The following is a 49,911-nucleotide window of genomic DNA, read 5'->3' as shown; positions in this document are numbered from 1 at the left end:
GGGCGTTCGGTGGTTTTGGCGAAGGGGAAACACCCGGTCCCATCCCGAACCCGGAAGTTAAGCCCTTCAGCGCCGATGGTACTGCATGGGAGACTGTGTGGGAGAGTAGGACACCGCCGGACATTTCTTACAGGGAGGCCCCGCCGACAACGGCGGGGCCTCCTTCGTTTGTGACCTGGCTTCCGAGGCTCGGGAGGGTCGGCGTACGAGAACCACTCCGCCGCGTCCAAGCAGGGGGAGTTCGGTCGGCAGCGGCCATTTACTTATCGGCAGGGCTTGACCACCGCCTAAGAGTGGGCGAGCCTTTTGATCGTCCAAGGCTTTGCGGCGTTGAGAGCCGATTGCCCGCTTATCTCTGTGCGACGAGGACTGCGATGACCTTCGCGATCGAACCCATTGATCCTGCCGACTTGCCCGAGTCCTCGCCGGCCTACACGCACGGAACGCTTGTGCGCGGTGGGCACCGGACCTTGTTCATCAGTGGCCAGCCGCCCTGGACCACCAAGGGCGACGTTCCCGCTGACTTCGGTGCGCAATGCCGCCTTGCTTGGGACAACGTGAAGACGGTCCTCGCCGATGCCGATATGACTGTCGACAACCTGGCCAAGGTCACCGTTTACCTGTCCGACCGGCGGTACCGCGAGCTCAACTCCCGGATCCGGCATGAGGTGCTCGGCGAGCATCGTCCTGCGATCACCATCATCATCACCGGCATCTACGATGAGGGCTGGCTCTTGGAGATCGAGGCCATCGCCATCGCGCCCGACCTTGAGGACGGCACGCGCTAACCATTGTGAGGGTCGTCGTCCTGGTGTCTCGTCATTTAGGAGCCTCAGTGGCTCCGGCGACCATGTGAGGCGAGGCCGTCCTGGGTGACGTCGTTTCTAAAGACTGATCACCTTGCGGGCGAGTCCGAGAGTTCAGTGATGCGGCTGGGAGTAGGTGCTTGTCTCCAGGCCAGGCCGTGAGTGAACGCGGCGTCGTTTAACACGTTACGAGTCGCCTGATCAGGGCGTTTCGGGTCTCTCTGGTGCTTCTGCGGCTGTGGGCTCGGGTTTCGGGTCCAGGGTTTGGAGGAGGGTGTCCAGAGCGGGGAGGTCGTCCTCGCTGAAGACCTGGATGCCTTCGCGTTCTAGGAGGGCTGTTGTGACGCCGTCCCCGGGGCTCGATGTGCCTGTGAAGGTGCCGTCGTAGATTCGGTGGCTGCCGCAGGACGGGCTGCCCTCCTTGAGCAGGGCGAAGCGGGCGCCGGTGCGGCGGGCCGTGGCGAGGGCCTGGTGGGCGCCGTGGAGGAATTGGGCGGTGACGTCCTCGCCCGTGTCCGTGCGGACCTGGGCGGTGCCGTCGAGGACGGCGTGACCGTCGCCGCCGACGATCTCGGCCGGTGGGCGCGGGACGGCCAGGCCGCCTGATACCTCGGGGCAGAACGGGACGAGGCGGCCCTCGGCGCGCCAGCGTTCGAAGAGGTCGTCGCCCACCGGTTTGGCGGCGCCGTCGTAGCGGACGGGCCGTCCCACAAGGCAGGAGCTGACCAGGATGCGTTCCACGTCCTCCAGCCTATGCGCGGGCGTGGGCGCGGCATTCGGCGCTCGGAGCCGCGGCGGACGCCCGACATTCAACCTGCGCCATCCCAGGCCGGGCTATTTGCGGATGCGGCTCACGGCGATCTGTGCCACGCGGACGGCGGCGCCGGGGTTGAGGCGGGCGCCGCGCCAGGCGAGGCGGCCGTGCGCGGGGGCGACGATCAGTGCCTGGTTCTTGGCGATGCCGCGCATGATGTCGCGGGCCAGCTTCTCGGCCGTGTAGAGGCGCGGGGACGCCTTGGCGATGTCGCCGGTGGCGTCGCCGCTCATCGGCGTCTCTGGCAGGTCCGGGTTGACGTTGTAGAGCAGTGGTGTGTCGACGAAGCTCGGGCAGACGACGCTGACCTTGACGCCGCGTCCGGCGGCCTCTGCGCGCAGGCCGAGGGACAGGCCGACGACCGCGTGCTTGGTCGCGGTGTAGGGGATGCCGATCGGCATCGGGACGAGCCCGGCGAGCGACGCGGTGTTGACGATGTGGCCGCGGCCCTGCTCCAGCATGATCGGGTAGGCGGCGTGGACGCCGTGCACGACGCCCTTGAGGTTGATGTCGATCGCGCGGTTCCAGTGGTCGAGGGTGAGTTCCTCGGCGAGGCCGCCGATGGCGATGCCGGCGTTGTTGAACACCAGGTCGAGCCGACCGTGGTCGGCGCGGATGTCCTTGTAGAGGCCGGTTACCGCGTCGGGGTCGGTGACGTCGAGCGGGGCGGACGTCGCCTTGCCCTTGCCGAGGGTGTTCAGCTTCTCGGCGACGTGGGCGGCGCCGTCGGCGTTGATGTCGGTCACCACGACGGTGTCGCCGCGCGTCACCAGGGACGTGGCGATCGCGCGGCCGATGCCGGACGCGCCTCCGGTCACGATCGCGATGCTCATGGGGGGCTCCGCTCGATGTCGGACGCCGCAAACCGCAGGCACGCAGGGACGTGGCAACGGCCCGGTTGCGGGCCACGGTTTGCGGCGGCTGAATGGATTCTTGGGCAGGGGTGGGGCGGCGGGTTAGGAGGTCGCCGGCTCTATCTGGAAGTCGCGTGGGTTGAGCTTGCGGGTTCGCAGCCAGAAGCTGACCGTGGACGCCGGCCACGCCGCGCGGTTGACGCCGTTCCGGTCCAGGTACCAGCTGTCGCAGCCGCCGGCCACCCACACGGCGCCTTCCGACTTGCGCTGCACCCAGGTGTTGAACCTGTCCTGGACGGACGGCCGGACGGAGATCCGCGCCCCGCCCGCCCCGTCCAGCATCGCCAGGCATTGCAGGACGTACCGCACCTGCGCCTCGATGATGAAGATCATCGAGTTGTGGCCGAGGCCGGAGTTCGGGCCGAGCAGCAGGAACAGGTTCGGGAAGCCCGCGACCGTGACGCCGAGATGCGCCTCGATGCCGTCCCGCCACGCGTCCTGGATCTTCAGGCCGTGGCGGCCGACGATGCGGGCGTCATCGAACGCGTCCGTGACGTGGAAGCCGGTGCCGAAGATGATCGCGTCGACCGCGTGCTCGCGTCCGTCCCGGGTGATGATCGAATGCGCCCGGACCTCGGCGATGGCCTCGGTGGTCAGCTCCACGTCCGGCCGCATCAGCGCCGGGTAGTAGTCGCTGGACACGAGCGTCCGCTTGCAGCCCATCGTGTAGTCGGGCGTGAGCTTGCGGCGCAGGGTGCGGTCGGGGACCTGGCGCGTCAGGTGCAGGCGGGCGAGTGTGCCGGCCGCCTTCAGCAGTTTCGGGTTCTTGAACCCTAGGACGAAGCTCTCCTGCATCAGGTAGACGCCGTTGCGGTACCCGCGCTGGACGAGCGGGACGCGGCGGAACAGCGTCCGCTCCAGCCCGGTGACGCGGCGGTCGGGCTTCGGGATGATCCATGGCGGCGTCCGCTGGAACACCGTGAGATGCGCGGTCCGCTTCGCGATCTGCGGGACGAACTGGATCGCGGACGCGCCCGTCCCGATCACCGCGACGCGCTTGCCCGTCAGGTCGTAGGAGTGGTCCCACTCGGCGGAGTGGAACGTCGTCCCCTCGAACGAGGCCAGGCCGGGCAGGTCGGGGATGCTCGGCCGGTGCAGCGGGCCCATGCCCGAGACCAGCGCCCGCCCCCGGACGACGTCGCCGCCCGCCGTGAACACCTGCCAGGTGTCGGTGGCGTCGTCGTACTCCGTCCCGGTCACTTCCGTGTTGAACAGGATGTGCTGCGCCAGGTCGTACTTGTCGACGATGTCCTTGATGTACTGGAGCAGCTCCCGCTGCTGCGGGAACATCCGCGACCAGCCGGTGTTGGGCTCGAAGGAGTAGGAGTACAGCAGCGACATGATGTCGCACGCGCAGCCGGGATAGGTGTTCTCCCGCCACGTCCCGCCGACGTCGTCCGCCTTCTCCAGGATGACGAAGTCGTGGATACCGGACTTCTTCAGCCCGATCGCCATGCCGAGGCCGGAGAAGCCCGTCCCGATGACGACGACCTTGTACGGGCCGCCCGGCCCGGCCGCGGGCGTCACCACGGCTGGCCTCTCCTCAGGGGCGGCTGGCGCGGGCGGGGCAGCCGGGGCGGGCGAAGCTGCCGGGGCGGTCATCGTCACCCGGCCTCGACGGCGCGGCGCTGCTTCGGCTCGTCCCAGATTCCGAACGCCCGCCACACCTGCTTGCCGACCGGGCTGACCACGCCGAGCTCGGCCATCAGGTCGCGGATCTTGCCGACCGAGTTGGAGATCTCCGCCATCGACGCCTCGCTCTTGTACGCCTGCCGGACGACGTCCTTCGGGATGCCGAAGTGCCGGACCATCGGCCCGGGCGGCGACAGCATGATCCGTGCCATCACGCCGAGGACGACCGGCGTCGCGACGCCGAGGATCCGGCGGCGCAGCGGGTTCATGTTCGGCACCCGGTGCTTGAGGTAGTGCCGGGCGAACGAGATGTGCCGGGCCTCCTCCGCGATGTGGATCTTCATGATGGTCTCTTCGAGCGGGTGCTTGATGTGCCCGCCCTTGAGCGACTTGCGCTGGACGTAGTCGATCGGGTCCTCGCCGCCGAGCACGAAGATGAAGAACATCTCGGTGCTGACCAGCGGGATCCACGGCGCGGCCTGCGCGATGAAGCTGAGCGAGCGCGGCATGCCGCGGATCGGCATCTTCGTCCGGTTCACGAACTCCTGGAACATCATCCCGTGGTGACATTCCTCGGTCGTCTCGTGGTAGACGTACCGGAATTCGGGGCGGCCGTTCGGCAGCCGGTAGGCGTAGTTCAGCAGTCCGCGCTTCAGCAGGTTCTCGAACTGCAGGCCGATCTTCATCGCGGTCGCGACGCGCCAGAGCCCGATCTGCGCCTGGATCTCCGGCGGCTGCGCCTGGTACCAGGCCGTCTGGCCGAGCCGGTCGAACGGCGGCAGCACCCAGCGAGGGTCGTTCTTGTCGACGGTGAACTCGGGGTCGTCCCACGGGATGTCGGCGTAGGCCTCCCAGTGCTTGTCCACCGACGCCTTGTTCAGGCGGTCGATGACGCCGAGATAGGACTTCTTGTCCTTGACCTGCTCGCGGACTTCTTCGGCGAGTTCGGTGGGGGCTTTCGGCATGTCGGGCGCTCCCTCGGGGGTGGTGCGGTCGGCCGCGGCCGACGGGGTGTTCAGGAGGTTCGGTCGAGGTGTTCGAGGCTTTCGGGGTGCTCGGACGGCGGGGCCGGGGGCGGGGCCGGGGGCGTTCCGGGGCCCGGGACGATCAGCCGTGCGACGTCCTTGACCTGGCGCAGCACGGCGGCCTGGTGGCCGTCGGCGTCGTCGTCCAGCGCGTTCTGTATGGACAGTCCGACGAACATCGCGAACACGCCGCGCAGCATCGTCGGGACGAAGTCGGGGGGCAGCGTGTTCTCCGGGAACAGCCGCTCGAACACCTCCAGGATGACCTGGAGGATCCGCTCGTTCAGGTCGCGGCACAGCGGGCGCAGTTCGTCGTCGGTGCGGGCGGCGACGGCCAGTTCCGTGAGGGCCTTGGCCGGACGTCCGCGGAACACCTCCCACAGCAGGTCGAGCGCGCCGGAGACGTCGCGCCGCTCGGGCGGCAGCGCCGCGAACGCGGTCTCGTACGCCAGCCGCTGCGCCTCCAGCAGATGCTCCAGCGCCGCCGCGACCAGCACCATCTTGGTGGGGTAGTGGTGCTGCTGCGCCCCGCGCGACACGCCCGCGCGGCGGGCCACCTCCGTGGTGGAGGTCCCGGACCAGCCGAGGTCCACCAGGCATTCCATGGTGGCCTCCAGGAGCCTGGCCTGCGTGTGCGACCGGCGTTCTTCCTGCGTCCGGCGGCGGGACGGGACGTGCCGGTGGCGTCGGCGGCTGCTTACTGTCACGCCTCCGACCGTACGAGCCGACATACAAGCAAGCAAGCCTGCATGTATGTTGTGCGCATCACAATTGGACATTGTGTCTTATTGATCTTTCCTGGTGTCGTACCGCAGCGGACGTAGCCGGGGGCGGCCGGGTGCTTCGCCGGGAGCAGGCGTGGTGCCTCTCCTCACCCGACGACGGGCGGCGGACCGCGACGCCACGATCCTCGGCATGGAAAACGCAGCAGAAGCAAGGCGATCGATCCAGGATCCGACGGGTGCGGCGCCCGGGAACGGCGGCGCCCGGACGGTTCATCTCACGAAGGTGTACGGGACCGGCGACATGGCGGTGCGCGCGCTCGACGACGTCAGCGTGGTGCTCCCGGAGCGGCGGTTCACCGCGATCATGGGGCCGTCCGGTGCCGGGAAGTCCACGCTGATGCACTGCGTGGCGGGGCTGGAGGAGGCGACGTCCGGCAAGGTCTACGTCGGCGACCAGGAGCTCGGCGCGCTGTCGGACCGGCGGCTGACCAGGCTCCGGCGCGAGCGCATCGGGTTCGTGTTCCAGGCGTTCAACCTGCTCCCGACGCTGACCGCCCGCGACAACATCCTCCTGCCGATGACGCTCGCGGGCACGAGCCCCGATCAGGAATGGCTGGACACGGTCGTGCGCGTCCTGAAGCTGGGGGACCGGCTGTCGCACCGTCCGTCCGAGATGTCGGGCGGGCAGCAGCAGCGGGTGGCGCTGGCGCGCGCCCTGGTCACCCGCCCGCAGATCGTGTTCGCGGACGAGCCCACCGGCAACCTCGACTCCCGCACCGGCGGCGAGGTGCTGACGCTCCTCCGCAACGCGGTGGACGACCTGGGCCAGACCGTCGCGATGGTCACCCACGACCCGGTCGCCGCGGGGTACGCCGACTGGGTGGTGTTCCTCGCCGACGGCCGCGTCGTCGACGTCATGGACGCGCCCACGCCCGACCGGGTGCTGGACCGCATGCGCGGGCTGGGGGACCACCGATGATCGGCCTCGTCTTCAAGGAACTGTGGGGACGCAAGCGCCGGATGGCCGGCTCCCTGGTTGCCGTCTTCCTCGGCGTCTCGTTCCTGACGGGAACGCTCGTGCTCGGCGACACCCTCGCCGGAAGCATCGACGGGTACTACTCGCAGTCGTTCGGCAAGACCGACGTCAGCGTCCGCAACTCGACCAGTGTCAGCGACGAGCCGTGGGGGTCCCGCGGCCAGATCGACGCGTCCGCGCTCGACAAGGTCCGCCAGGTGAACGGCGTCGCGAACGCCGAACCCGTCATCCAGGGGTCGGGGCAGCTGCTCGGCAAGGACGGCGCGATCGTCGAGTCGCGCGGGCCGCGGACCGCCGGGAACTGGCTGGCCGACCCGAAGCTGAACCCGTACCGGCTCGCCGAGGGCCGGGCGCCGCGCGCGCCGGACGAGGTCGTCATCAACAAGATGTTCGCCACCGAGGGCAACCTGAAGGTCGGCGACCGGACGGCCGTCCTCACACCGGAGAAGGTCCCGGTGACGGTCGTCGGGATCAGCATGTTCGGCGATGAGGAGGCGTTCGGAGAGACGTCGTTCACGGCGTTCAGCCTGGAGGGCGCGCGCCGGCACGTGGCGAAGTCGCCCGACCGGATCAGCGGCGTCTACGTCCGCGCGGAAGACGGCGTCAGCCAGAACGAACTGGCGTCCCGGATCAAGCCCGTCCTGCCCGCCGGGACGGAGGCCATCACGAACAAGGCGCAGGTCGAGGAGGGCATGTCGAAGGTCGAGTCCGGGTTCCTGCAGATCTTCCGGACCGTCCTCGCCGCGTTCGGCGGGGTGGCGCTGCTCGTCGCCGCGTTCAGCATCCACAACACGTTCGCCATCACGATGGCGCAGCGGACCCGGGAGTCGGCGCTGCTGCGCGCGCTCGGCGCGGGCCGCCGCCAGGTCATGACGATCGTCGGGTTCGAGGCGCTGGTCATCGGCGCCGCCGCGACCGCCGCCGGGCTCGCCGGCGGGATGGGGTTCGCGGCGCTGCTCCGGTGGCTGTTCACCCAGTTCCGCATCGGGATCGCGATGGAGGGCCTGACGGTCTCCGCCACCTCGCTCCTGATCGCGGTGCCGGTCGGGCTGCTGGTGACGCTGGTCGCCGCGCTCGGCCCGGCGGCGAAGGCGTCCCGGGTGGCGCCGCTGGCCGCGCTGCGCGAGGTCGCCGCCGAGTCGGCCCGCCCGACCGACACGCGCGTGATCGTCGGCGGCGTGCTCGCGGCCGTCGCCGCCGGGACCGTCGTGTTCGGCGCGGTCACCGAGCAGATGGCGATGGCGGGCGCGGGCGCGATCCTGTGCGTCGTGGCGATGGTCGCGCTCGGGCCGGTCGCGGCGCGTCCGGTCGCCGCGCTGATCGGCGGGCCCGCGGCGCGGACGCGCGGCGTGCCCGGGGCGCTGGCCCGCGACAACGCCGCCCGCAGCCCGAAGCGCACCGCCGGGGCCGCGACCGCGCTGATGATCGGCGTCGGCGTCGTCACGCTGATGACGGTGTTCATCGGGTCGCTCGGCGCGTCGCTGGAGAACAGCGTCGCCGGGTCGTTCAAGGGCCCGCTCGTCGTGAACGCCGGGAACAACGAGACCGGCGGGTTCGGGACGGGCCTCGTCCGGGACGCGGCGAAGCTGCCGCAGGTCGAGCGCGTCGCGGGCGCCGGAACCGGCAGCATGCGGGTGGACGGCGACGCCTCCACCGTGAGCGTCGCCGACCCCGCGGCCCTCGGGCGCGTCCTCGACCTGGACGTCACGCAGGGCGCCATGTCGGACGCGGGCACGCTCGCGGTCTCCAAGAGCGTCGCCGACGACAAGGGCTGGAAGCCCGGCTCGCAGATCCCGGTCACGTTCGCGGACGGCGCGTCGCAGCGGCTGGCCGTGGGTGCCGTCTACGAGAACACCGACCTGACCGGAGACTACGTCGTCCCTCGGACAGTGTGGGACGCGCACACCCGGCAGCCGCTCGACACGCGGGCGTTCGTCGTCCTCAAGCCGGGCGCGTCCGTCGCGGAGGCGGAGCAGGCGCTCACCGCGCTCGCCAAGCCGTACGGGGCGCCGGAGGTCCAGACGCGCGACGCCTTCGTGTCCGCGCAGACCGAGGAGCAGCAGGGATTCATCACCGTCGTCTACGGGATGCTGATCCTCGCGATCGTGATCGCGCTGCTCGGCATCGCGAACACGCTGTCGCTGGCGGTCCACGAGCGGACCCGGGAGCTCGGGCTGCTGCGCGCGGTCGGCGCGACGCGCCCGCAGATCAGGTCGATGGTCCGCTGGGAGTCGGTGATCGTCGCGCTGTTCGGCACCGGCGGCGGGATCGGGCTCGGCGTGTTCCTCGGCTGGGGGCTCGGCAGCGCGCTCGGCAACCCGTTCGCGCCGCCCGTCCTCACGCTGGTGATCGTCGCGCTGGTCGGCGCGGTGGCGGGGGCGCTCGCCGCGATCCGCCCGGCCCGGCGCGCGGCACGGCTGGCGATCCTGTCCGCGATCTCCGCCCCGTGACGGCGACTCAGCGTGACGGCGGCCTTCCGTGACGGCGGCGTCCCGTCCCCCTGCCAGGGCCGAACCTTGGCGGATGGACGGGACGCCGCCGGGCGGCCGTGGCTATGGTGAGTCCATGCAGGTCAACCAGTCGGGCAAGCTGACCAACGTCTGTTACGACATCCGCGGGCCGGTGCTCAAGCGCGCGAAGCAGCTGGAGGCCGAGGGCAACAACATCCTCAAGCTGCACATCGGCAACCCGGCCCCCTTCGGGTTCGAGGCCCCGCCTGAGCTGCTTCAGGACATGGTCCGCAATCTGCCGGACGCGCACGGATACAGCGACTCCAAGGGCATCCTGCCCGCCCGCCGCGCCATCGTGCAGCGCCTGGAGGACGACGGCGTCACCGGCGTCGACGTCGAGGACGTCTACCTCGGCAACGGCGTCTCCGAGCTGATCGTCATGACGCTGCAGGCGCTGCTCAACGACGGCGACGAGGTGCTCATCCCCGCGCCCGACTACCCGCTGTGGACGGCCGCGGTGTCGCTGTGCGGCGGGACGCCCGTCCACTACCTGTGCGACGAGTCCGCCGACTGGGCGCCCGGCCTGGACGACATCGAGGCCAGGATCACCGACCGGACCCGGGCGCTGGTGCTGATCAACCCGAACAACCCGACCGGCGCCGTCTACCCGCGCGAGGTCCTCACCGGCATCGTCGAGCTCGCCCGCCGGCACAACCTGATCATCTTCGCGGACGAGATCTACGACCGGATCCTGTACGACGACGCCGAGCACATCCCCATCGCGTCACTGGCGCCCGACCTGCTGTGCCTGACCTTCGGCGGGCTGTCCAAGAACTACCGCGTCGCCGGGTTCCGCGCCGGGTGGGTCGTGCTGACCGGGCCCAAGGAGCACGCCGACTCCTACATCGAGGGCCTGGACATCCTCGCCAACATGAGGCTCTGCCCCAACGTCCCCGGCCAGCACGCCATCCAGGCGGCGCTCGGCGGCTACCAGAGCATCGACGAGCTCGTCCTGCCGACGGGACGGCTCGGCGAGCAGCGCGACCGCGCCTGGAAGCTGCTGAACGACCTGCCGGGCGTGTCGTGCGTCCGTCCCATGGGGGCGCTGTACGTCTTCCCGCGCCTGGACCCCGAGATGTATCCGATCGAGGACGACATGCGCTTCGCCCTCGACCTGCTCGAACAGCAGAAACTCCTCGTCGTCCAGGGGACCGGGTTCAACTGGCCGCAGACCGACCACTTCCGCGTCGTCACACTCCAGTACGCCGACGACCTGGAAGACGCGGTGGGCCGCATAGGCGAGTTCCTCAGCACCTACCGCCGCTGACCCGCGCGTTCGGCGTTTCAGGACTGGCTTGCGGCGGCGGCGTCGAGACGGCGGAGCGCGCCGCGGACGACGTCCGGGTCGGTGGTGGCCCAGAACGGCGGAAGCGTGTTCTTCAGGAAGCCGCCGTAGCGGGCCGTGGCGAGGCGCGGGTCGAGGACGGCGACGACGCCCCGGTCGTCCATCGAGCGCAGCAGCCGCCCGGCGCCCTGCGCGAGCAGCAGCGCGGCGTGCGTCGCGGCGACCGCCATGAACCCGTTGCCGCCGCGCGCCGCGACCGCCCGCGACCGCGCCGACGAGACCGGGTCGTCCGGACGCGGGAACGGGATGCGGTCCATGATCACGAGCTGCAGGGACGGGCCGGGCACGTCCACGCCCTGCCAGAGCGACAGGGTGCCGAACAGGCAGGTCCGCTCGTCCTCGGCGAACTGCTTGACCAGCAGGGACGTCGAGTCGTCGCCCTGGCACAGCAGCGGATGGGACAGGTGGTCCTTCAGCTCGTCGGTGGCCTGCCGGGCCGCCCGCATGGACGAGAACAGCCCGAGGGTACGGCCGCCCGCCGACTCGATCAGCTCGGTGATCTCCGTCAGGTAGGCGTCGGCGAGACCGTCCCGTCCGGGCTGCGGCAGATGCCGGGCGACGTACAGGATGCCCGCCTTCGGATGGTCGAACGGCGACCCAACGTCGAGCCCCGACCAGACGACCTCCGTCTCTTCGCGCTTCTGCGTCGCGGTCTGGGCGAGGCCCTCGGCCGCCGTTTTCGCGTCCTTCGAGGCGCCGTCATTGAGCGGGGGCAGGCCCCATTGGCGGGCGAGCGGCTCGAACGATCCGCCGAGCGTCAGCGTCGCCGACGTGAGGATCGCGGTGCGCTGCTCGAACAGCGTCGTCCGCAGCAGCCCGCCGACGCCGATCGGCGCGACGTGCAGGGCCGGTGGACGCCTCGGCCGCCCGTCCTGGACGAACGGCTTCTCCAGCCACACCACGTCGAACCGCTCGGCGATCTCCGGCTGGAACGCCTCCAGCACCCGCGCGGCCGCGTCATGCAGCTCGTCCAGCGACGACCGCGCCGCCTTCCGCGCCGCCATGTCGCCGGGCTCGGCGTCCTTCCTCTCCGGCCCGAGCGCCGTGATGCAGGCGTGCGCGGCGTCCCTGACGACCGCGAGCGTGTTCCCCAGGGCCGGTGGCAGGACGTCCATACGTCCAGCTTGCAGATCCTCCAGCAGCAGGCCGAGACCTTCCGCCGCCTCCTTCAACCGGTCGGCGGTGGCCTCCTCGATGAGCCGCCCGCACCGGCGCGCCGCCGTCTCGACCGCCGCCGCGCTGAGATCGCCCGTCGCGACGGACGTGACCCGGTCGACCAGCTCGTGCGCCTCGTCCACGATCACCACGTCGTGCTCGGGCAGGACCTGGAACTCCTCCAGCGCGTCGATCGCCAGCAGCGCGTGGTTGGTGACCACGATGTGCGCCTCGCCGGCCTCCGCCCTGGCCAGCTCGGAGAAGCACTGGGTGCCGTGCGGGCAGCGCTGCGCGCCCAGGCACTCCCTCGCGGTGACCGCGACCTGCCGCCACGCCTGCTCGCTGACCCCCGGCACCAGCTCGTCGCGGTCGCCGGTCTTGGTCTCCTCGGCCCACTCGTTCAGCCGCTTCACCTGCCGTCCAAGGTTGGACAGCTGCTGCGGGTCGAACAGGCTCGGCCCTTCGTCCTCCTCCGGAACGCCCGTCTGCACCCGATGCAGGCACAGGTAGTTGCGGCGCCCTTTCAGGATCGCGAACCTCAGCTCAGTGCCGAGCAGCGGGCCCAGGGCCTCCGCAAGCCGCGGAAGGTCACGGTCGACGAGCTGGCGCTGCAGCGCGATCGTCGCCGTGGAGACGACCACCGTCGTCTCCTTCTCCACCGCGTGCCGGATCGCGGGAACGAGATAGGCCAGCGACTTGCCGGTGCCGGTCCCGGCCTGCGCGGCGACGTGCTCGCCGGACTCGATCGCCTTCTCGACCGCCTGCGCCATCGTCACCTGGCCCGGACGCTCGGCTCCTCCGATGGAGGTCACGGCCGCGGCGAGCAGCGTCGCCATGTCGGGAATGCGGGTATCGCTGGCGTTCAGCAGATCAGGGGCGGGCACGCCGCCCAACGCTACCGCCCGCCGCGGACACTCGCGTCCCGGGCCGGGTTATCCACAATTTCGGGCGCGGCATCGCCGTGGCCGGTCGGCTGCGAGGGTCGATGGCATGACAGCCCTGGTGATCCGCTCCGCACAAGACGCCATCGCAGCCGTCCCGTACCTGCTCGGATTCCACCCGTCCCGCAGCCTCGTCGTGATCGGCTTCGAGAGCGCGGCCAGCGGCACATGCGCGATCCGGCTCGATTTACCGTCGCTGGAGGCCGCGGAACGAGTGGCGGCACTCCTCGCCGGCAACGGTTTCCGCCGCTCCCTGCTGCTCGGCTACGGCCCGGACGACGAGGTCCGCGAATCCGCCGCCGCCATGCGCGCCGCCCTCGACTCCTCGGGCGTCCCGGTCGCCGAGGCCGTCCGCGTCGCCGACGGGCGCTGGTGGTCGCTCACCTGTACTGAGAACTGCTGCCCGGCCGAAGGCGTTCCCTACGACAGCTCCGCCAGCGTCGTCGCCGCGCAGGCGACGTTCGACGGTCAGGTGGTCCTCGCCGACCGCGCCGAACTCGTCCGGTCCGTCCAGCCGCTGGACGGTCCCGTCCGTGCCGCGATGCGCGAGGCCACCGAACGCGCCGAGACGCGCCTTCTCTCACGCCCCGACGACCCGGAAGAGCCGGAAGAGAGCGTCGCCTTCATCCACGCCCTTCTCGCCCGCACCGGCGCCCCGCCGACCGACGACGAGGTGGCCTGGCTCGGCGTCCTCCTCACCGACCTGCGCTTCCGCGACGAGGCCTGGATCCACATCGACGAGGACGCCCCGGCGGCCGACATCGCCTTCTGGCGCGACATCGTCCGCCGCGTGGGGGAGCCTTACGTCCCCGCCCCGGCGTCCCTCCTGGCCTTCGCCGCCTACTCCGCAGGCGACGGCGGCCTGGCCAACGTCGCCATCGAACGAGCCCTGGACGCCGACCCCGCCTACTCCATGGCCGTGATCCTCCGCGAGGTGATCAACGCAGGTATCCCGCCGTCGAAACTCCGCCTGCGCATGACCCCAGACCAACTGGCCACCGCCTACTACAACCAGCAAAGAAGAGCAGGCTGAACTCTCTCATCCCAACCGACCGCACGGGTGTCCTGAGCGCGTGGCGGCGGGGCGTCAGGGTGCGTGTTGCCGGGAGGTGCGGGTTATGGGGCCACGGCTTCGCCGGGGGTTCCGGGGTCTATGCGGCGGTCGGGGTTGCGCTCGTTCCAGGCGCGCATCCGGGGCGGGTAGCCGACGATCTGGACGTCGTAGACCGGGAGGCCGAGGTCGCGGGCCACCTTGCCGATGACCTTGGGGGAGCCGACGCGGCGGCGGGTCCACTCGCCGTCGTGGGCCACGGCGACGGCGGTGGTGTCGGTGGCGAAGGTCTCCGGCTCGACGAAGAACTCGACGCCGCGGCGGGAGCGGGCGAACGCGATCAGCGCCTCGATGTCGGCGTCGGTCGCCTCGCGGTCGAATCTCGTCACCGTTTGTCCGCGGTTCTTGCGGATCCCGAATCGGTCCCGGAACCTCATTGCACTGCCCCGTCGTCTGGTGGCCGTCCCGGAACCGCTCCGGGCCGGTTGTGATGTACGACGATAACGATGCTTCGGCGTCCACGGGTTCCCGACACAGCGGCGGGTTTCCGACACGGCGGCGTCGTCCCCGGTGGGAAGGGGGGCGAGCCCTAGACTGGCGGCTCCGGGGATTGTCAACGGGGGTGTTGATGGACGGGCCGAACCTGGTCCGGCGAGGGGCGGCCGCCGTTCTCGCGATCGCGGTCTGCGGAGGGCTCAGCACCCTGGGGCCGTCCGCCGGGCGGGTCCAGTTCGCCGTGGCGCAGCGGTCTTCGCCGCCCGAACCGGCGCGGGCGCCCGAGCCGCCGCCTCCCGACTGCACCCGTGCGAAATGCGTCGCGCTGACGTTCGACGACGGCCCGGCGGCGAGTACCGGCGAACTGCTGGACATCCTCGCCGCCCGCCGGGTGAAGGCGACGTTCTTCCTGATCGGGAAGAACGTCGCCGAGTACCCGGAGCTCGTCCGGCGCGAGCATGCGGCCGGGCACGAGATCGCCGACCACAGCTACTCGCACGCGAACCTCGGGAGGGCGTCCAAGAAGAAGATCCGCTCAGAGCTGACCAGGACGCAGGACGCGATCCGGCGGGCGTCGGGGGTCACGCCGACGATGCTGCGCCCGCCGTACGGGTCGACGTCCAGGCGGCTGGCCGAGGTCACGCGGGAGATGGGCCTGGCGCAGGTCCTGTGGACCGTCGACCCGCAGGACTGGGACAGCCGCGACACCGAGGACGTGGAGCGCCAGGTGCTGGCGGCGGCGAAGCCGGGCTACATCGTGCTGATGCACGACATCCACCGGACGACCGTGCGGGCCGTCCCGAAGATCATCGACCGGCTGGCGGCACAGGGATACGAGTTCGTGACCGTGTCGGAGTTGTTCGGCGGGCGGCTCACGCCTGGGAAGGAGTACGTCCAGCGGAATTCAGGGGAGCCTCAGGGTCTTCCCTGATATCCGGGCGCCGCGGCGCCGCCGACCATGAAAGGTATGGACAGCACTTACGCGGTGGGGGATCTGAGGGTCTCGGACGCCGAACGCGAGCCGGTCATCGAGCGCCTTCAGGACGCGTACGCGGAGGGCAGGCTCGACCACGACGAATTCGATATGCGCGTGCACCTGGCGATGACCGCCAAGACTCGGAACGACCTGGGCGCGGTGACCCGCGATCTGGTTCCCGCGTCCCGGCAGGCGCCGCTCCAGCCAAAGTATGGAGAGGCGCCCACGGGTGAGGACCGCATGCTCGCGGCCGCCGCGCATGCTCTCGGGGCCCCGACGCTGTTCGTCGCGCCGCTGGTGTTGATGCTGGTGAGCGGCAAGCGGTCCGCGTACGTCCGGGAGCACGCGGCGCAGGCCCTGAACTTCCAGCTCACGCTGCTGCTGCTCACGATCGTCACGTTCGGGGTCGGTGGCGTGGTGTACGCGGTGGCGTGGATCGTGTCGGCCGTCGCGGCAGTCTACGCGCTCACCGGCCGGCCGTTCCGCTACCCGTGGACCCTGCGCTTCGTACGGTAGCCGCGGCGCGCCGCACAGGTGTTCATGGTTTGTCGGTATGGGGCTTCGGGGAAAGGTTGACGTGGCCGCGCTGTTGCGGTTCTGTCGCCTCCAGGAGATGAAACGACGCCCATGTATGCGCCTGTGGCTTTATTCCCCTTCCATCCTGTGACGCCCGTAACGTCCGAGTCATATGGACCGTGCATGGGATGATCGATTAACTGTGTCCGGGAGGGGTAGATGACGGAGCTTGCGATCAAGGGTGGCCACGAGCGGGCGGTGGAGGCGCTCAGGAGGTCCTACGAGGCGATCCCGGTCGGTACGCCGGTGCGGCTGGCGAAGCGGACCTCCAACCTGTTCCGCTGGCGCGACCCCTCGGCCGCGCCCGGCCTGGACGTGTCCGGGTTCGACCAGGTCCTGAGCGTCGACGCGGAAGCGCGGACCGCCCAGGTCCAGGGCATGACCACCTACGAGGACCTCGTCGACGCGACGCTCCCGTACGGGCTGATGCCGACGGTCGTCCCGCAGCTGAAGACGATCACTCTGGGCGGGGCGGTGACCGGGCTCGGCATCGAGTCGACGTCGTTCCGCGACGGGCTCCCGCACGAGGCCGTCCTGGAGATGGAGGTCCTCACCGGCGACGGGCAGATCGTCACCGCGACGAAGGACAACGAGCACTCCGACCTGTTCTACGGCTTCCCCAACTCCTACGGGACGCTCGGCTACACGCTGCGCCTGAAGATCGAGCTCAGGCCCGTCAGCCCGTACGTCCGGCTGCGGCACCTGCGGTTCGACGACGCGGCCGAACTGTCCCGCGTGATGGCCGAGATCACCGAGACGGGAACGTTCGAAGACGAGTCCGTCGACTTCATGGACGGCACCGTCTTCGGCCCCACCGAGCAGTACGTCACGCTCGGGTTCTTCGCCGGCTCGGCGCCGTACACCTCCGACTACACCGGCCAGAAGATCTACTACAAGTCGATCCGCGAGCGGTCGGTCGACTTCCTGACCGTCCGCGACTACCTGTGGCGCTGGGACACCGACTGGTTCTGGTGCTCGGGCGCGTTCGGCGTCCAGAACCCGGCCGTCCGGCGGCTGTGGCCCGACAGGTACAAGCGCTCCGACGTGTACCGCAAGCTCGTCGCCTACGACCGGCGGTACCACTTCGTCGCGCGGGCGGAGCGGTGGCGGGGGCTCCGGCCGCGCGAGGACGTCATCCAGGACATCGAGGTGCCGGTCGAGCGGCTGCCCGAGTTCCTGGAGTTCTTCCATGAGAAGGTCGGCATGGCCCCCGTCTGGGTGTGCCCGCTCCGCGCGAAGGAACGGTGGCCGCTGTACCCGCTCGACGAGGGCAGGACGTATGTGAACGTCGGCTTCTGGGGGACGGTCCGGCTCCCGCCGGGGCAGATCCCCGAGTACCACAACCGGCTCATCGAGCGTAGGGTCGCGGCCCTTGACGGCCACAAGTCCCTCTACTCGACTGCTTTTTACAGCAGGGACGATTTCTGGCGGTACTACGACGGGGAGACCTACCGGCGGCTCAAGGGGACCTACGACCCCCGCGGACGGCTGCTGGACCTCTACGACAAGTGCGTGCGCGGGCGCTGACCAGGCGTCCGCTTCGGGGGAGAGCCCCGGCGGGGACGGCGGGGTTCGCCGCCCTGACCGGGGCGGAGAGACAGGAGGGATCACCATGACGCTGGCCAGGGTCTTCGAGCGACTCGCCGGGGCTGAGGCGCCAGTGGAGTTCACGGCGTACGACGGCTCGCGGGCCGGGGTGCCGGGCGCGGACATCCAGGTCGACGTCCGCTCGCCGTACGCGGTGTCGTACCTGCTGCACTCGCCGGGCGCGCTGGGGCTCGCCCGCGCCTACGTCACCGGCATGCTCGACATCAACGGCGACATGATCGCGGCGCTGACGACGATGCAGCAGGTGATGGGCGAGGTGACGGCGCGCGACAAGGCGCGGATCGCCGGCGCGGTCGTGCGCGACCCGCTGCTGCGCGGCGCGATCACGCGCCGGCTGGACCCGCCGCCGCAGGAGGCGCCGTTCAGCCGGATCCCCGCGTGGCTGCGGCATTCCAAGAGGCGTGACGCGAGGGCCATCTCGCACCACTACGACGTGTCCAACACGTTCTACGAATGGGTGCTCGGCCCATCCATGGCCTACACGTGCGCGTGCTACCCCCGAGAGGACGCGACGCTGGAAGAGGCCCAGTTCAACAAGCACGACCTCGTCGCGAAGAAGATCGCGCTGAAGCCGGGCATGCGGCTGCTGGACGTCGGCTGCGGCTGGGGTGGCATGGTGATGCACGCCGCGAAGGAGTACGGCGTCAAGGCGCTCGGCGTCACGCTGTCGAAGCAGCAGGCCGAGTGGGCGCAGAAGGCCATCGCCGACCGTGGCCTGTCCGACCTGGCCGAGGTCCGCCACCTGGACTACCGGGACGTGACCGAGACCGGTTTCGACGCGATCAGCTCCATCGGCCTCACGGAGCACATCGGCAAGAAGAACCTGCCGTCCTACTTCTCGTTCCTGTACGGGAAGCTGCGCAAGGGCGGGCGGATGCTCAACCACACCATCACCCGCCCGGACAACCTCACGCCGCCGCGCAAGGAGAACGGGTTCATCAACCGGTACGTGTTCCCGGACGGCGAGCTGGAGGGCCCCGGCTACATCCAGATGCAGATGAACGACGCCGGTTTCGAGATCCGCCACCAGGAGAACCTGCGCGAGCACTACGCCCGTACGCTGACCGGCTGGTGCGACAACCTCGAAGACCACTGGGACGAGGCAGTCGCCGAGGTCGGCGAGGGCACCGCCCGCGTGTGGCGCGTCTACATGGCGGGCTGCGTGCTCGGCTTCAACCAGAACTGGATCCAGCTCCACCAGACCCTAGGCGTGAAGCTGGGAGACCACGGCACCTCCCACATGCCCCTACGTCCCGACTGGGGCTCGTAAGGAAACCCACGGCAGAGGGTCTGTAAGGGCGCGCCTGGGGTGATGAGGGCGCGCCCCACTGGGGCCTCGCGCGTCGCGTCGGTGCTTGTGGGGGCGCACCGCGCTTGAGCTCCCGATCGGGTTCGTGCCGGCGCGCCGCCGAGCCGTCAGGGCAGCCAGGCGAGGATGCGGTCGTTCACGTCGGCGGGACGGTCGAGCTGAAGGAAATGCCCGCCCCCCGGCACCAGCGCGGCGCTGGAGCCGGTGGGGAGGGCCGCCAGGACGCCGCCGAGATCGCCGCCGGGCGCGACCGCGTCCGCGCCCACGCAACCGTCCTCGGAACCGTGCAGGTAGAGGACGGGAACCCAGCCTGGGTCCGAGATGGCCTGCTGCTCCGCCGCGTAGCGGTCGGAGTGCCGCGACGTGTCGAACATCGCCCGGTAGTAGCCGAGCGCGGCGGTCACGTTCTCCGGCGTGGCCAGGCACTCCATTGCGCGGTCGACGTTATCCACATGTTCGCCTTCGCCGGACGGGGACCAGTCGCGCCAGAGACCCTCGATGAAGGCACGTCCCAGGACCGCCTCGGCGAGAGGAGTCTGGAACACGAACATGTAGAACGAGCGCTTGAGCTGCTCGTACTCGAAGAACGCACCGGCCATCACGGAAAGGGGAGGGACGGACATCGCGACGGCCTTGCGCCACCGTCCGGGGGCGATGCTCGCTGCGCCGTAGGCGGCGAACGCACCCCAGTCGTGCCCGATGACGACGGCGTCGGGGCCGCCGCCGAGGGCCTCGTGCAGGGCGACGGCGTCGGCCGCGAGCGCGCCGGTCTGGTAGGCGCCGTCCCCCGGAATGGACGTCGGCGCATATCCGCGCATGAACGGCGCCACGGCGCGGTACCCGGCGCCGGCCAGCTCCGGCATGAGGTGCCGCCAGGTGTACGCCGAGTCGGGGAAGCCGTGCAGGAGCAGCACCAACGGCCCCTCGGCCGGGCCTGCCGTGAGGTACCCGAACTCCAGCCCGTTCGCCCTGACCGACCCGGCCGTGACGTCGCCCATGTCGCCTCCTAGAACCGCCCGGTACGCTACCCCGCCACCCCCGGACACCACGACAACAGAGACCCCCCCAACGACGCCGCGGGCTCCTGCCCGCAACAAGCGCGGACCCGTCCGCGCGTTGCCCGGTCCGTTCCCCCGAATGCGGGCGGGGCCTGGGCCCGTGTTGGTCGGGGCTCCGCTCCGTGACGGGCACGCGGACCTGTCTCCGCGAGGGGAGCCCGGGTCCCGTCCGCGCGTTGCACGGTCGATTGCCCCGAACGCGGGCGGGGCCTGGGCCCGTGTTGGTCGGGGCTCTGTTCCGTGACGGGCACGCGGACCTGTCTCCGCGAGGGGAGCCCGAGTCCCGTCCGCGCGACGGCGCGTGGCCTCCGTCGTTGCTTGGTCCGGGCCGTGTCCTCGTCACGGGTGCGCGGTCTCGCCATGCGTCGCGCCGGGGCGTGTCCCCGCGGCGGTGGGCGGGGTGCGTCTCCGCGTTGCCCTGGACCTGTAGGTGCGCCCGGGCCCGGCCCCGCGGCGGCGTGGGCTGGGGGTGTGGTGGGAGGGAATGTGAGGTGGGTCACGCGAGTTGGCGTGGTGCGCGGGGTGCTTTGCTTTTGAGAGGCTGCCCGTAACCGAGCCGAAATCGGAAGTGACGAGGTGGTGGGCAGGTGCTCAGGGTCAACGACATCGACCTGACCGACTGGGAGTTCTGGCGGCGTCCGCACGAGCACCGGCGCGAGGCGTTCAAGACCCTGCGCCGGCAGCCCGAGTTAGTGCGGTTCGAGGAACCCGACGTCGTCTTCGTGCCGCAGGGTCCCGGCTACTACGCCGTGACCCGGTACGCCGACCTCGTCGAGGCGTCCCGGCGGCCGGAGGACTTCTGCTCCGGCAAGGGCGCCACCAGCATCTGGGACATGCCCGGCGACCTGCACGAGTACTTCGGCTCGATGATCAGCATGGACGATCCCCGGCACGCCAAGATCAGGCGGATCGTGTCCCGGGCGTTCTCCCCGCGCATGATCCAGCGGTTCGAGGACCAGGTCGAGGCCGTCGCCGCCCAGATCGTCGAGAACGTGACGGCCGGCGGCGGCACCGGTGACTTCGTCGCCGACATCGCCGCCCGGCTGCCGCTGAAGATCATCTGCGACATGATGGGCATCGCCGAGGAGCACTACGGGACGGTCTTCGACGCCACCAACGTCGTCCTCGCTGGCAACGACACCGAGTACCTCCCGTCCGAGGACCCGGAAGAGATCGCGATGGCGCTGCTCCACGCGGGCGAGACCCTCAAGAACCTGGTCGAGGAGCTCGGACGGCAGCGCCGCAAGGACCCGGCCGACGATCTGGTCTCGGCGCTCGTCAACGCCAACATCGACGGCGAGTCGCTGACCGACCAGGAGCTCGGCTCGTTCTTCATCCTGCTGGTCGTCGCCGGCAACGAGACCACCCGCAACGCGATCGCGCACGCCCTCGACCTGTTCACCCGCGACCCCGCACAGCGGGCCCTGCTCACCGAAGACTTCGAGGCCGGCATCCCCGGCGCGGTCGAGGAGATCGTCCGGTACGTCTCGCCCGTCATCTGGATGCGGCGCACCGCCACCCGCGACACCATGCTCAACGAGCACGAGATCAAGGAGGGCGACAAGCTGCTCCTGTACTACTGGTCGGCCAACCGCGACGAGTCCGTGTTCACCGAGCCCGAGAAGTTCGACATCCTCCGCGACCCGAACCCGCACGTCGGGTTCGGCGGACCCGGGCCGCATTTCTGCCTCGGCGCGCACCTGGCCAGGCGTGAGATCACGGTGCTGTTCCGCGAGCTGCTGCGCCGGGCTCCCGGCATCCGCGCGTCCGGCGAGCCCGACTACCTGGAGTCGCACTTCATCAACGGCATCAAGCACTTGCCCTACACGCTCTGACCGGTCGGCGGGGCCGGGCGGCGGCGGCGCCGCCCGGCCAGGCGGAGGCGGGTCAGCGCAGCTCGCGCTTGAGGATCTTGCCGGTGGCGGTCATCGGCAGCTCGTCCCGGAACTCCACGATCCGCGGGTACTTGTAGGCGGCGAACTGCTCCTTGCCCCACTCGACCAGCTCGTCCTCGGTGACGGCGGCGTCCGGCTTCCGGATCACGTACGCCTTGATCTCCTCACCGTGCGACGGGTGCTGGACGCCCACCACCGCCGCGAGCGACACGTCCGGGTGCGTCATCAGGATCTCTTCGATCTCCCGCGGGTACACGTTGTACCCACCGCGGATGATCATGTCCTTGGAGCGGTCGATGATGTAGTAGTAGCCCTCGTCGTCGCGGCGGGCCACATCGCCGGTGCGGAACCAGCCGTCCTGGATCGCGGCCTCGGTCGCGTCCGGGCGGCCGTAGTAGCCCTTCATGATGTTGTGCCCGCGGATGGCGATCTCCCCGGGCCCCTCGCCCTCGATCTCCTTCCACTCGTCGTCGATCAGCTTCATCTCCACGCCCCACACGGGCAGGCCGATCGAGCCGGGCTTGGTCGGACGGTCCGGCCGGTTGAACGAGGCCACCGGCGACGTCTCCGACAGGCCGTACCCCTCCAGGATGTCCACGTCGAACTTCTGCTTGATCCCCTTGAGGACCTCCATGGGCAGCGCCGAGCCGCCCGACACCGCGACCCGCAGGTTCTCCCGGATCGTCGCGATGTCCTCCTCGGAGGTGTCGTCGGTCAGCAGCCCCCAGTACATCGTCGGGACGCCCGCGAAGATGTTCACCTTCTCCTTGACCATCAGCTCGACGGCCTGCTTGGCGTCGAACCTGGCCTGCATGACGAGCGTCGCGCGGCGGTAGAGCCCGACGTTCATCACGCACGTCTGCCCGAAGATGTGGAACAGCGGCAGCGTCACGAGGGACGTGTCGTGCAGTGTCCGGTAGAACAGCGTGTCGTCCACCATGGCGTTCGCCAGCAGGTTGCTGTGCGTGAGCTCGGCGCCCTTCGGCCGGCCGGTGGTCCCGCTGGTGTAGATGATGACGGCGGTGTCGTTCGGCTCGGTCTGCTCGGTCTCGAACGTGTTCGGCTGCCCGGCGAGCGCCGCCCAGAAGAGTTCCGCCCCCTCGATGGGCGACTCCGTCGCCGCCAGGCTCGCCGGCAGCAGGAAGAGGTGCTCGCAGTTCGGCGCCTGCTCGAACCCGGCGTGCCCCATCTGGCCGAGCGGCAGCTCCGGCGTCCCCTCGAAGCAGAACAGCGCCTTCGCGTCGGAGTCGTCCAGGTGGTAGGCGATCTCGCGCGGCTTGAGCAGGACGTTCAGCGGGACGACCACCGCGCCGGCCTTGAGCGCCCCGAAGTACACCATCGGGAAGTACGGGAGGTTCGGGCAGGACAGGGCCACCTTGTCGCCCGGCCGGATGCCGCACGACCGCAGCAGGTTCGCGACCTGGTTCGCGACCGAGTCGATGAACGAGTAGGAGAGCCGGATGTCGCCGAACACGACCGCGTCGCGATCGGGCGTCTCCCTGGCGGCGTCCTCCAGCAGCACGGACAGGTTGAGCATGGCACTCCTCGCGCGGAATGGTGACCGGCCGGTTAGTTACCGGTGAGTGTACAAACCGTTTCGCACATCCTGCTGCATCGGCGTCCGCCCGCGCCATCCCCTGCGCTGGGGAAATGCGAGAAGAGCCGGGAAAGAAAGGCGGCCGGCGGGGGAGGGGCGGAGAAGCGGGAAGGGCCCGGGGAGAAAAAGAAGGAGGGACCGGGCGGGAGCGCGGTCCCGCCCGGTCCCTCAGGTGCGGGCGACGGAGAGCGACGCGGCCCGCGGAGGGTGGTCTGTTAGCCGAAGTCCACGTCCGAGCACTGGTAGAAGGCGTTGCCGGTGTCGGCGATGTCCCAGACGGCCAGGATCAGGTGCCGGCCCTGCTTGGCGGGCAGCACGGCCTGGTGGGAGACGGTGCTCGGCGGGCGCCGGCCGCCGCCGCTGACGTTCGCGAGCGGCTCGGGCTCCAGGGCGGCGCGGGTGAGCGGCTGCGTGGGGTCCCAGCCGTCCTTGGTGATGTAGTAGTGCCACGAGGTGGTGGCGTGGGGGACGCTGTGGCGCCAGGTGAAGGTGAACGACTGGCCGCTCGTGAGCTTGTTGGCGGGCCATTGGCCGCCGCGCGGCTGGTCCAGCTCGCTGAAGCGGCCGACACCTCCGGCGCAGATCGTGCCGTCCTGGGGGCCGCGGGCGGGGAACCCCTTGGGGCCCTCGACGCTCATCGGCTCCCACTGGATCTGGCCGCAGTTCTTGGCGGCACCCTGCTGGCAGAACAGTGCGCGGCTGGTGGGGGAGGTGGTGTAGCCGTGGGACGACGCCGGTGCGGCGGTCAGCACGGTGAGCCCGGCGGACGCCACGGCCGCGAGGGCGAGCGTCCGTTTTCGGGGAGGTCGGAACTTGGCGGGCATACTCGGTCTCCTGGCGGGGGTGGAGGCGACCTTGATCGGAGCGGTAGCCACGAGTGGACGGATGGGGGTGGGCGGACTGACGGACGGTGTTACGGTGGGAGACGGAAGGTGTTCTTATAGGAAACCTTCCTATTAGATTGAGGATGATGGATGGACGCCCGCCGCGTCAACCCCCCGAATTTTCACGGTCCCGACCGCCTTTCGGAACGCTCTGAAGTCTTCCCACATCGCGGGCCCGGCGCCGTTACGATGTGCGGCTTCACCGAGAAAGGCGGGCGATCTTGATCATCTTCGGCTGGCGGGTGGTGTTCTTCACCCTGACCAGGGGAATCTTCCACTGTCCCGGCTGTGGCGGCGACCGCGACTACCGGCGCCGGCAGGGCCGCAACTTCTTCACCCTCTTCTTCATCCCCGTCATCCCGCTGACGAAGGCGGGCGGCGAGTTCATCGAGTGCGACACCTGCCACGGGCGCTGGAACCCGGCCGTCCTCGACGTGCCGACCACCGCGCAGCTCGCCCAGATGCCGGCGATGCTCCTGCGCATGGCGATCGCCCAGGTCCTGCGCTCGGGCGACTACACCCACGCGGCCGCCCGCTCGCGTGCCGTCGCCGTCGTCCGGCAGGCCGGGGAGCCCGCCTACGAGGAGGCCGCGCTGAACGCCGACCTCGGCCGCCCGTTCGAGGAGGTCCGCGTCGAGATGGGCCACGCCGCCTCGGCGCTCGCGCCCGAGGCGCGCGAGAGCATCCTGCGCGCCGCCGCCGAGATCGCGCTGGTGGACGGCCCGCTCAGCGTCTCCGAGGAGGAGACCCTGTCCGCCGTCGGCGCCGACCTCCAGCTCACCCGCGTCCAGGTGACCGGCGTCATCTCCCTCGCGCGCCAGGAGTCCGGCCACTGACCGGAAGCTTCGGAGCCTCCCGGCTGCGCGGCCTCCCTGCCCCGCAGCTCGCGGCGTCCCAGCACTTCGGACTCCCGGCGCCCAGGCCGGGGCATCCCAGCCTCGCGGCCCCCGCCGTCCCGCCGGGCGGGGCATGATCACTCGCGTGCCGCGGCCCCTGCCGGTAATGCCCGCGGGCGGGCTTGCGGTTGCGCTACCCTTTGATGTATGTCGGCACGGCTGCTTCTTGAACGACCACGTTGACGGACTGACGTCAACGTGGTGGCCCCTCCTGCGCGAGGGGTCGTTTCATGTCAGAGCACAGCCCACGACCATCTGCAGCCAGCGAATCGAGCAAGAAACCGGAGTCCGGAAGCGTGAGCAGCGACGAGCACTTTGACCCACGGGCGGTTCAGGACAAGTGGCAGGCCCGCTGGGCGGAGCTCGAACCGTTCGCGGCCGACGAGAAGAACACCGCCGACGAGCGCCGCTACGCGCTGGACATGTTCCCCTACCCCAGCGGCGACCTGCACATGGGCCACGCGGAGGCGTTCGCCATCGGGGACGTCCCCGCGCGGTACTGGTTCCAGCGCGGCTTCAACGTCCTGCACCCCATCGGCTGGGACTCCTTCGGCCTGCCCGCCGAGAACGCCGCCATCAAGCGCGACTCGCACCCCGCCGAATGGACCTACGCCAACATCGACACGCAGGCGTCGTCGTTCCAGCGCTACGCCCCCTCGTTCGACTGGTCGCGGCGGCTGCACACCTCCGACCCCGAGTACTACCGGTGGACGCAGTGGTTGTTCCTGCGCTTCTACGACCGGGGCCTGGCCTACCGCAAGGGCGGCCACGTCAACTGGTGCCCGAAGGACCAGACCGTCCTGGCCAACGAGCAGGTCGTCGGCGGGCACTGCGAGCGCTGCGGGACGCTGGTCGAAAAGCGCGTCCTGACCCAGTGGTACTTCAAGATCACCGACTACGCGGACCGGCTGCTGGACGACATGGAGCAGCTGGAGGGCAAGTGGCCCGAGCGCGTCCTGCTGATGCAGCGCAACTGGATCGGCCGCTCCACCGGCGCCGACGTCGACTTCGCCATCGAGGGACGGGACGAGCCCGTCGCCGTCTACACCACCCGTCCCGACACCCTGTTCGGTGCGACGTTCATGGTCGTCGCCGCCGACGCCGCGCTGGCCGAGGAGATCTGCGCGCCCGACCAGCGGGCCGCGTTCGAGGCCTACCGCGAGGAGGTCTCCCGGGAGAGCGAGATCGAGCGGCTGTCCACCGAGCGGGAGAAGACCGGCGTCTTCCTGGGCCGCTACGCGATCAACCCGGTCAACGGTGAGCGGCTGCCGATCTGGGCCTCCGACTACGTGCTGGCCGAATACGGCCACGGCGCGATCATGGCCGTCCCGGCGCACGACCAGCGCGACCTGGACTTCGCGCTGAAGTTCGGCCTGCCCGTCCGCGTCGTCGTCCGGACCGGCCTGCCCGACCCGGCCGAGACCGGTATCGCCACGCCCGGCGACGGCGAGATCGTCAACTCCGGCCCGATCGACGGGCTGACGAAGACCGACGCGATCGCCCGCATCGTCGAGATCCTGGAGGAGCGCGGCACGGGCCGCGCGGCGGTGAACTTCCGGCTGCGCGACTGGCTGGTGTCCCGGCAGCGGTTCTGGGGCTGCCCGATCCCGATCATCCACTGCGAGGCGTGCGGCGAGGTGCCCGTCCCGGACGACCAGCTGCCGGTGACGCTGCCCGAGGGCCTGCGCGGCGCCGACCTGGCCCCGAAGGGCACGTCGCCGCTGGCCACCGCGTCCGACTGGGTCAACGTCGAGTGCCCCAAGTGCGGCGGCCCCGCCAAGCGTGACACCGACACCATGGACACGTTCGTCGACTCGTCCTGGTACTTCTTCCGCTACTGCTCGCCCGGCTACGAGGACGGCCCGTTCGACGTCGAGCAGGTCCGCCGGTGGATGCCGGTCGACCAGTACACCGGCGGCGTCGAGCACGCCATCCTGCACCTGCTGTACAGCCGGTTCTTCACCAAGGTGCTGCACGACATGGGCATGGTCGAGTTCACCGAGCCGTTCCGGCGGCTGCTGAACCAGGGCCAGGTGATCAACCAGGGCAAGGCGATGTCGAAGACGCTGGGCAACGGCGTCGACCTGGGCGAGCAGATCGCCGAGTTCGGGGTGGACGTCGTCCGGCTGGCGGTGCTGTTCTCCGGGCCGCCGGAGGACGACATCGACTGGGCGGACGTGTCCCCGCGCGGCATGTCGAAGTTCCTGGCCCGCGTGCACCGCATCGCCGCCGAGGTCACGTCCGCGCCGGGCGTGGACGTCACCGCGGGCGACCCGGCCCTGCGCCGCGTCACCGCACGGACGGTCCACGAGGCCACCACGCTGGTCGAGACGCAGCGGTTCAACGTGGCGATCGCGCGGGTCATGGAGCTGGTCACCGCGACCCGCAAGGCCATCGACTCGGGTCCGGGCGCCGCCGACCCCGCCGTCCGCGAGGCCGCCGAGGCCATGGCGGTGCTGCTGTCGCTGTTCGCGCCCTACACCGCCGACGAGGCGTGGGAGCTGCTGGGACGGACCGCGCCGGTCATCCGGGCGGGCTGGCCGTCCGCCGACCCGGCGCTGCTGGTGGAGGAGTCGGTGACGTGCGTCGTCCAGGTCGCCGGCAAGGTCCGCGACCGCCTGGAGGTGGCGCCGGGGATCGCCGAGGCCGATCTGGAGCGGCTGGCGCTGGCGTCCACGAAGATCCAGGACGCGCTGGCCGGCGCCGAGATCGCCAAGATCATCGTGCGCGCGCCGAAGATCGTCAACATCGTCCCGAAGCGCTGAGCATCCGTCCGCCGGGCCCGCAGACCACCGGGCCTGGCGGACGCGCCTGCGACCGGGCTTCTGCTGCGCGCGGCCCCGGGGTGCGGGGCCGCGCGCGGATCACATCTTGCGGAGGACGGCGACGACGCGGCCGAGGACCGTCGCCTCGTCGCCCGGGATCGGCTCGTACGCGGGGTTCTGCGGCATCAGCCAGATGTGGCCGTCCTCCCGGCGCTTGAACGTCTTCACCGTCGCCTCGTTGTCGATCATGGCGGCCACGATGTCGCCCTGCTCGGCCACCGGCTGCTGCCGGACGACGACCCAGTCACCGTCCGCGATCGCGGCGTCGATCATCGAGTCGCCGGTGACCTTCAGCAGGAAGTGCGTGCCCTCGCCGACGAGCTGCTTCGGCAGGGTGAACACGTCTTCCACGGCCTCCTCGGCGAGGATCGGCCCACCGGCGGCGATCCGCCCGACCAGCGGCACGTAGGCGGGCGCGGGCTGCGCCGATGAGGGCTGCCCTCCGGCCGCCTCGTAGGCCTCCTCGTCCGTCCGCACGGGCGTGGCGCCGGGGACCCGCACCTCGACCGCGCGCGGCCGGTTGGGGTCGCGGCGCAGGAAACCCTTGCGCTGCAGCGCCCGGAGCTGGTGCGACACGCTGGAGGTGCTGGTCAGGCCCACGGCCTCGCCGATCTCGCGCATCGAGGGCGGATACCCACGGCGCTGGACCGAGTCGCGGATCACCTCCAGCACCATGCGCTGCCGTTGCGTCAGCCCCGACTCGTCCATGGGGCCGTCTGGCAGCTCCCGGACCTTGCTCATCGCTCGTCGCCTCCCGGCGCCTCGATCGGTCACTCCTTGTCATGGAACCTATCGCGTCGGAGCCCAATGATCAAACAATTGTTCGAAGTGGTGCTCGCTTTTTGTCGGCGCCTCCTGGTAGAACATCGTACAGGCGTTCGATCGAAAATGCATTCGACGTCAAGGAGGGGAGAGATGTCGGGTTCACCCCAGAGTGACCGTGTCCCGATCCGCCTGACCCGCCGCGGACGTGCCGTTCTGGTCCTGTTCGCCGCGACCGTCACGCTCATCGGGCTATGGCTGACCGTGGGGTCCGGTGCTCTGGCCGGTGGCGGCGAAACCGGCACCGGCCCGTCCAAGCCCGCCAGAACCGTCGTCGTCGAGCGGGGCGACACCCTTTGGAACATCGCGGCTGACGCCGATCCGGGGAGTGATCCGCGCGTCGTCGTCCAGCGCATCATCGACCTCAACGGTCTGGGCGGTGACCCCACCGTCCAGCCGGGCCAAGAACTTCGCCTTCCCGCTCCCTGAATCCACCGCGGGCCCGCGCGCGACGCGCCTGGCCCCTGGCTCGGCCGCATGACCGTCGGGCGTAGGAGTGTCCGTCCGGTCGCACCGGCTCGGCGCGGCGGGCGCCCGATTTGGGGGTCGATCTGACGTTCTGTCACCGGCCGCGACCCCGGGTGACGACACGCCCGGGCGGAAATCACGGCGGACCGACCTGACCTGGTCCTACGCGGCGGATGTGATCCATGTGGCGTGAGATCAGGTTGCGTACGCCTGCGCCGAGTCGTACCGTTGACCACAACATCTAGTAGTCACACCGATGTACTTAACCCATATATGGAAGTGCACGCCGGTGTGAAGCGTTATTGTCAGGGGAGGGGATCAACGTGCACTGCCCGTTCTGCCGCAACCCTGACACCAAAGTGATCGACAGCCGGTCGACCGACGACGGGGGCGCTATTCGGCGCCGCCGCTCGTGCGCCGAATGCGGCCGGCGATTCACGACGCAGGAGAATGTGCTCGTCATGGTGGCCAAGCGCAGCGGCGTCACCGAGCCGTTCTCCCGCGAAAAGATCATCGCCGGAGTGCGCAGGGCCTGCCAGGGCCGTCCGGTCGACGAGGATGCGCTCGCAAAGCTGGGGCAGCGGGTCGAAGAGGAGATCAGATCCTCCGGCTCCGCGGAAATCCCCTCGCACGAGATCGGCCTCGCGATCCTGGGGCCGCTCGGCGAGCTCGATGAGGTCGCCTATCTGCGATTCGCCTCGGTCTACCGGAGCTTCGAGTCGCTGGACGACTTCGCCAAGGAGATCGAAACACTGCGGAAGGCCGGCTTCTCGGGGGAGTCGGGCCCGTCGCGGTAAGGCGGGCTCCGGAAAAACATCAGCACATGTAAGAGCGTCTCCGCGCGAGGCATGGCCTCGTGCGGTGGCGGGTTGTTCCTGAACAGGGCCCGGCGGGTGGGCCCGAGAGGGGGAAGGTCATGACGGAGACGGTGAGCGGCTCGGCGGCGCGGCGCGGCAAGGGGAGCCGCAAAGGGCTGAAGGTCGAGCGCATTTTCACCACGCCCGGCGTGCATCCATACGATGAGCTGCGCTGGGAACGTCGTGACGTCGTCATGACCAACTGGCGCGACGGCTCGGTCAACTTCGAGCAGCGCGGCGTCGAGTTCCCCGACTTCTGGTCGCTGAACGCCGTCAACATCGTCACGTCCAAGTACTTCCGCGGCGCCGTCGGCACGCCGCAGCGCGAATGGAGCCTGAAGCAGCTGGTCGACCGCGTCGTCCGCATGTACACGGACACGGCCCTCAAGGAGGGCTATTTCGCCACCGAGCAGGACGCGGAGATCTTCGACCACGAGCTGAAGTACGCGCTCGTCCACCAGCTCTTCAGCTTCAACTCCCCGGTCTGGTTCAACGTCGGCACCAAGTCTCCACAGCAGGTCTCGGCGTGTTTCATCCTGTCGGTGGACGACACGATGGAGTCGATCCTCGACTGGTACAAGGAAGAGGGCGTCATCTTCAAGGGCGGCTCCGGCGCCGGCCTGAACCTGTCGCGCATCCGCTCCAGCAAGGAACTGCTGTCGTCCGGCGGCACGGCCAGCGGCCCCGTCTCCTTCATGCGCGGCGCCGACGCGTCCGCTGGGACGATCAAGTCGGGCGGCGCGACGCGCCGCGCCGCGAAGATGGTCGTGCTGGACGTCGACCACCCCGACATCGGGGAGTTCATCGAGACCAAGGCGCGCGAGGAGGTCAAGATCCGCGCGCTCCGCGACGCCGGGTTCGACATGGACCTCGGCGGCAAGGACATCGGCAGCGTCCAGTACCAGAACGCCAACAACTCCGTCCGCGTCTCCGACGAGTTCATGCACGCCGTCGAGTCGGACGGCGAGTTCGGCCTGCGCGCCCGGATGACCGGCGAGATCGTCGACACCGTCAAGGCCAAGGACCTGTTCCGGCTGATGGCGAAGGCCGCGTGGGAGTGCGCCGACCCCGGCATCCAGTACGACGACACGATCAACGACTGGCACACCAACCCCGAGACCGGCCGTATCACCGCGTCCAACCCGTGCAGCGAGTACATGAGCCTGGACAACTCGTCCTGCAACCTCGCCAGCATCAACCTGCTGAAGTTCCTCAACGAGGCGGGGACGTTCGACGTCCAGCGGTTCGTCAAGCTCACCGAGCTGATCATCACAGCGATGGACGTGTCGATCACCTTCGCCGACTTCCCGACCGAGAAGATCGCGGAGACGACCCGCGACTACCGGCAGCTCGGCATCGGCTACGCCAACCTCGGCGCGCTGCTGATGGCGTCCGGGCACGCCTACGACTCCGAGGGCGGCCGGTCGCTCGCCGCCGCGATCACGTCGCTGATGACGGGCGTCGCCTACCGCCGGTCCGCGGAGATGGCGGGCGTCGTCGGCCCGTACGCGGGCTACGCGCGCAACGCCGAGGGGCACAAGCGCGTCATGCGCAAGCACGCCGCCGCCAACGACGGCATCCGCACGCTGGACGCGATCGACAAGGAGATCCACGCCGCCGCCGCCAAGCAGTGGCAGGAGTGCCTGAAGATCGGCGAGAAGAACGGCTACCGCAACGCCCAGTCCTCGCTGCTCGCCCCCACCGGGACCATCGGGCTGATGATGGACTGCGACACCACCGGCATCGAGCCGGACCTCGCGCTGATGAAGTTCAAGAAGCTCGTCGGCGGCGGGTCCATGCAGATCGTCAACCAGACGGTGCCGCGCGCGCTGGAGAAGCTCGGCTACCAGCAGGAGCAGATCGAGGCGATCGTCGAGTACATCGCCGAGCACGGCCACGTCGTGGACGCCCCCGGCCTGCGCACCGAGCACTACGAGGTGTTCGACTGCGCGATGGGCGAGCGGGCGATCAGCCCGATGGGGCACGTCCGGATGATGGCGGCCGTCCAGCCGTTCCTGTCGGGCGCGATCTCCAAGACCGTGAACATGCCGGAGCAGGCCACGATCGAGGACATCGAGAAGGTGTACTTCGAGGGGTGGCGGCTCGGCCTGAAGGCCCTGGCGATCTACCGCGACAACTGCAAGGTCGGCCAGCCGCTGTCGGCGGCCGGGAAGAAGGAGGAGGCCAAGGAGGCCGTGGCCGGGGCCGCGGGGCCGACGCCTCCGGTCCGGCGGCGGCTGCCGAAGCAGCGGCCCGCGACCGTCACGCGGTTCTCCGTCGCGGGCGCCGAGGGGTACATGACCGCCTCGTCCTACCCGGACGACGGCGTCGGCGAGGTGTTCCTCAAGCTCGGCAAGCAGGGCTCGACGCTCGCCGGCGTGATGGACGCCTTCTCCATGGCGATCTCCATCAGCCTGCAGTACGGCGTCCCGCTGGAGACGTGGGTGGAGAAGTTCACCAACATGCGCTTCGAGCCCGCCGGGATGACCGACGACCCCGACATCCGCATGGCGACCTCGGTGATGGATTACATCTTCCGCCGCCTGGCGCTGGACCACCTGCCCTACGAGGAGCGGGCGGAGCTCGGCATCCTGACGGCGGGGGAGCGGGCCATGCAGGCCAACGGGGAGGACCCCGCCGCCCTGCACTCCGAGGACGAGGTCGACCACGAGTCCCTGGCCCAGTCCGCCGCGATCGCCCGGCCCGCGCCCGCGGCGTCGGCGCCGGCGGGTGAGGCGCGCTCGTCCATGGAGGTCATCGAGTCCCGCCAGGGCCGGACGGCGGACGCGCCGCTGTGCCTCACCTGCGGGACGAAGATGCGCCCGGCGGGCAGCTGCTACGTCTGCGAGGGCTGCGGCTCCACCAGCGGCTGCAGTTAGCCCGGCCCTGGGCGGCCCGACGCCCTTGTCGAACCGATCCCCCGCTCGCCGCGCACCCGGCGGGCGGGGGATTCGTTCGTGTTCGTCAGGTGGCGTCGTGTTCGTCAGGTGGTTTCGTTGGTCTCGTCGGCGGGGGCCGGTGTGGTCTCGGCGTGCCGGGCGCCGCGGGCGCGGTGGCGGCGGGCCGCTTTGCGGGGGCCGGCCACGAGCAGGGCGTCCCCGGAGTCGTCGGTGGCCGCGGGCGGTTCGGCGGGCTCGGCGGGCTCCGATTTCTTCGCCGATCGCCGGGCCCGGTGCTTCCGTGGCTTCGTGCCGGGCTGGGTTTCGGTCTCGGCCTGGGTCTCGGCCTGGCGGAGCGACTTCACGAAGCTCGCCGCGTCGTCCTCGTCGTCATCGGTGCGGTGTAGCCGCTTCGTCGCGATCCACTGGTCGAGGGTCAGCCGCCCGCCGGCGCCCGCGGCGAACAGCAGGCTCGCCAGCCCGAGGACGAGGACGAGTTCGTAGCCGTTCCCGACCCTCGTGCCGTCCACCAGGAACAGGCCCCGGTCCGCATGGACGAACAGGAACGCGCCGGCCATGTCCAAGAACAGCACCAGGCCGGTGACCGGCAGGGCGACCCCGGCGATCAGCGCGGCGCCGCCCAGGAGCTCGGCGAAGGCGGCGTAGACGGCGGCGGCCGTCGGGAGCGGGACGCCGAGGTCGTCGAACGTGCGGCCGGTGGCGGTGATGCCCGCCTCGATCTTCTGCCAGCCGTGCGCGATGAACACGAGGCCCACGCCGAGCCGCGCGAGGGCCGCCACGACGTCGTAAAGCGGTCGAGAACGCATGCCGTCGCTCCTTGGGTGCGGTGAGGCCCGGTTCGATCGGAGAGTATGACGGCCTTCGTGCGGATTCGGCGACCAGCGCAGGTGAGAGCGGGTGCCACGCGTCTCTGGGCGCCGCCTCAGCGTTCGGTCGTGGCCACGAGGACGGTGGTCGCCGCGAGCGTCGTTACCTTGGTGTTAGCCGCCTGCCGCCTGAGAGGGGATTGAGCCGCGTGAAGAAACACCAGTACGAGGTGTCGGTTACCTGGACTGGTAATACCGGGACGGGGACGAGTTCCTACCGTGCCTACGAGCGGGCCCACGAGGTGCGGGCGGACGGCAAGCCGCCGATCGCGGGCAGCGCCGATCCGAGTTTCCGCGGCGACGCCGCCCGGTGGAATCCGGAGGAACTGCTCGTCGCGTCCCTCTCGGAATGCCACATGCTGTGGTTCCTCCATTTGTGCGCGGTCGAGAAGATCGTGGTCACCGCGTACGAGGACAGCCCGCTCGGCACGATGGCCGAGACTCAGGACGGCGGCGGACGGTTCGAGGAGGTCGTTCTCCGCCCACGGGCGACGCTCGCCGATCCCGGGCAGGCGGGCCGCGCCGCCGAATTGCATCACCGGGCGAACGAGTTGTGCTTCATCGCGAACTCGGTGAATTTCCCCGTTCGTCACGAACCGAGTTTCTAGAACCTGCCGGTCGGCGGCCTGAATCCGGTCGGCGGGCGCGGGCGCGGGCGGCGGCGTCAGCGGGTGCGGCCGCGGGGCTTCAGGGGCAGGGTGGGCAGGGCGGGAGCCGGGATGGGCGGGCCGTCGTAGCCGTGGACCTCGCCGAAACGGTCGCCGGTCGTCCAGTCCTCGCGCGCACGGGCGATCTCGTCGCCCGTCCGGCCGACGAAGTTCCACCACATCACGAGTTTCTCCGCGAACGGCTCGCCGCCCAGGAGAACGAGTTTGCTTCCGCCGTCGGCCGCCCTGAGCGTCAGTTCGCGGCGACCGCATCCGAGGTACAGCATCGAGCCCGGCTCGACCCGCAATCCGTCGATCTCCGTCGCGCCCGCCATCGTGAGCGCGGCGTACTCGAAGTCGGGCTCGACCGGCAGCCGTGCTTCGGCGCCGTCCGCCACGGTGATGTCCGCGCCCATGATGGGGGTGAAGGCCGTGCCGGGTGAGGCGGCTCCGTCCAGTTCTCCCAGGATGACGGTGGCTTCGAACCCGGACGACTGCACGACGGGCAGGTCGGCGTGGTGCTCGAACGCGGGATCGGTGTGCCGGTGGGCGTCCGGTAGCGCGACCCAGAGCTGGGCCCCATGCAGGATGGCCGGATGGTCGCGCGGTGACTCCTCCGAATGCGCGATGGCCCGTCCCGCCGTCATCAGCCCGAGTTCCCTGGGACGGACGGTCTGGAGGCTGCCCAGGCTGTCGCGGTGCAGGACCTCGCCGTCGTGCAGCCAGCTCACCGTCTGCAGCCCGATGTGCGGATGCGGCGGTACCTGCATGCCGGGCTCGTCGGTGATGTCGTCTGGGCCGTAGTGGTCGACGAAGCACCACGCGCCGACCATCCGCCGTCCCAGGCTGGGCAGAAGGCGCCGGACGACCGTGCTCTCACCGAGCGGCACGCGCCGCGGGGGCAGCAGTTCATGGACGGGACGGCCTGGCGTGTCGTCGCGTCCACCGCATTCGACCGGCTTCGGCCTGACGTCGAGATTGCTCACCGGCACCGTCCTTCCCGTGACCGCCACCCGTAGCGATGCCCGGGTGTCCCGTCCGCCAAGCCGATCGGCGGAATCCGCAGTAGGACGGCGGGGTTCGACTGTATGTGATGCACGGTGAGTACAAGGTCCCGGGTGGCAAGCTCGTCGTCGCCGACGTGGACGTCGTGGACGGTCTGTTGCGCAACCCGAGAATCAGCGGCGACTTCTTCATGGAACCCGACAGGGCACTGGAGGACATCAACGCCGTCCTGGACGGCCTTCCCGCTGGGCTCGACGCTAAGGCGATCGGCGCGCGCGTGGAAGCGGGCCTGCCCCAGGGCACGGTGATGCTGGGAATCACCGCGGAGGCGGTGGGAATCGCGGTGCGGCGGGCCGTCGCGCGTGCGTCGGACTGGCGGGACCACGACTGGCGGCTGATCCACGAGCCGCCGCAGGGCCCCGCCCTGCACATGGCCCTCGACCAGGTCCTCGCCGAGGAGGTCGGCGCGGGACGGCGTCCGCCGACGCTGCGGGTCTGGGAGTGGGCGTCGCCCGCGGTGGTCATCGGCAGCTTCCAGTCGCTGCGCAACGAGGTCGACGCCGAGGCGGCCGGGCGGCACGGGGTGGAGGTGGTCCGCCGCATCAGCGGCGGCGGCGCGATGTTCATCGAGCCGGGCAACACGATCACCTACTCGCTGTACGCGCCGGAGACGCTGGTGGCGGGCATGTCGTTCGCGGAGAGCTACGCGTTCCTGGACGACTGGGTGCTGGGCGCGCTCGGCGAGCTCGGGATCAGGGCGTGGTACCAGCCGCTGAACGACATCGCCTCCGACCAGGGCAAGATCGCGGGTGCGGCGCAGAAGCGGCTCGCCGCCGGCGCGGTGCTGCACCACGTGACCATGGCCTACGACATCGACGCGGAGAAGATGCTGCGGGTGCTGCGGATCGGCCGGGAGAAGATCTCCGACAAGGGCATCGCCAGCGCGGTCAAGCGCGTCGACCCGCTGCGCCGCCAGACCGGGCTGTCCCGGGAGGAGATCATCGACCGCATGATCGGGCATTTCCGGGGCCGGTACGGCCTGGCCGGCGACGAGGTGAGCGAGGACGAGCTGCGCCTCGCCCGCAAGTACGTCACGGACAAGTTCAGCACGCCGGAGTGGACGGCCCGCGTTCCCTGACCGCCCCTCATGCCCTGAGTCGCTTGGCCGATCGAGTGCCGAAAGGTGGTCGGTGGCCGGGCCGGAACTCCCCGGCGATTCGGTGCGTCCCTCAATTGCAGGTCGCGAGGCCGTGCGTCGGCCCGTAGGTTGATGACATCGATCGATGATGAGGAGCGTTCATGTCGTTGCAGAAGGGCGCCAACACCGCGGTGCCGGTTCCCTCGGTCCGGGTCGAGCTCGGCTGGCAAGGGGGGCCGGGCGTGCCCGACGCGGATGCGTCCGCGCTCCTGCTGGCGGATACGGGACGGGTGCGTTCGGACGACGATTTCGTCTTCTACAACCAGCCGGCGCACCAGTCCGGAGCGGTCCGCCACGACGGGAAGCAGCAGGGGCCGACCGTGCTGGACGTCCTGTCGATCGACCTTGACCGCGTGGAGCCCGCCATCGACCGGATCGTCGTCGCGGCGTCCTCGGACGGCGGCACCTTCGGCAAGTTCCAGGGCCTGTACGTGCGCGTGGTCGACGCGGCGGCCGGGACGGAGGTCGCGCGGTTCGACAGCGAGGGCGCCACGACGGAGACGGCGTTCGTGCTGGGTGAGCTTTACCGGCGGCAGGGCTCGTGGAAGTTCCGCGCCGTCGGCCAGGGGTACGACACGGGGCTCGCCGGTCTCGCGTCCGATTTCGGGATCTCGGTGGACGAACCCGCTCAGGCCGCCGCCCCGCCGCCGCCCCCCGCCCCGCCCGCGCCGCCGGCTCCGCCCGCGCCTCCGCAGCCGCAGGCCGCGCCGCCGCCTCCCCCTGGCGGGCAGTACGCCCCGCCCCCGCCCCCTCCGCCCGGCGGCCAGTACGCGCCGCCACCGCCGCCCGGCGGGCAGTACACGCCGCCACCTCCGCCTGGGGGCCAGTACGCGCCGCCTCCGCCGCCCCAGCAGCAGGCACCGCCCCAGCCTCAGCCGCAGGCCCAGCAGGCGCAGCCTCGGCCTGGTGGCGGCGCCATCTCGCTGACCAAGAACTCTCCGTCGGTGTCGCTCACCAAGCACGGCGCGACGGGCGGGCACATGCGGGTGAACCTGAACTGGACGGCGCGGGCGGGCGTCGCCAAGGGGCGGCTCGGCAAACGCCGCCGCGGCGTCGACCTCGACCTGGACCTGTGCTGCCTCTGGGAGCTCCGCGACGGCCGCAAGGGGATCATCCACGCGCTCGGCGACATGGGCGCCCTGGACCGCGCGCCGTTCATCAAGCTCGACAAGGACGACCGGACCGGGGCGATCGAGGCGGGTGAGAATCTTCACATCAACCTCGACCACACCGCCGACTTCAAGCGGATCCTGGTGTTCGCCGAGATCTACGACGGCGCCGACGACTTCCGCGGCCTGGACGCGATCGCCACGCTGTTCCCGGTCGGCGCGCCGCCGATCGACATGCGGATGGACGACTGCGTCGACGCGTCCCGCGACGCGGTCCTCGCACTCATCGAGAACGTGAACGGCGAACTGGTCGTCCGGCGGGAGGGCCGGTTCGTCCTGCCGCCTCCCGGCCGTCCGCGCTGGGGGAAGATGTCGGTCGACCAGGCCTACAACTGGAATCTGGAGTGGGTCGCCTCACGCGGCAAGGACTGAACGCGCCCATCGGCGCATGTGTGCTGGCACGGGCCCGGAACGTTGGCTGATGCTGCCGATTGTCCCGGGCCTGGCGGCAAGGGTAGGAACGTCGCATGAGCTCTGAGCGGCAGTACCCCGTCGTCCCGGCACCCCATTTCGACGTCCCGCAGGAGGAGGCGGTCGAGCGCGCGCAGGCGTTCGCCGATTCGATGACGTTGCGGCGCACCGTGCGCGACTTCTCCCAGCGTCCGGTGCCGCCGGACGTCATCGAGCATGCGATCCGTGCGGCGGCGACCGCCCCGAGTGGGGCCAACCTCCAGCCGTGGCGGTTCGTGGTGATCACCGACCCCGAGCGCAAGCGCAGGCTCAGGGAGGCCGCGGAGCAGGAGGAGCGGGAGTTCTACGAGCGGCGCGCCTCGCAGGAGTGGCTCGACGCGCTGGCCCCGCTGGGCACCGACTGGCGCAAGCCGTTCCTGGAGGACGCTCCCGCGGTCATCATCGTCTTCGAGGTGCACAAGGGCCCGGAGACCCCGCGGCCCTACTACGTGAAGGAGTCGGTGGGCATCGCCGTAGGGTTCCTCCTGGCCGGACTGCACCAGGCGGGTCTGGCGACGCTCACGCACACGCCGAGCCCCATGAGGTTCTTGAACGAGGTGTGCGACCGTCCACTGGAAGAACGCGCGTACGTGGTGATCCCGGTCGGCTACCCGGCGGACGACGCGATGGTGCCGGACATCACCCGCAAGCCGGTCGAGGAGGTCACCGTCCGCCTGTGACGCGTCCGTCCGGCTGAGGCACGGCGCGGCCCACCGTTGCGCGGCTCACGCGGCCTTGAGTGCGTCGGCGAGCTTCTTGTCCCGGGCCACCCGCACCAGGGCCGCGCTGAGCCGCGCGAGGTCCTTGTCGGGCACCTTGGACGCGAGCCCGTCGGCGTCGGTGGGCAGGCCGAGCCGTTCTGCGCCCTTCCGCACCTGGCCGTCGACGTAGGGCCGCAGCCAGGGCCAGATGGACTGGGCCTCACGGCAGAAGATGTCCACCCCGGTGGGCCCGATGCCGGGGAACTCCTGGAGGAGCTCGGCCGCCTTGTGCGGGTCGCGCCCGGCCTCGATGGCGAGCCGCCGCAGATCGCCCTTGTACTTCTCCTGGACGATCTCGGCGGTGTCGCCGAGGCGGGACGCGGTGCTCTCGTCGTAGCGGACGTAGTGGCCGCGGCCGAGCGCGTCGACGCGTTCCTGCCAGGTCAGCTTGCTCATCCCGCGCGGTGTCCCGCCGCCCGCCTCGAACAGTTCGCGGGCGGCCGCGACGGCGATGTCGGACGAGATGCGCGCGCTCAGCAGGTTGGCCAGGACGAGCAGCTTGAAAAGCGCGGCGGGCTGGTCCTTCAGCGTGATGCCGGCCTCTTCGGCGAACGTCTCGCCGGACTCGTGCAGCAGCTTCTTGACGACGGTGTCCATGGCATGTACCTCCTGTCCTCGCCCGCCCTACCCGAGCCGGCGAGGATGACTCACGCCTGGACTCCGGGCAGGGTCACAGAAGGCTGAGCTGTCCTTCTCCTGCGAGCGGGTCACGGTGCTTCTTGAGGTGCCGCCAGCGGGGGAGGCCGTCCAGGTAGGACCACGACATCCGGTGATGCGGTGTAGGTCCCGACTCCTCAAGGGTCTTCTGGTGGGTGGGGGAGGGGTAGCCCGCACTGTCCGCGAACCCGTATCCGGGGAATTCCGTGTCGAGCCCTGCCATCAGCCGGTCACGGTGGACCTTCGCCAAGACGGAGGCGGCCGCGACGGTGACGGACCTTTGGTCGGCCTTGACCTCGCAGCGCACCCGCCAGGGGCGGCTCAGGAAATCGTGCTTGCCGTCCAGGATGACCACGTCGGGCGGGACGGGCAGTGCCTCCAGCGCGCGGACGGCCGCGCGCCGCAGCGCCTCCGTCATGCCGACCTCGTCGATCTCCTCGGGGCCGGACGCGCCGATGGCGTGTCCTGCGAGCCATCCGGGCAGCACTTCGGCGAACGACTCGCGGTGGGCTTCGGTGAGGAGCTTGGAGTCGGTCAGGCCGACCGTCCTCTTGCCGCGCCCCTGGAGGACGGGCGGCGGGGTCAGGTCGGTGACCGCCGCGCACACCACGACTGGCCCCGCCCAGGCGCCACGTCCTACTTCGTCCACTCCAGCGATCGTGACAGGACGGGCGCTCCCGGACGACATGGCCCGCAGTTCGTTCTCGATCTCGTAGCCCGCGACGCGCGAGATCTCCTTGGTGGCGGCAGGGCCGGCGTCCAGTCCGGGCAGAGCGTCCGTGGGGTCGGTCGGCATGCGCTCCATCATCGCAGTGGCCGTGCAGTGGCCGTCCACTTCTGGACACTACAAATGTGCTGGTCTCGGGACCGGGGTCTCGCCCGTTCCGCACCAGGCAGGGGCACCGTGGCCAACCAACCGCGCGCGGGGAGTCCCGTTCCGGGCGGTCCTGCGCTTTACTCGCTTCTGATGACTTTGTTCGGCAGGTCTCGCTCCCGCCCGGCGAAGGACGCCGCGGCACGGGATCTATTCGAGCGCCTGCGATGGCGCTACTTCCAGGTCACCCCGGGCGTGAGGTTCCTGGGCGGGGTGCTGCTCGTCGCGTTGGTCGTGGCCGCCACGGTGGTGGGGGAAGGGCCCGTCCTCGCCGCGGCGGCGTTCTCGGTGATCCTGCTCGTCGTCGTCCACCTGACGTTGCGTTCGCCCACGGGCATGGCGGTCGTCGCGGTTGTCCTGGCCTGGCTGGCGCTGTCGGTCCCTCTGGGAAGCCTCTACCCGGACGAGGGGCACCCGCCGTACTTGAGCCCCGCACTGTTCCTGGCTGTGCTTGCGCTCCCGGTCGCGTTCGTGGCGTTCCGGCTGCGCGGCTACAGGCCATGGCGGTCCGCGCTCCTCGCGCTGAGCGTGGCGGGCGTGACGACCGCCGCCGTCGCGCAGATTCTGCCGGAGGCGAGCGTGGCGCCCGGCTGGGCGGCGGCTCTGGCCTTCCTCGCCTACCGCTGGGACCAGGCCCGTCGCGCCGTGCCCGCCGAGGCGTACGAGACCGGCTGGGTCCAGGAACAGGACGGCCCCAAAGGGGACGGCACGTCCGCGTCGCGCAGGAACCCGTCCGGCAACGACAGACGCGAACGCCCAGACAGGCTGGACAAACACGACAGGCCCGAACGGTTCGACAGGCTCGACAAGGGCGACAAGCCAAGCCGACCCGGCAGATCTGATAGGCGCGTCCCAGAGGACGATGAGGTCGGCACTTCGACGGCCGTGTACGCGGGCCATGAGCAGCGTGCCGCGGCGCAGGCGGCGGATAGCGCGAGTGCCCCGGAGCGCGCGAATCCCACGGAGACCCGTAAGGAAAGGGCACCGGAGATATCGGTCGCCGAGGCGCTCGCCGAACTGGAGGGCATGATCGGGCTTGAGCCGGTCAAACGGCAGGTCCGTTCCATCGCCGCGTCCATCGAGGCCGCGCACATGCGTGCCGCCGCCGGGGTGCCCACAGAGAAGCCGATGCGGCACTTCGTGTTCGTCGGGCCGTCCGGGACGGGCAAGACCACCGTGGCGCGCGTCCTCGCCAAAATCTTCTACGCCTTCGGGCTGCTGCCAGAGCCCGCCCTAGTCGAGGCGCACCGTGCCGACCTCGTCGGTGAGTTCCTCGGTGCCACGGCGTTGAAGACCAACCGGCTCGTCGACTCCGCTCTGGGCGGGGTGCTGTTCATCGATGAGGCGTACAGCCTGGCCAACTCTGCCGAGGGCCAGCCGGACCGGTTCGGCGACGAGGCCGTGCAGACGCTCCTCAAGCGCGCGGAGGACGACCGCGACAACCTCGTCATCATCCTTGCGGGATACGACGCGCAGATGGCCGAATTCCTCGACTCCAACCCTGGGCTGGCCTCACGGTTCGGCACGCGCGTGCATTTCCCGTCGTACCGTCCTGCCGAACTGCTCCAGATCGCCGACTACCACACCGGCCTCCGGGAGGACCGGCTCGACGCGGAGGCACGGCGGCGGCTCGCCGTGCGGTTCGAGGAGGTCGAGCGGCGGGGCATCATCGACGAGCTGGGCAACGGGCGGTTCGTCCGGTCCCTGACGGAGGCGGCGGCGCGCGCGCGGGATGTGCGCGTGGTCGACGCCGTGTCCGCGTCCACGGGCTCGGCGAACCCCAGCGCCGACGACCTGGTCACCCTGCGCGCGGAGGACGTCGAGGCCGCGTTCGCCGAGGTCACCGAGCGCTACCGCGGCTACGCCGAGACGCCGACGCTCGACGAGGCCCTCGGCTCGCTCGATCAGATGATCGGGCTCGAGCCGGTGAAGCGGCAGGTCCGCGAGATCGCCGCCCAGCTCCAGGTCGCGCGGATGCGCCAGGCCCAGGGCCTGGTCACCCGCCCGCCGACCCGCCATTTCGTGTTCACCGGGCCGCCCGGCACGGGCAAGACGACCGTCGCGCGCGTGCTCGGCCGCATCTTCGCCGCGGCCGGGCTCCTCGCCCGCCCGGAGGTGATCGAGGCGCAGCGCGCCGACCTGGTCGGCGAGCACCTGGGCGGGACGGCGCTCAAGACGAACAAGGTGGTCGACTCCGCGCTCGGTGGGGTGCTGTTCGTCGACGAGGCGTACGCGCTGAGCAACCCGGGCTATACCGGCGGGGACGCGTTCGGCGCGGAGGCCGTGCAGACGCTCCTCAAGCGCGCCGAGGACGATCGTGACCGTCTCGTCGTCGTCCTTGCGGGATACGAGGCCGAGATGGACCGTTTCCTGTCGTCCAACCCTGGGCTGGCCTCACGATTCGACGTCCGCGTCGACTTCCCCTCCTACGGGCCGGACGAGCTGCTCCGCATCGCCCAGCTCATCGCCGAGGAGGGCGGTGACCGCTGGGAGGAACGCGCCCTCGACGACCTCGCCCTGGTCTTCCAGCGCGCCTGCGGGTCGGGCCGTATCGACGAGCTGGGCAACGGCCGCTTCGCCCGCTCCATGTACGAGAAGGCGAGCGCGCGCCGGGCGCTGCGGGCGGCACGCCTCGGTGACGCCGCGACCACCGCAGATCTTACGGTCCTCACCACCGAGGACGTCCGCGACGCGTTCGCCGAACTCACCCACCGCCTGACCTGACCGTAGGCGCGGGTGCCGTGCCGCCGTGTGTCGTGCGCGTGCGCTGTAATCAGGGCATGACCTCGGTGACGTGGGCGCAGGTGCTGGCCTGGCGGATGCGGCGGCAGTTCATCGAATCCACCGGTGACGCGTCGGCTTTGCAGATAGCGCGTCGGCTGGCGGGAGTGCAGGCACAGGTGGCCTCGGCGGCCGAATTCGCCGTGGCGGTACGGCAGATGGCTCCGGAATCAGGCGCTGTGCAACGGGCCCTTCTGGAAGAACGGACTCTCGTCAAGACGTGGGCCATGCGCGGAACCCTGCATCTGCTGCCCGCGGACGAGGCCGCCGCCTATCTCGTGCTGTGCGCCGCCGTGCGCAATTGGGAGAAGCCCGTCTGGCAGCGGAATTTCGGGGCCACGCCCGCCGATCTGGAGGCGATCGCGGAAGCCGCCACCGGCGCGCTGGCCGACGGTGCGGTCCTCACGCGCGAAGAACTCACCACGGAGGTTGTGGAGAGGACCGGCTCAGGGCATCTGGCCGAAACGCTCGCCTCCGGCTGGGGCACCCTGCTGAAACCCCTGGCCTGGTGGGGCGTCCTCTGCCACGGGCCGTCGCAGGGCACCCGCGTGACGTTCACGTCGCCGGAACGGTGGCTGCCGGGCTGGACGGGCCTGCCGCCCATGGAGGACGCCGCCCGGACGGCCATTCACGCGTTCCTCGGTGCACACGGCCCTGCCACTCCCGACATGTTCGACAACTGGCTGATGCGCAAGCTGAACCGCAAGAAGGACGTGAAGTCCTGGTTCGCCGCAGCCGAGGACGGGCTCTCCACCGTCGACGTTGAGGGCGTGCAGATGTACGTCCTGGACGAGCACCGCGACGAGCTCCTGAACACCGAACCGAGCACGTCCGTCCGGCTCCTCGGGGGCTTCGACCAGTACGTGCTGGGCGCCGGGACGAGCGCGCCCTACCTTGTGCCTGCGGAGCGCCGCAAGGACGTGAGCCGCGCGGGCGGCTGGATATCTCCCGTCGTCCTGTACGAGGGTCGCGTCGCGGGCGTCTGGGAGGTGAAGGACGGCGACGTGGCCGTCACGCCTTTCGAGGACATTCCCGCCGCCCCGCTCCAGGACGAACTGGCCCGACTGGATGCGCTGCTGTCCTGACAGGTGCGGACGACCCGGGTAGAAGCGAGTGGCCGACGTTCATCTAGGGTGCCGCCCATGGACGATCGCGACGAAACGGCCGGGCGGCGCGACGGCGAGGCGGTCGAGCCAGAAGAACCGGTCGTGTACCGGCAGACGCGCTACAAGGCTCCGGACGGTGCGGCGGAGCTTCTGCTGATCCGGCACGGCGCCTCTGAGCCCGCCCGTCCGGACCGGCCTTTCCCGCTCGTGAACGGCCATAGCGACCCTGGGCTCGCACCCGAGGGACGCGAGCAGGCGGAGCGGGTCGGTGAGCGGCTCGCAGAGGTGAAGCTCGACGCGATCTATGTGACGCCTCTGCGTCGTACGTCGCAGACCGCGGCCCCGCTGGCACGCCGCCTGGGACTGGAGCCCCGCGTCGAACACGACCTACGCGAGGTGCACCTCGGCGAATGGGAAGGCGGGCTGTTTCGCAAGAGGGTCGCCGACGGCGATCCGGTGGCGCAGCGCCTGTTCGCTGAAGAGCGCTGGGACGTCATCCCTGGGGCGGAGGCCAGCGAGGCGTTCGCGGGACGGGTCGAGGCGAGCCTCACCCGCCTCGCGGCGGCGCACGCGGGTGCCAGGATCGCCGTGTTCACCCACGGCGGTGTGATCGCCCAGGCGCTCGCCGCCGCGACCGGGTCCAGGCCGTTCGCGTTCCTCGCCCCCGACAACGGGTCCATCTCGTGCCTGGTGAGGCTCGGTGACGTGGCGTCCGTCCGCGGGTTCAACGACGTCTCCCACCTGGACTGGTCCGTGGCCGCGCCCCTGACGTAGGCGCCTGGTGCTACAGGCGGAACCGGAGCCGCTGGCCTGGACGCAACTGAGCGGCGTCGGCCACATCGCCTGAGGCGAGCACGGCGACCACCGGATAGCCGCCGGTCGTCGGATGGTCGGCCAGGAAGATGATGGGCATTCCACTGGGCGGCACCTGAAGCGAACCGGTGACCATGCCCTCGCTGCCGAGTTCGCCTTCCCGGACGCGGACCAGCGGCGGGCCGTCCAGGCGCACCCCCACGCGGTTGCTGTCTGGCGACACGACATAGGCGGTGGACGTGAGCGTGGCCATCGCGTCCTCGGCGAACCAGTCGTCGCGTGGGCCGGGCAGGATGCGCAGCACCGGAGTCTCAGGCAGGGACGGCGCGGGCGCGACGTCCACGGCGATGTCATCGAATCCCTTCGCCGAGCCCACCGGCAGGCGGTCGCCGGGCGAGAGCGGTGCGGGGCCGAGCCCTGACAGAAGGTCGGTGGAACGGCTCCCAAGGACCTCGTCAACGACGACCCCACCGCGCACGGCGAGATAGCTGCGCAACCCGGACGGCGGCGTACCGAACTCGACCAGCCCGCCCTCCCGGACATGGCACGGTGCGTTCGTCCCGTATGCGCGGCCATTGATGCACAGCGGAACAGGCGCTCCCGTGACCGCGATCCAGGAACTCCGGTGAAAACGCAGGGCGCCCCCACCGAGCGTGAACTCCACGGCAGCCGCGCTTTCGGGGTTGCCCACGAGCCGGTTGGCCAGCCGGAAGGCGCGCTCGTCCGCGGCCCCGGAACGCGGCACGCCCAGATGTGCGCGGCCCGGCCGTCCGAGGTCCTGGACGGTCGCCAGCGGCCCGGGCCGCACGATCTCGATCAACGCACGACCTCGATCACGAAGGCTCCCTGGGCACGAAACGGACGCGCGTCCCCGGCCTGAGCAGCGAGGGCGGGTCGCGGTCGACGTCCCACAGCCGCAGCGCGGAACGTCCGAGCAGCCGCCAGCCGCCCGGCGACCGGGACGGGTAGACGGCCGCGTACGGCCCCGCGATCGCCACCGAGCCCGCGGGCACCGAGGTCCGCGGCGACTCGCGCCGCGCCACGTGCAGCGCCGGATCGAGGCCCGTCAGGTACCCGAAGCCGGGGGAGAAGCCGAGGTAGGCGACCGTGTACGAGGCGGCGGCATGCCGGTGGACGACGTCGTCGCGGGACAGCCCGGTCAGCGCGGAGACCTCGTCCAGGTCCTCCCCGTCGTAGACCACGGGGATCTCCACCGGCTCCATGTCTTCCCCCGCGTCCTCAGGGAGGCGCAGTTGCGGAAGGCGTGAGGCGAGACGGTCCAGGTCCGCCGACGGGTCGACGATGACCAGCACGGTCTGTTCCCCAGGGACGACGTCCACCACGCCTGGCAGCGGATCGTCCCGCAGGGCCGCGTTCAGGCGGTGCGCCGTCACAAGGTCGCCGGTCTCTACGAGCAGGGCCGCGTCACCGGCGCGCCGCACTCTCACGCGAACGGCTCCAGCTCGACCCCCGCGTCGGACAGTGCCGACCGTACCGACCGGGCCAGCTCGACTGCGCCGGGAGTGTCGCCGTGTACGCATATGGAACGGGCGTCCAGCACGACCTCTCCGCCCTCCACGGAAACGACGGTGCCCTCTACGGCCATCCTGACGGCACGCTGGACGACGGCATCCCGGTCGTGCACCACGGCTCCCGGTTCACGGCGCGACACCAGCCGGCCGGAAGCCGTATAGGCCCGGTCCGCGAAACACTCGGCGACCACGGTCAGCCCTTCTGCGACGTCACTAACAGCGGAACCGGCCAGTGTCAGCAGTGGAAGCGAAGGGTCGTACGCCCGTACCGCGTCGGCCACAGCTCGGGCCTGGACGGCGTCGCGCGCCACGCGGTTGTACAGCGCCCCGTGCGGTTTCACGTAGGCCACATGGCCGCCTTCCGCGCGCGCTATGCCGTCCAGGGCGGCGACCTGGTAGAGGATCTCGGCGGTCAGCTCCGCTGGGGCGACGTCCATCTCGCGGCGTCCGAAACCGGCCAGATCCCGGTACGAGACCTGCGCGCCGATCGTCACCCCGCGTTCGACGGCCGCCGCGCACACCCGTCGCATGATGACCGGATCGCCCGCGTGGAACCCGCACGCCACGTTCGCGCTCGTGATGACGTCGAGCAGCGCCAGGTCGTCGCCGAGCTCCCAGATGCCGAACCCCTCGCCCAGGTCGGCGTTGATGTCGATGACCGCCATGCCAAAGACCTACCACCGATCACCGCGCTTCAGACGATGTCCCCTCTTCAGACGATGTCCTCGCGCACGTCCTCCACCTCATGCCTGGACGCCCAGCCCTGGTACACACCCCGGTCGAAAAGCTCCAGTCCCAGCCGCTCCGCCACAGGCGCATCGTCGCCGCTGTACTCCACGCGCAGCCAGCCGTCGTGCTCGCCCAGTACGACGAACTGCTCGCCGCGCCAGGTGCAGTGCGTCGTGACGTACCGCAGGTGGTCCACGTCCGAGAGCGGTACCACCTGGACGTACCGGTCCGGCGACACGCGCCCGAAGCCGTCGGCGGGCTGTGCGCTGTAGAGCCGGACCAGGTCTCCGTCTGGGCTGGCCTCGTATTCGGCGCCGTGCCAGCCCGCGTAGAAGCCGTGCCGGACGTTCATCCCGATCCTCCTGGCAGCTTCACGAGCCACCTGCGCAGATCGGCGTCGTAGGACGCCACCAGCGACTCCGTTCCGGCGGCGAGCCGGTACAGCCCGGCGCCGTGCGGCAGCCGCTGGCTCTCGATCCTGAACCCGGGGACGCCCGCCCCGTCGACCGGCGCCTGGGACTGCCGGAACAGCGCAGGCTTCGCCGCCGGCCAGCGGATCAGGAAGATCTCCTCGTCGGCGGGCGTGAACGGCGAGCCCTCGTACAGCAGCCCGAGCCCGTTGACCAGCGCCTCCGGCGTGGTCATCGCCGCGACGTCCTCGACCCGGTGCACATGCCCGGCGACCAGGTCGTAGCCGCCGTCCAGGTAGTGCCGGACGTGCTCGGGACGCACCGCCTTCTGCATGATCACGACCTCTGGCGCGCGGTTCGCGGGCCGGCGCTCTCGTGTCGTGGGCACCGCGTCCTGCGGCGCTGGAGCACCGAGCGGGCTTGTGAGCGCCTCTGAGGCCTCGGGAACGCCGGACGGCACCCGAGGTTCGGCCGGTGGCGGCGAGAGGCTCTCCGGCGGCCTGGGAGCCGTCAGGACCGCGCCGGAGTCGCCCGGCGAGGGCTCCGATGGGGCCTCGCTTCCGACGGCCTGGCTTCGGGCGGGCTCGGCGGGTTCGAGGAGCGAGCTCGCATCCAGGTAGGACGCGCTCGGCAGGCCCGGGTTGATCGCGAGCCGCCACTCCGGATGCGGCCAGCCGCGCGCCAGCTCCGCCAGGGACGCCTCCCGGTGGTGCGCGGCCTGCCCTTGCAGGGAGTGGTCCATGGCCTCGGGCGAGGTGAACGCCAGCACGAACGTCCCGTCGCCGAACCGCGCCGTGGCGAACTGGTGGTCGGCGGCTCCCGCATCCCCTGGGGCGGGCAGATACAGGACGGCGCGTGCCAGCAGATCCAGGTACCCGTGCTGGTCGCCGCGTTCACGGGCCTCGGCGAGCGCGGTCTCCAGACCGAAGGTAGACGGGCCGTCGGGTCGCGTGGCGGAGCCGTTCTCAGACTCGGGCAGGGCCAGCGGGATGCCGAGCCCCGGCAGCGCCAGCGGACCGCCCTCCGGCCCGGACCGGCTCGCCTGGTAGACGAGTTCCAGCGGCGACTCGATGTGGTAGGCGTCGCGGAACGCCCCGACTATCAGCCCGGCGAGGAGGGCGGACGCCTCCAGATGCTCCGCCGTGACCCGGTCGTCGCGGTCGCGCTGGCCACGGCGGTCACGGCGGTCACGGCGGCCTCTGCGATCGCGGTGGTCGCGCAGAATGAACTGCTGCCACCAGTTCTTGCGCTCCTCCTCGTCCGGCGGCTCCCAGCCCAGCGCCCTCAGCCGCCGCTCCTGCCGCGGGGCCAGCGGACGGGGCAGGAACGCGCTGCCGACGGCCTCGGCGTCGAACAGCCCCTCGGACCTCATCGCCTGGACGTAGGGCAGCCCGCTCGGCCCTTGCACGATGACGAACGACGTGACGGGCAGGCGCGACAGTTCCAGCGTCAGCCGCATGGCGAAGTCGTTCCAGTCCACAGGATCCACTCTCGCGTCCGGGGGGCGGAGGAAATGCCTACCAGACGGTAGCCGAACGCGCGTCAGTCGGTTCGCGGTGCCGGGACGGCATCGGCCTGTACCGGCGCCCACACACCGCCGACGGCGTCGTAGACCGCGAGCGGCGTCTGGTCGCCCTCACCGGCCGAGAGCCAGAGGCGGGTCCCATGGGACGGACGCAACGGGACGCCCGTAGGCGGCTGTGGGGCACCTGCGGCGGGCTGCTTGTTCGTCGGGGCACCCAGAGGAAGTGCTGCCGCGTTCTCCACCGGGACGCTCTCGGCCTCCACGGGAT

43 protein-coding genes and 1 rRNA gene (1 of these 44 cut by a window edge) are annotated in these 49,911 nt (G+C 70.4%); 23 read left to right on the top strand and 21 right to left on the bottom strand.

The window, feature by feature from the left end; genetic code table 11:
- The first annotated feature begins 5 nt into the window (after positions 1–5).
- Positions 6–122 (top strand): 5S ribosomal RNA (rrf, locus tag ACH34S_RS18865).
- Positions 123–374: 252 nt separating this feature from the next.
- Positions 375–788, top strand: coding sequence for a RidA family protein (locus ACH34S_RS18860; RefSeq protein ID WP_395953964.1), 414 nt, complete (start codon positions 375–377; stop codon positions 786–788).
- A 219-nt stretch (positions 789–1,007) separates the two neighbouring features.
- On the opposite strand, the gene ACH34S_RS18855 is transcribed toward ACH34S_RS18860, so the two are convergent.
- From ACH34S_RS18855 to ACH34S_RS18835, 5 genes are all read right to left on the bottom strand, one after another.
- Entirely contained in the window at positions 1,008–1,547 is a 540-nt protein-coding gene (locus ACH34S_RS18855) for a DUF523 domain-containing protein (RefSeq protein ID WP_395953963.1), read from the bottom strand.
- A 93-nt stretch (positions 1,548–1,640) separates the two neighbouring features.
- Positions 1,641–2,453: an SDR family NAD(P)-dependent oxidoreductase gene (locus tag ACH34S_RS18850; protein WP_395953962.1), complete on the bottom strand. Its 813-nt coding sequence runs from the start codon at positions 2,451–2,453 to the stop codon at positions 1,641–1,643.
- Positions 2,454–2,576: 123 nt separating this feature from the next.
- The gene (locus ACH34S_RS18845) at positions 2,577–4,064 is read right to left on the bottom strand and encodes a flavin-containing monooxygenase (RefSeq protein WP_395953961.1); all 1,488 of its coding nucleotides are present in this window, start codon (positions 4,062–4,064) and stop codon (positions 2,577–2,579) included.
- A 74-nt stretch (positions 4,065–4,138) separates the two neighbouring features.
- Positions 4,139–5,131 (bottom strand): diiron oxygenase, encoded by a 993-nt coding sequence (locus ACH34S_RS18840; RefSeq protein WP_395953960.1) that lies wholly within the window; start codon positions 5,129–5,131, stop codon positions 4,139–4,141.
- A gap of 50 nt (positions 5,132–5,181) precedes the next feature.
- Entirely contained in the window at positions 5,182–5,898 is a 717-nt protein-coding gene (locus tag ACH34S_RS18835) for a TetR/AcrR family transcriptional regulator (RefSeq protein ID WP_395953959.1), read from the bottom strand.
- 208 nt (positions 5,899–6,106) lie between these two features.
- On the opposite strand from ACH34S_RS18835, the gene ACH34S_RS18830 reads away from it, so the two are divergent.
- The 3 genes from ACH34S_RS18830 (at position 6,107) to ACH34S_RS18820 (ending at position 10,729) form a co-directional block, all read left to right on the top strand.
- Positions 6,107–6,895 (top strand): ABC transporter ATP-binding protein, encoded by a 789-nt coding sequence (locus ACH34S_RS18830; protein WP_395953958.1) that lies wholly within the window; start codon positions 6,107–6,109, stop codon positions 6,893–6,895.
- Complete coding sequence (locus ACH34S_RS18825) at positions 6,892–9,402, top strand: ABC transporter permease (protein ID WP_395953957.1); 2,511 nt, start codon at positions 6,892–6,894, stop codon at positions 9,400–9,402. Before ACH34S_RS18830 ends, ACH34S_RS18825 begins: the two co-directional genes overlap by 4 nt.
- A gap of 115 nt (positions 9,403–9,517) precedes the next feature.
- Positions 9,518–10,729, top strand: coding sequence for a pyridoxal phosphate-dependent aminotransferase (locus ACH34S_RS18820; protein WP_395953956.1), 1,212 nt, complete (start codon positions 9,518–9,520; stop codon positions 10,727–10,729).
- A 17-nt stretch (positions 10,730–10,746) separates the two neighbouring features.
- Here the strand turns inward: ACH34S_RS18820 and ACH34S_RS18815 are convergent, their stop codons facing one another.
- Positions 10,747–12,798, bottom strand: a complete 2,052-nt coding sequence (locus ACH34S_RS18815) for an ATP-dependent DNA helicase (RefSeq protein WP_395953983.1) — start codon at positions 12,796–12,798, stop codon at positions 10,747–10,749.
- A 154-nt stretch (positions 12,799–12,952) separates the two neighbouring features.
- Between ACH34S_RS18815 and ACH34S_RS18810 the strand changes: the two genes are divergently transcribed.
- Positions 12,953–13,936, top strand: coding sequence for a DUF4192 domain-containing protein (locus ACH34S_RS18810; RefSeq protein ID WP_395953955.1), 984 nt, complete (start codon positions 12,953–12,955; stop codon positions 13,934–13,936).
- Positions 13,937–14,019: 83 nt separating this feature from the next.
- Here ACH34S_RS18810 and ACH34S_RS18805 read toward each other — a convergent pair whose 3' ends face one another.
- The gene (locus ACH34S_RS18805) at positions 14,020–14,391 is read right to left on the bottom strand and encodes a hypothetical protein (RefSeq protein WP_395953954.1); all 372 of its coding nucleotides are present in this window, start codon (positions 14,389–14,391) and stop codon (positions 14,020–14,022) included.
- A 191-nt stretch (positions 14,392–14,582) separates the two neighbouring features.
- Here ACH34S_RS18805 and ACH34S_RS18800 point away from each other — a divergent pair, with 191 nt between their 5' ends.
- From ACH34S_RS18800 to ACH34S_RS18785, 4 genes are all read left to right on the top strand, one after another.
- Positions 14,583–15,380, top strand: coding sequence for a polysaccharide deacetylase family protein (locus ACH34S_RS18800; protein ID WP_395953953.1), 798 nt, complete (start codon positions 14,583–14,585; stop codon positions 15,378–15,380).
- A gap of 36 nt (positions 15,381–15,416) precedes the next feature.
- Positions 15,417–15,941, top strand: a complete 525-nt coding sequence (locus ACH34S_RS18795) for a DUF1707 and DUF4870 domain-containing protein (RefSeq protein WP_395953952.1) — start codon at positions 15,417–15,419, stop codon at positions 15,939–15,941.
- A 219-nt stretch (positions 15,942–16,160) separates the two neighbouring features.
- The gene (locus ACH34S_RS18790) at positions 16,161–17,528 is read left to right on the top strand and encodes an FAD-binding oxidoreductase (RefSeq protein WP_395953951.1); all 1,368 of its coding nucleotides are present in this window, start codon (positions 16,161–16,163) and stop codon (positions 17,526–17,528) included.
- 85 nt (positions 17,529–17,613) lie between these two features.
- Positions 17,614–18,879 (top strand): class I SAM-dependent methyltransferase, encoded by a 1,266-nt coding sequence (locus tag ACH34S_RS18785; protein ID WP_395953950.1) that lies wholly within the window; start codon positions 17,614–17,616, stop codon positions 18,877–18,879.
- A 146-nt stretch (positions 18,880–19,025) separates the two neighbouring features.
- Here ACH34S_RS18785 and ACH34S_RS18780 read toward each other — a convergent pair whose 3' ends face one another.
- Positions 19,026–19,916 (bottom strand): alpha/beta fold hydrolase, encoded by an 891-nt coding sequence (locus tag ACH34S_RS18780; RefSeq protein ID WP_395953949.1) that lies wholly within the window; start codon positions 19,914–19,916, stop codon positions 19,026–19,028.
- 647 nt (positions 19,917–20,563) lie between these two features.
- On the opposite strand from ACH34S_RS18780, the gene ACH34S_RS18775 reads away from it, so the two are divergent.
- Positions 20,564–21,811, top strand: a complete 1,248-nt coding sequence (locus tag ACH34S_RS18775) for a cytochrome P450 (RefSeq protein WP_395953948.1) — start codon at positions 20,564–20,566, stop codon at positions 21,809–21,811.
- Between the two features lie 52 nt (positions 21,812–21,863).
- Here ACH34S_RS18775 and ACH34S_RS18770 read toward each other — a convergent pair whose 3' ends face one another.
- A complete protein-coding gene (locus ACH34S_RS18770; protein WP_395953947.1) occupies positions 21,864–23,408 on the bottom strand; it encodes a long-chain fatty acid--CoA ligase in 1,545 nt (514 codons plus the stop codon).
- Between the two features lie 275 nt (positions 23,409–23,683).
- On the bottom strand, positions 23,684–24,292 hold the full coding sequence (locus ACH34S_RS18765) for a lytic polysaccharide monooxygenase (protein ID WP_395953946.1): 609 nt from the start codon (positions 24,290–24,292) through the stop codon (positions 23,684–23,686).
- A 281-nt stretch (positions 24,293–24,573) separates the two neighbouring features.
- Here ACH34S_RS18765 and ACH34S_RS18760 point away from each other — a divergent pair, with 281 nt between their 5' ends.
- Together ACH34S_RS18760 and leuS are read left to right on the top strand one after the other, a co-directional pair.
- Positions 24,574–25,188: a hypothetical protein gene (locus ACH34S_RS18760; protein WP_395953945.1), complete on the top strand. Its 615-nt coding sequence runs from the start codon at positions 24,574–24,576 to the stop codon at positions 25,186–25,188.
- A 356-nt stretch (positions 25,189–25,544) separates the two neighbouring features.
- Complete coding sequence (gene leuS / locus ACH34S_RS18755; RefSeq protein ID WP_395953944.1) at positions 25,545–28,013, top strand: leucine--tRNA ligase; 2,469 nt, start codon at positions 25,545–25,547, stop codon at positions 28,011–28,013.
- Positions 28,014–28,112: 99 nt separating this feature from the next.
- Here the strand turns inward: leuS and lexA are convergent, their stop codons facing one another.
- On the bottom strand, positions 28,113–28,814 hold the full coding sequence (lexA, locus tag ACH34S_RS18750; RefSeq protein WP_395953943.1) for a transcriptional repressor LexA: 702 nt from the start codon (positions 28,812–28,814) through the stop codon (positions 28,113–28,115).
- 174 nt (positions 28,815–28,988) lie between these two features.
- Here lexA and ACH34S_RS18745 point away from each other — a divergent pair, with 174 nt between their 5' ends.
- The 3 genes from ACH34S_RS18745 to ACH34S_RS18735 all read left to right on the top strand — a co-directional run bounded on the left by ACH34S_RS18745 (position 28,989) and on the right by ACH34S_RS18735 (position 33,099).
- Positions 28,989–29,324, top strand: a complete 336-nt coding sequence (locus ACH34S_RS18745; RefSeq protein WP_395953942.1) for a LysM peptidoglycan-binding domain-containing protein — start codon at positions 28,989–28,991, stop codon at positions 29,322–29,324.
- Positions 29,325–29,686: 362 nt separating this feature from the next.
- Positions 29,687–30,160, top strand: a complete 474-nt coding sequence (gene nrdR, locus ACH34S_RS18740; RefSeq protein ID WP_132176574.1) for a transcriptional regulator NrdR — start codon at positions 29,687–29,689, stop codon at positions 30,158–30,160.
- Between the two features lie 119 nt (positions 30,161–30,279).
- A complete protein-coding gene (locus ACH34S_RS18735; RefSeq protein ID WP_395953941.1) occupies positions 30,280–33,099 on the top strand; it encodes a vitamin B12-dependent ribonucleotide reductase in 2,820 nt (939 codons plus the stop codon).
- Positions 33,100–33,203: 104 nt separating this feature from the next.
- Here the strand turns inward: ACH34S_RS18735 and ACH34S_RS18730 are convergent, their stop codons facing one another.
- Complete coding sequence (locus ACH34S_RS18730; protein WP_395953940.1) at positions 33,204–33,926, bottom strand: DoxX family protein; 723 nt, start codon at positions 33,924–33,926, stop codon at positions 33,204–33,206.
- A 209-nt stretch (positions 33,927–34,135) separates the two neighbouring features.
- On the opposite strand from ACH34S_RS18730, the gene ACH34S_RS18725 reads away from it, so the two are divergent.
- Complete coding sequence (locus ACH34S_RS18725) at positions 34,136–34,594, top strand: OsmC family protein (protein WP_395953939.1); 459 nt, start codon at positions 34,136–34,138, stop codon at positions 34,592–34,594.
- 56 nt (positions 34,595–34,650) lie between these two features.
- Here ACH34S_RS18725 and ACH34S_RS18720 read toward each other — a convergent pair whose 3' ends face one another.
- Positions 34,651–35,619 (bottom strand): pirin family protein, encoded by a 969-nt coding sequence (locus tag ACH34S_RS18720; protein WP_395953938.1) that lies wholly within the window; start codon positions 35,617–35,619, stop codon positions 34,651–34,653.
- A gap of 107 nt (positions 35,620–35,726) precedes the next feature.
- Here ACH34S_RS18720 and ACH34S_RS18715 point away from each other — a divergent pair, with 107 nt between their 5' ends.
- The 3 genes from ACH34S_RS18715 to ACH34S_RS18705 all read left to right on the top strand — a co-directional run bounded on the left by ACH34S_RS18715 (position 35,727) and on the right by ACH34S_RS18705 (position 39,135).
- Positions 35,727–36,776: a biotin/lipoate A/B protein ligase family protein gene (locus ACH34S_RS18715; protein ID WP_395953937.1), complete on the top strand. Its 1,050-nt coding sequence runs from the start codon at positions 35,727–35,729 to the stop codon at positions 36,774–36,776.
- Between the two features lie 161 nt (positions 36,777–36,937).
- A complete protein-coding gene (locus ACH34S_RS18710; protein WP_395953936.1) occupies positions 36,938–38,377 on the top strand; it encodes a TerD family protein in 1,440 nt (479 codons plus the stop codon).
- A gap of 95 nt (positions 38,378–38,472) precedes the next feature.
- Entirely contained in the window at positions 38,473–39,135 is a 663-nt protein-coding gene (locus ACH34S_RS18705; RefSeq protein ID WP_395953935.1) for a nitroreductase family protein, read from the top strand.
- A gap of 45 nt (positions 39,136–39,180) precedes the next feature.
- Here ACH34S_RS18705 and ACH34S_RS18700 read toward each other — a convergent pair whose 3' ends face one another.
- Both ACH34S_RS18700 and ACH34S_RS18695 read right to left on the bottom strand, forming a co-directional pair.
- On the bottom strand, positions 39,181–39,813 hold the full coding sequence (locus ACH34S_RS18700; RefSeq protein WP_395953934.1) for an endonuclease: 633 nt from the start codon (positions 39,811–39,813) through the stop codon (positions 39,181–39,183).
- A gap of 73 nt (positions 39,814–39,886) precedes the next feature.
- Positions 39,887–40,561 (bottom strand): ribonuclease HII, encoded by a 675-nt coding sequence (locus tag ACH34S_RS18695; protein WP_395953982.1) that lies wholly within the window; start codon positions 40,559–40,561, stop codon positions 39,887–39,889.
- Positions 40,562–40,840: 279 nt separating this feature from the next.
- Here ACH34S_RS18695 and ACH34S_RS18690 point away from each other — a divergent pair, with 279 nt between their 5' ends.
- The 3 genes from ACH34S_RS18690 to ACH34S_RS18680 are packed head-to-tail and all read left to right on the top strand — an operon-like array spanning position 40,841 to position 45,408.
- A complete protein-coding gene (locus ACH34S_RS18690; RefSeq protein WP_395953933.1) occupies positions 40,841–43,471 on the top strand; it encodes an AAA family ATPase in 2,631 nt (876 codons plus the stop codon).
- Between the two features lie 56 nt (positions 43,472–43,527).
- Positions 43,528–44,613, top strand: coding sequence for a winged helix DNA-binding domain-containing protein (locus ACH34S_RS18685; RefSeq protein ID WP_395953931.1), 1,086 nt, complete (start codon positions 43,528–43,530; stop codon positions 44,611–44,613).
- 57 nt (positions 44,614–44,670) lie between these two features.
- A complete protein-coding gene (locus ACH34S_RS18680) occupies positions 44,671–45,408 on the top strand; it encodes a histidine phosphatase family protein (protein ID WP_395953930.1) in 738 nt (245 codons plus the stop codon).
- 10 nt (positions 45,409–45,418) lie between these two features.
- Here the strand turns inward: ACH34S_RS18680 and ACH34S_RS18675 are convergent, their stop codons facing one another.
- The 6 genes from ACH34S_RS18675 to ACH34S_RS18650 all read right to left on the bottom strand — a co-directional run.
- On the bottom strand, positions 45,419–46,267 hold the full coding sequence (locus ACH34S_RS18675; protein WP_395953928.1) for a biotin-dependent carboxyltransferase family protein: 849 nt from the start codon (positions 46,265–46,267) through the stop codon (positions 45,419–45,421).
- 13 nt (positions 46,268–46,280) lie between these two features.
- Positions 46,281–46,895 (bottom strand): 5-oxoprolinase subunit PxpB, encoded by a 615-nt coding sequence (pxpB, locus tag ACH34S_RS18670; protein WP_395953927.1) that lies wholly within the window; start codon positions 46,893–46,895, stop codon positions 46,281–46,283.
- Complete coding sequence (locus tag ACH34S_RS18665) at positions 46,892–47,644, bottom strand: LamB/YcsF family protein (RefSeq protein WP_395953926.1); 753 nt, start codon at positions 47,642–47,644, stop codon at positions 46,892–46,894. The genes pxpB and ACH34S_RS18665 overlap by 4 nt, the downstream gene beginning before the upstream one ends.
- 47 nt (positions 47,645–47,691) lie before the next feature.
- Positions 47,692–48,060, bottom strand: coding sequence for a hypothetical protein (locus tag ACH34S_RS18660; protein ID WP_395953925.1), 369 nt, complete (start codon positions 48,058–48,060; stop codon positions 47,692–47,694).
- Complete coding sequence (locus ACH34S_RS18655) at positions 48,057–49,598, bottom strand: TY-Chap domain-containing protein (RefSeq protein ID WP_395953924.1); 1,542 nt, start codon at positions 49,596–49,598, stop codon at positions 48,057–48,059. Before ACH34S_RS18655 ends, ACH34S_RS18660 begins: the two co-directional genes overlap by 4 nt.
- 62 nt (positions 49,599–49,660) lie before the next feature.
- Positions 49,661–49,911, bottom strand: partial view of a TY-Chap domain-containing protein gene (locus ACH34S_RS18650; RefSeq protein ID WP_395953923.1) — the end only. The gene runs 1,249 nt beyond the window's last position; only the last 251 of its 1,500 coding nucleotides appear in the window; its start codon lies beyond the right edge, outside the window; its stop codon occupies positions 49,661–49,663.

The sequence above is a fragment of the Actinomadura sp. 3N508 genome (assembly GCF_044326375.1).
In the GTDB taxonomy this organism is placed as follows: Bacteria; Actinomycetota; Actinomycetes; order Streptosporangiales; family Streptosporangiaceae; genus Spirillospora.
Note: the sequence above shows the minus strand (reverse complement) of the source record. Positions and strands in the feature narration are given on the sequence as shown.

Bases quoted from the DNA above. Each gene is read 5' to 3' on its own strand.
- ACH34S_RS18860 (WP_395953964.1), top strand. From the start codon at position 375: ATGACCTTCGCGATCGAACCCATTGATCCTGCCGACTTGCCCGAGTCC.
- ACH34S_RS18850 (WP_395953962.1), bottom strand. From the start codon at position 2,453: ATGAGCATCGCGATCGTGACCGGAGGCGCGTCCGGCATCGGCCGCGCG.
- ACH34S_RS18840 (WP_395953960.1), bottom strand. From the start codon at position 5,131: ATGCCGAAAGCCCCCACCGAACTCGCCGAAGAAGTCCGCGAGCAGGTC.
- ACH34S_RS18830 (WP_395953958.1), top strand. From the start codon at position 6,107: ATGGAAAACGCAGCAGAAGCAAGGCGATCGATCCAGGATCCGACGGGT.
- ACH34S_RS18825 (WP_395953957.1), top strand. From the start codon at position 6,892: ATGATCGGCCTCGTCTTCAAGGAACTGTGGGGACGCAAGCGCCGGATG.
- ACH34S_RS18820 (WP_395953956.1), top strand. From the start codon at position 9,518: ATGCAGGTCAACCAGTCGGGCAAGCTGACCAACGTCTGTTACGACATC.
- ACH34S_RS18815 (WP_395953983.1), bottom strand. From the start codon at position 12,798: ATGGCGACGCTGCTCGCCGCGGCCGTGACCTCCATCGGAGGAGCCGAG.
- ACH34S_RS18810 (WP_395953955.1), top strand. From the start codon at position 12,953: ATGACAGCCCTGGTGATCCGCTCCGCACAAGACGCCATCGCAGCCGTC.
- ACH34S_RS18805 (WP_395953954.1), bottom strand. From the start codon at position 14,391: ATGAGGTTCCGGGACCGATTCGGGATCCGCAAGAACCGCGGACAAACG.
- ACH34S_RS18800 (WP_395953953.1), top strand. From the start codon at position 14,583: ATGGACGGGCCGAACCTGGTCCGGCGAGGGGCGGCCGCCGTTCTCGCG.
- ACH34S_RS18795 (WP_395953952.1), top strand. From the start codon at position 15,417: ATGGACAGCACTTACGCGGTGGGGGATCTGAGGGTCTCGGACGCCGAA.
- ACH34S_RS18790 (WP_395953951.1), top strand. From the start codon at position 16,161: ATGACGGAGCTTGCGATCAAGGGTGGCCACGAGCGGGCGGTGGAGGCG.
- ACH34S_RS18785 (WP_395953950.1), top strand. From the start codon at position 17,614: ATGACGCTGGCCAGGGTCTTCGAGCGACTCGCCGGGGCTGAGGCGCCA.
- ACH34S_RS18780 (WP_395953949.1), bottom strand. From the start codon at position 19,916: ATGGGCGACGTCACGGCCGGGTCGGTCAGGGCGAACGGGCTGGAGTTC.
- ACH34S_RS18770 (WP_395953947.1), bottom strand. From the start codon at position 23,408: ATGCTCAACCTGTCCGTGCTGCTGGAGGACGCCGCCAGGGAGACGCCC.
- ACH34S_RS18765 (WP_395953946.1), bottom strand. From the start codon at position 24,292: ATGCCCGCCAAGTTCCGACCTCCCCGAAAACGGACGCTCGCCCTCGCG.
- lexA (WP_395953943.1), bottom strand. From the start codon at position 28,814: ATGAGCAAGGTCCGGGAGCTGCCAGACGGCCCCATGGACGAGTCGGGG.
- ACH34S_RS18745 (WP_395953942.1), top strand. From the start codon at position 28,989: ATGTCGGGTTCACCCCAGAGTGACCGTGTCCCGATCCGCCTGACCCGC.
- ACH34S_RS18735 (WP_395953941.1), top strand. From the start codon at position 30,280: ATGACGGAGACGGTGAGCGGCTCGGCGGCGCGGCGCGGCAAGGGGAGC.
- ACH34S_RS18730 (WP_395953940.1), bottom strand. From the start codon at position 33,926: ATGCGTTCTCGACCGCTTTACGACGTCGTGGCGGCCCTCGCGCGGCTC.
- ACH34S_RS18715 (WP_395953937.1), top strand. From the start codon at position 35,727: ATGCACGGTGAGTACAAGGTCCCGGGTGGCAAGCTCGTCGTCGCCGAC.
- ACH34S_RS18710 (WP_395953936.1), top strand. From the start codon at position 36,938: ATGTCGTTGCAGAAGGGCGCCAACACCGCGGTGCCGGTTCCCTCGGTC.
- ACH34S_RS18705 (WP_395953935.1), top strand. From the start codon at position 38,473: ATGAGCTCTGAGCGGCAGTACCCCGTCGTCCCGGCACCCCATTTCGAC.
- ACH34S_RS18700 (WP_395953934.1), bottom strand. From the start codon at position 39,813: ATGGACACCGTCGTCAAGAAGCTGCTGCACGAGTCCGGCGAGACGTTC.
- ACH34S_RS18695 (WP_395953982.1), bottom strand. From the start codon at position 40,561: ATGTCGTCCGGGAGCGCCCGTCCTGTCACGATCGCTGGAGTGGACGAA.
- ACH34S_RS18690 (WP_395953933.1), top strand. From the start codon at position 40,841: ATGACTTTGTTCGGCAGGTCTCGCTCCCGCCCGGCGAAGGACGCCGCG.
- ACH34S_RS18685 (WP_395953931.1), top strand. From the start codon at position 43,528: ATGACCTCGGTGACGTGGGCGCAGGTGCTGGCCTGGCGGATGCGGCGG.
- ACH34S_RS18680 (WP_395953930.1), top strand. From the start codon at position 44,671: ATGGACGATCGCGACGAAACGGCCGGGCGGCGCGACGGCGAGGCGGTC.
- ACH34S_RS18665 (WP_395953926.1), bottom strand. From the start codon at position 47,644: ATGGCGGTCATCGACATCAACGCCGACCTGGGCGAGGGGTTCGGCATC.
- ACH34S_RS18660 (WP_395953925.1), bottom strand. From the start codon at position 48,060: ATGAACGTCCGGCACGGCTTCTACGCGGGCTGGCACGGCGCCGAATAC.